This is a genomic window from Mesorhizobium sp. M1338, assembly GCF_040318045.1.
In the GTDB taxonomy this organism is placed as follows: domain Bacteria; phylum Pseudomonadota; class Alphaproteobacteria; order Rhizobiales; family Rhizobiaceae; genus Mesorhizobium.
In genome coordinates this window covers 112,790-168,364 of record NZ_JAMYLL010000001.1, presented here as the reverse complement: position 1 = coordinate 168,364, position 55,575 = coordinate 112,790, and the positions used below count along the sequence as shown (strand labels likewise).

62 protein-coding genes and 2 tRNA genes (2 of these 64 only partly in view) are annotated in these 55,575 nt (G+C 60.7%); 41 read left to right on the top strand and 23 right to left on the bottom strand.

All coding sequences use genetic code 11. The annotated features are described in order from the left end of the window. A protein-coding gene (locus tag NKH19_RS00880) for a redoxin domain-containing protein (protein WP_352863154.1) crosses the window boundary here: on the top strand, positions 1-604 show its 3' portion. It extends 77 nt beyond the left edge of the window; only the last 604 of its 681 coding nucleotides appear in the window; its start codon lies beyond the left edge, outside the window; it ends in the stop codon at positions 602-604. Between the two features lie 142 nt (positions 605-746). Here the strand turns inward: NKH19_RS00880 and NKH19_RS00875 are convergent, their stop codons facing one another. From NKH19_RS00875 to NKH19_RS00860, 4 genes are read right to left on the bottom strand one after another with little or no spacing between them, the layout of a single operon-like run. After that, positions 747-1,817, bottom strand: a complete 1,071-nt coding sequence (locus NKH19_RS00875; protein WP_352863152.1) for an adenylate/guanylate cyclase domain-containing protein — start codon at positions 1,815-1,817, stop codon at positions 747-749. 3 nt (positions 1,818-1,820) lie between these two features. Beyond that, complete coding sequence (locus NKH19_RS00870; protein WP_352863151.1) at positions 1,821-2,315, bottom strand: Rab family GTPase; 495 nt, start codon at positions 2,313-2,315, stop codon at positions 1,821-1,823. 6 nt (positions 2,316-2,321) lie between these two features. Beyond that, a complete protein-coding gene (locus NKH19_RS00865) occupies positions 2,322-4,979 on the bottom strand; it encodes an OmpA family protein (protein ID WP_352981561.1) in 2,658 nt (885 codons plus the stop codon). A gap of 7 nt (positions 4,980-4,986) precedes the next feature. Continuing rightward, entirely contained in the window at positions 4,987-5,652 is a 666-nt protein-coding gene (locus tag NKH19_RS00860; RefSeq protein ID WP_352863147.1) for a hypothetical protein, read from the bottom strand. Between the two features lie 126 nt (positions 5,653-5,778). On the opposite strand from NKH19_RS00860, the gene NKH19_RS00855 reads away from it, so the two are divergent. From NKH19_RS00855 to NKH19_RS00840, 4 genes are all read left to right on the top strand, one after another. Then, positions 5,779-6,024: an IS66 family transposase gene (locus NKH19_RS00855; protein ID WP_352863146.1), complete on the top strand. Its 246-nt coding sequence runs from the start codon at positions 5,779-5,781 to the stop codon at positions 6,022-6,024. Between the two features lie 178 nt (positions 6,025-6,202). Continuing rightward, a complete protein-coding gene (locus NKH19_RS00850; RefSeq protein WP_352863144.1) occupies positions 6,203-6,379 on the top strand; it encodes a glycosyltransferase in 177 nt (58 codons plus the stop codon). Between the two features lie 6 nt (positions 6,380-6,385). Next, positions 6,386-9,283, top strand: coding sequence for a glycosyltransferase (locus NKH19_RS00845; protein ID WP_352981560.1), 2,898 nt, complete (start codon positions 6,386-6,388; stop codon positions 9,281-9,283). 400 nt (positions 9,284-9,683) lie between these two features. Then, positions 9,684-11,909, top strand: a complete 2,226-nt coding sequence (locus NKH19_RS00840) for a mechanosensitive ion channel family protein (protein ID WP_352863142.1) — start codon at positions 9,684-9,686, stop codon at positions 11,907-11,909. Between the two features lie 300 nt (positions 11,910-12,209). On the opposite strand, the gene NKH19_RS00835 is transcribed toward NKH19_RS00840, so the two are convergent. The 3 genes from NKH19_RS00835 to NKH19_RS00825 form a co-directional block, all read right to left on the bottom strand. Then, positions 12,210-12,300 (bottom strand) — tRNA-Ser (locus NKH19_RS00835). Between the two features lie 337 nt (positions 12,301-12,637). After that, on the bottom strand, positions 12,638-13,705 hold the full coding sequence (locus tag NKH19_RS00830; RefSeq protein WP_352863141.1) for a cyclic nucleotide-gated potassium channel: 1,068 nt from the start codon (positions 13,703-13,705) through the stop codon (positions 12,638-12,640). 191 nt (positions 13,706-13,896) lie between these two features. Further along, complete coding sequence (locus NKH19_RS00825) at positions 13,897-14,061, bottom strand: hypothetical protein (protein WP_352863139.1); 165 nt, start codon at positions 14,059-14,061, stop codon at positions 13,897-13,899. Positions 14,062-14,195: 134 nt separating this feature from the next. Between NKH19_RS00825 and rpsU the strand changes: the two genes are divergently transcribed. The 5 genes from rpsU (at position 14,196) to NKH19_RS00800 (ending at position 18,372) form a co-directional block, all read left to right on the top strand. Then, positions 14,196-14,474, top strand: a complete 279-nt coding sequence (gene rpsU, locus NKH19_RS00820) for a 30S ribosomal protein S21 (RefSeq protein WP_023810129.1) — start codon at positions 14,196-14,198, stop codon at positions 14,472-14,474. 141 nt (positions 14,475-14,615) lie between these two features. Beyond that, positions 14,616-15,458: a tetratricopeptide repeat protein gene (locus tag NKH19_RS00815; RefSeq protein WP_352863137.1), complete on the top strand. Its 843-nt coding sequence runs from the start codon at positions 14,616-14,618 to the stop codon at positions 15,456-15,458. A gap of 205 nt (positions 15,459-15,663) precedes the next feature. Then, entirely contained in the window at positions 15,664-16,140 is a 477-nt protein-coding gene (locus tag NKH19_RS00810) for a DUF992 domain-containing protein (protein ID WP_352725195.1), read from the top strand. 93 nt (positions 16,141-16,233) lie between these two features. Continuing rightward, positions 16,234-16,731, top strand: a complete 498-nt coding sequence (locus NKH19_RS00805; protein ID WP_352863136.1) for a DUF992 domain-containing protein — start codon at positions 16,234-16,236, stop codon at positions 16,729-16,731. A 204-nt stretch (positions 16,732-16,935) separates the two neighbouring features. Next, entirely contained in the window at positions 16,936-18,372 is a 1,437-nt protein-coding gene (locus NKH19_RS00800; protein WP_352863135.1) for an MFS transporter, read from the top strand. A gap of 14 nt (positions 18,373-18,386) precedes the next feature. Here NKH19_RS00800 and NKH19_RS00795 read toward each other — a convergent pair whose 3' ends face one another. The 9 genes from NKH19_RS00795 to NKH19_RS00755 form a co-directional block, all read right to left on the bottom strand. Next, complete coding sequence (locus NKH19_RS00795; RefSeq protein ID WP_352863133.1) at positions 18,387-19,079, bottom strand: response regulator transcription factor; 693 nt, start codon at positions 19,077-19,079, stop codon at positions 18,387-18,389. Then, a complete protein-coding gene (locus NKH19_RS00790) occupies positions 19,076-21,805 on the bottom strand; it encodes a DUF4118 domain-containing protein (RefSeq protein WP_352863132.1) in 2,730 nt (909 codons plus the stop codon). The genes NKH19_RS00795 and NKH19_RS00790 overlap by 4 nt, the downstream gene beginning before the upstream one ends. Positions 21,806-21,862: 57 nt before the next feature. Continuing rightward, positions 21,863-22,426: a potassium-transporting ATPase subunit KdpC gene (gene kdpC, locus NKH19_RS00785; protein ID WP_352863131.1), complete on the bottom strand. Its 564-nt coding sequence runs from the start codon at positions 22,424-22,426 to the stop codon at positions 21,863-21,865. Positions 22,427-22,499: 73 nt separating this feature from the next. Continuing rightward, complete coding sequence (gene kdpB, locus NKH19_RS00780) at positions 22,500-24,593, bottom strand: potassium-transporting ATPase subunit KdpB (RefSeq protein WP_352863129.1); 2,094 nt, start codon at positions 24,591-24,593, stop codon at positions 22,500-22,502. Then, a complete protein-coding gene (locus NKH19_RS00775) occupies positions 24,590-24,805 on the bottom strand; it encodes a hypothetical protein (protein WP_352863128.1) in 216 nt (71 codons plus the stop codon). Before NKH19_RS00775 ends, kdpB begins: the two co-directional genes overlap by 4 nt. Positions 24,806-24,812: 7 nt before the next feature. Further along, positions 24,813-26,516, bottom strand: coding sequence for a potassium-transporting ATPase subunit KdpA (kdpA, locus tag NKH19_RS00770; RefSeq protein WP_352981556.1), 1,704 nt, complete (start codon positions 26,514-26,516; stop codon positions 24,813-24,815). A gap of 19 nt (positions 26,517-26,535) precedes the next feature. After that, positions 26,536-26,625 (bottom strand): K(+)-transporting ATPase subunit F, encoded by a 90-nt coding sequence (gene kdpF / locus NKH19_RS00765; RefSeq protein ID WP_019861144.1) that lies wholly within the window; start codon positions 26,623-26,625, stop codon positions 26,536-26,538. A gap of 474 nt (positions 26,626-27,099) precedes the next feature. Continuing rightward, positions 27,100-27,396 carry a hypothetical protein gene (locus NKH19_RS00760; RefSeq protein ID WP_352863124.1) on the bottom strand — a complete coding sequence of 99 codons (297 nt, stop codon included), beginning with the start codon at positions 27,394-27,396 and terminating at the stop codon, positions 27,100-27,102. Between the two features lie 203 nt (positions 27,397-27,599). Beyond that, on the bottom strand, positions 27,600-27,824 hold the full coding sequence (locus NKH19_RS00755; RefSeq protein ID WP_352863122.1) for an alkylphosphonate utilization protein: 225 nt from the start codon (positions 27,822-27,824) through the stop codon (positions 27,600-27,602). A 307-nt stretch (positions 27,825-28,131) separates the two neighbouring features. On the opposite strand from NKH19_RS00755, the gene NKH19_RS00750 reads away from it, so the two are divergent. The 15 genes from NKH19_RS00750 to NKH19_RS00680 all read left to right on the top strand — a co-directional run bounded on the left by NKH19_RS00750 (position 28,132) and on the right by NKH19_RS00680 (position 37,747). Continuing rightward, positions 28,132-29,373 (top strand): tyrosine-type recombinase/integrase, encoded by a 1,242-nt coding sequence (locus NKH19_RS00750; RefSeq protein ID WP_352863120.1) that lies wholly within the window; start codon positions 28,132-28,134, stop codon positions 29,371-29,373. 24 nt (positions 29,374-29,397) lie between these two features. Further along, on the top strand, positions 29,398-29,889 hold the full coding sequence (locus NKH19_RS00745; protein ID WP_352863118.1) for a hypothetical protein: 492 nt from the start codon (positions 29,398-29,400) through the stop codon (positions 29,887-29,889). A 117-nt stretch (positions 29,890-30,006) separates the two neighbouring features. Continuing rightward, positions 30,007-30,225: a helix-turn-helix domain-containing protein gene (locus NKH19_RS00740; protein ID WP_352863117.1), complete on the top strand. Its 219-nt coding sequence runs from the start codon at positions 30,007-30,009 to the stop codon at positions 30,223-30,225. Positions 30,226-30,348: 123 nt separating this feature from the next. Continuing rightward, the gene (locus NKH19_RS00735) at positions 30,349-30,636 is read left to right on the top strand and encodes a hypothetical protein (RefSeq protein ID WP_352863116.1); all 288 of its coding nucleotides are present in this window, start codon (positions 30,349-30,351) and stop codon (positions 30,634-30,636) included. Continuing rightward, entirely contained in the window at positions 30,633-30,884 is a 252-nt protein-coding gene (locus NKH19_RS00730; protein WP_352863114.1) for a hypothetical protein, read from the top strand. The genes NKH19_RS00735 and NKH19_RS00730 overlap by 4 nt, the downstream gene beginning before the upstream one ends. Then, positions 30,884-32,257, top strand: a complete 1,374-nt coding sequence (locus NKH19_RS00725; protein ID WP_352863113.1) for a primase-helicase family protein — start codon at positions 30,884-30,886, stop codon at positions 32,255-32,257. The genes NKH19_RS00730 and NKH19_RS00725 overlap by 1 nt, the downstream gene beginning before the upstream one ends. A gap of 90 nt (positions 32,258-32,347) precedes the next feature. Then, positions 32,348-32,833 carry a hypothetical protein gene (locus NKH19_RS00720; RefSeq protein ID WP_352863112.1) on the top strand — a complete coding sequence of 162 codons (486 nt, stop codon included), beginning with the start codon at positions 32,348-32,350 and terminating at the stop codon, positions 32,831-32,833. A 42-nt stretch (positions 32,834-32,875) separates the two neighbouring features. Then, positions 32,876-33,073, top strand: a complete 198-nt coding sequence (locus tag NKH19_RS00715) for a hypothetical protein (RefSeq protein WP_352863111.1) — start codon at positions 32,876-32,878, stop codon at positions 33,071-33,073. A 72-nt stretch (positions 33,074-33,145) separates the two neighbouring features. Further along, positions 33,146-33,841 (top strand): class I SAM-dependent methyltransferase, encoded by a 696-nt coding sequence (locus NKH19_RS00710; protein WP_352863109.1) that lies wholly within the window; start codon positions 33,146-33,148, stop codon positions 33,839-33,841. A 73-nt stretch (positions 33,842-33,914) separates the two neighbouring features. Further along, positions 33,915-34,478, top strand: coding sequence for a terminase small subunit (locus NKH19_RS00705; protein WP_352863107.1), 564 nt, complete (start codon positions 33,915-33,917; stop codon positions 34,476-34,478). A gap of 231 nt (positions 34,479-34,709) precedes the next feature. Beyond that, entirely contained in the window at positions 34,710-35,483 is a 774-nt protein-coding gene (locus NKH19_RS00700; protein WP_352863105.1) for a recombinase family protein, read from the top strand. A 193-nt stretch (positions 35,484-35,676) separates the two neighbouring features. Beyond that, positions 35,677-35,817, top strand: a complete 141-nt coding sequence (locus NKH19_RS00695) for a hypothetical protein (protein ID WP_352863103.1) — start codon at positions 35,677-35,679, stop codon at positions 35,815-35,817. Between the two features lie 237 nt (positions 35,818-36,054). Beyond that, positions 36,055-36,366, top strand: a complete 312-nt coding sequence (locus tag NKH19_RS00690; protein ID WP_352863101.1) for a helix-turn-helix domain-containing protein — start codon at positions 36,055-36,057, stop codon at positions 36,364-36,366. A 243-nt stretch (positions 36,367-36,609) separates the two neighbouring features. Further along, positions 36,610-36,963 carry a hypothetical protein gene (locus NKH19_RS00685; RefSeq protein WP_352863099.1) on the top strand — a complete coding sequence of 118 codons (354 nt, stop codon included), beginning with the start codon at positions 36,610-36,612 and terminating at the stop codon, positions 36,961-36,963. Positions 36,964-37,285: 322 nt separating this feature from the next. Further along, positions 37,286-37,747 carry a hypothetical protein gene (locus NKH19_RS00680; protein WP_352863097.1) on the top strand — a complete coding sequence of 154 codons (462 nt, stop codon included), beginning with the start codon at positions 37,286-37,288 and terminating at the stop codon, positions 37,745-37,747. 477 nt (positions 37,748-38,224) lie between these two features. On the opposite strand, the gene NKH19_RS00675 is transcribed toward NKH19_RS00680, so the two are convergent. Continuing rightward, complete coding sequence (locus tag NKH19_RS00675; protein WP_352863095.1) at positions 38,225-38,539, bottom strand: hypothetical protein; 315 nt, start codon at positions 38,537-38,539, stop codon at positions 38,225-38,227. 461 nt (positions 38,540-39,000) lie between these two features. Here NKH19_RS00675 and NKH19_RS00670 point away from each other — a divergent pair, with 461 nt between their 5' ends. The 3 genes from NKH19_RS00670 to NKH19_RS00660 all read left to right on the top strand — a co-directional run bounded on the left by NKH19_RS00670 (position 39,001) and on the right by NKH19_RS00660 (position 40,135). After that, the gene (locus tag NKH19_RS00670; RefSeq protein ID WP_352863093.1) at positions 39,001-39,522 is read left to right on the top strand and encodes a hypothetical protein; all 522 of its coding nucleotides are present in this window, start codon (positions 39,001-39,003) and stop codon (positions 39,520-39,522) included. A gap of 73 nt (positions 39,523-39,595) precedes the next feature. Continuing rightward, positions 39,596-39,799 (top strand): hypothetical protein, encoded by a 204-nt coding sequence (locus tag NKH19_RS00665; RefSeq protein ID WP_352863091.1) that lies wholly within the window; start codon positions 39,596-39,598, stop codon positions 39,797-39,799. A gap of 90 nt (positions 39,800-39,889) precedes the next feature. Further along, complete coding sequence (locus NKH19_RS00660; RefSeq protein ID WP_352863090.1) at positions 39,890-40,135, top strand: hypothetical protein; 246 nt, start codon at positions 39,890-39,892, stop codon at positions 40,133-40,135. Positions 40,136-40,407: 272 nt separating this feature from the next. Here NKH19_RS00660 and NKH19_RS00655 read toward each other — a convergent pair whose 3' ends face one another. Together NKH19_RS00655 and NKH19_RS00650 are read right to left on the bottom strand one after the other, a co-directional pair. Beyond that, positions 40,408-41,067, bottom strand: coding sequence for a hypothetical protein (locus NKH19_RS00655; protein WP_352863088.1), 660 nt, complete (start codon positions 41,065-41,067; stop codon positions 40,408-40,410). A gap of 5 nt (positions 41,068-41,072) precedes the next feature. Then, positions 41,073-41,957 (bottom strand): HAD family hydrolase, encoded by an 885-nt coding sequence (locus NKH19_RS00650; RefSeq protein ID WP_352863087.1) that lies wholly within the window; start codon positions 41,955-41,957, stop codon positions 41,073-41,075. Positions 41,958-42,396: 439 nt separating this feature from the next. On the opposite strand from NKH19_RS00650, the gene NKH19_RS00645 reads away from it, so the two are divergent. From NKH19_RS00645 to NKH19_RS00635, 3 genes are all read left to right on the top strand, one after another. After that, positions 42,397-43,512, top strand: a complete 1,116-nt coding sequence (locus tag NKH19_RS00645; protein WP_352863085.1) for a hypothetical protein — start codon at positions 42,397-42,399, stop codon at positions 43,510-43,512. A gap of 77 nt (positions 43,513-43,589) precedes the next feature. Further along, entirely contained in the window at positions 43,590-43,982 is a 393-nt protein-coding gene (locus NKH19_RS00640) for a hypothetical protein (RefSeq protein WP_352863083.1), read from the top strand. Between the two features lie 601 nt (positions 43,983-44,583). Next, positions 44,584-44,949, top strand: coding sequence for a hypothetical protein (locus tag NKH19_RS00635; RefSeq protein WP_352863081.1), 366 nt, complete (start codon positions 44,584-44,586; stop codon positions 44,947-44,949). 163 nt (positions 44,950-45,112) lie between these two features. Here the strand turns inward: NKH19_RS00635 and NKH19_RS00630 are convergent. After that, positions 45,113-45,202, bottom strand: a tRNA-Ser gene (locus tag NKH19_RS00630). Positions 45,203-45,530: 328 nt separating this feature from the next. On the opposite strand from NKH19_RS00630, the gene NKH19_RS00625 reads away from it, so the two are divergent. From NKH19_RS00625 to NKH19_RS00610, 4 genes are all read left to right on the top strand, one after another. Beyond that, on the top strand, positions 45,531-45,773 hold the full coding sequence (locus tag NKH19_RS00625) for a hypothetical protein (protein WP_352863079.1): 243 nt from the start codon (positions 45,531-45,533) through the stop codon (positions 45,771-45,773). Positions 45,774-45,912: 139 nt separating this feature from the next. After that, complete coding sequence (locus tag NKH19_RS00620) at positions 45,913-46,233, top strand: hypothetical protein (protein WP_352863077.1); 321 nt, start codon at positions 45,913-45,915, stop codon at positions 46,231-46,233. Positions 46,234-46,270: 37 nt separating this feature from the next. Next, a complete protein-coding gene (msrA, locus tag NKH19_RS00615; protein ID WP_352863075.1) occupies positions 46,271-46,936 on the top strand; it encodes a peptide-methionine (S)-S-oxide reductase MsrA in 666 nt (221 codons plus the stop codon). A 212-nt stretch (positions 46,937-47,148) separates the two neighbouring features. Then, positions 47,149-48,138, top strand: a complete 990-nt coding sequence (locus tag NKH19_RS00610) for a BMP family lipoprotein (protein ID WP_352863073.1) — start codon at positions 47,149-47,151, stop codon at positions 48,136-48,138. 64 nt (positions 48,139-48,202) lie between these two features. Here NKH19_RS00610 and NKH19_RS00605 read toward each other — a convergent pair whose 3' ends face one another. Both NKH19_RS00605 and NKH19_RS00600 read right to left on the bottom strand, forming a co-directional pair. Beyond that, positions 48,203-48,595, bottom strand: coding sequence for a hypothetical protein (locus tag NKH19_RS00605; protein WP_352863071.1), 393 nt, complete (start codon positions 48,593-48,595; stop codon positions 48,203-48,205). A gap of 20 nt (positions 48,596-48,615) precedes the next feature. Then, positions 48,616-48,825, bottom strand: coding sequence for a SlyX family protein (locus tag NKH19_RS00600; RefSeq protein WP_352863069.1), 210 nt, complete (start codon positions 48,823-48,825; stop codon positions 48,616-48,618). 215 nt (positions 48,826-49,040) lie between these two features. Between NKH19_RS00600 and NKH19_RS00595 the strand changes: the two genes are divergently transcribed. The 6 genes from NKH19_RS00595 (at position 49,041) to deoA (ending at position 55,290) form a co-directional block, all read left to right on the top strand. Beyond that, complete coding sequence (locus tag NKH19_RS00595; RefSeq protein ID WP_352863067.1) at positions 49,041-50,573, top strand: ABC transporter ATP-binding protein; 1,533 nt, start codon at positions 49,041-49,043, stop codon at positions 50,571-50,573. Continuing rightward, positions 50,570-51,709, top strand: a complete 1,140-nt coding sequence (locus NKH19_RS00590) for an ABC transporter permease (protein ID WP_352863065.1) — start codon at positions 50,570-50,572, stop codon at positions 51,707-51,709. The genes NKH19_RS00595 and NKH19_RS00590 overlap by 4 nt, the downstream gene beginning before the upstream one ends. A gap of 1 nt (position 51,710) precedes the next feature. Continuing rightward, entirely contained in the window at positions 51,711-52,682 is a 972-nt protein-coding gene (locus NKH19_RS00585; protein WP_352863063.1) for an ABC transporter permease, read from the top strand. 62 nt (positions 52,683-52,744) lie between these two features. After that, the gene (gene cdd / locus NKH19_RS00580; protein WP_352863061.1) at positions 52,745-53,137 is read left to right on the top strand and encodes a cytidine deaminase; all 393 of its coding nucleotides are present in this window, start codon (positions 52,745-52,747) and stop codon (positions 53,135-53,137) included. A gap of 24 nt (positions 53,138-53,161) precedes the next feature. Further along, the gene (locus NKH19_RS00575) at positions 53,162-53,971 is read left to right on the top strand and encodes a purine-nucleoside phosphorylase (protein ID WP_352863059.1); all 810 of its coding nucleotides are present in this window, start codon (positions 53,162-53,164) and stop codon (positions 53,969-53,971) included. After that, a complete protein-coding gene (gene deoA / locus NKH19_RS00570; RefSeq protein ID WP_352863057.1) occupies positions 53,971-55,290 on the top strand; it encodes a thymidine phosphorylase in 1,320 nt (439 codons plus the stop codon). The genes NKH19_RS00575 and deoA overlap by 1 nt, the downstream gene beginning before the upstream one ends. Before the next feature lie 85 nt (positions 55,291-55,375). On the opposite strand, the gene NKH19_RS00565 is transcribed toward deoA, so the two are convergent. After that, positions 55,376-55,575, bottom strand: the final stretch of a protein-coding gene (locus NKH19_RS00565; protein WP_352863056.1) for a TIGR02281 family clan AA aspartic protease. Its footprint extends 364 nt past the window's final position; the window shows 200 of its 564 coding nt (coding positions 365-564); its start codon lies off the right edge, out of view; the stop codon is at positions 55,376-55,378.

Below are 55,575 nucleotides of genomic sequence, written 5' to 3'. Positions count from 1 at the left end.
GGAAGGCAAGATCGCGCTTGACGACTTTCGCGGGCAAAAACCGGTGCTGGTCGGTCTGTTTCGAGGTCTGCATTGTGCGTTTTGCCGGCGCCATATCGCCGCTCAGGCGCGGCTTGATCCGGAGCTGCGCGAAAGGGGTGTGGAGAGCCTGACGGTGGTCAACACGCCGATCGAACGGGCGCGTCTCTATTTCCGCTACCACCCGATGCCAAATCTGCTTGCGGCCTCAGATCCTGAACGCGCTTCACATCGTGCTTTTGGACTGCCAAATCTCGAATTCACCCAAAACGAGACGAACTGGCCGTACAAGGTCTCGATGGCAGTGGCAAAGGATATGCGGGTCGACTTACCAGGCGAGTTGCCCGGTCCCATGGATCCTTTTGCGGCCAGCGAATTCCTCGGCAAGAAGGACAATTACGAAGTGACCGAAGCCGACCAGCAGATGATGGCAACGGGACACGGACAACTGATTGGCCAATTCCTGCTGGACCGGCAGGGGATCGTCCGCTGGAGCTTCACGGAGGTTCCAGAGGGTGGGCGATACATGTTTGGGGCGCCAAACCCGCAGGAACTGATGTCAGCCGTGTCCCAAGTCGCCCAATAGACCGTCGGAAGACTGCAAATGATCCGCATTGCTGCCATTCGCGATGCGGACAATGAAGGGCACCATCGGGTCAAAACTTCGCGTAATAATAGCTTGCGGCTTGAGATGCGTGGGCTCCAGGGTCGGCACTGCCATGCGGCAATCAGGCCGTCAGCCGCCACATCCGCACACGGCCTGTACCACGCAATTCCGTTTCCTCGAGTGGGTCGCAAGCAAAATTTGGTCCAAGCAGTTGGCGAGTTGCATCCGAAATACGGATTTCATCGGGCTCCGCGGACGTTTGAATACGTGAGGCGAGATTAACGGTGTCGCCCCACAGGTCATAGGCAAACCGCCTCTTGCCTATGACGCCCGCGACGATTGGTCCTGAGTGAATTCCAATTCTGAGTCTCAGCGGTTCTCCCGCGAAGCTTTCGCGCTTAACCGCCTTGCGCAGCTCAAGTGCATAGCGCGCGAGGGCCTTTGCATGATCGGATCGCGCGGTGGGCAGGCCAGCGACCACCATCACACAATCGCCGATTGTCTTGATCTTTTCGCAGCCGTATCGTTCCGAGAGCCGATCCGCCGCCTTGAAGAAGTAGTTTAAAATTGCGAGCGTCGTCACGGCTCCGACGCTCCGCGCTCGTTCCGTGAAACCGACGATGTCGGCAAAAAGCACACTCACTTCCGCGTGGTTGTCAGCAATTTTTTTGTGCGCTTTCAACCGCTCCGCGATCGACGCCGGAAGAATGTTGAGGAGCAGGGTTTCGGCGCGCTGGTATTCACGCGCCAATCCCTCCTGGCTCTTCCTCAACGCCTCGTTCGTCGTTTGTAATTTCTCGTTGAGTTGACGCTCCCTCTCTTGCAGGAGTGTCATTTCATAAGCCTTTTGTTGAAGCCGCTGCCTATTGTCGCGTTCGGCAGTGGCGTCGAGAAAGAGCAGCCACACGCAGGCATTGTCAGCAAAAAAATGAAGGTCCGCGACACGCCCGCTGGGCAGCTCGACCATGGCAATGTGAAACGGAAGCTCCGGGCAAGGCAGCAAACCTTCCATAAATTCAAGCTGCTCGGCAACAGCTTTGCCAATGCGAAGCGATGTGAGTCCGTAATGTTCAACATTTCCGCCCTTGGCAGCTATGCAAAGCTGGGCGTCGATTTTCAGATATGCGACAGAGTGCCCATTGTAGAAGAAATTGAAAATCCAACTTCGGACTTCTCTTGGCAATCCATGCATGGTCTATCTGGTTACCATCAAAGCAAGTTGACGAAATGCATCATCAACATTCTCACCCGAGAGCGCACTTGTTAGATAGATTTGCCATCCACGCTGCCTCAGTTCGCTAATCTCACTATCCGATATTGCCCACCGATCGGCCAGATCGGATTTGTTGATCAGCAATACGAACGGCATAGCGCCGAATTCGGCCTCGGCCCGTTCGCGCAGCGTGAGCGCCACGGCAAGAGTAGCAGCGCGGGTTCCATCGACGACAAGCATAAGCCCGGTTGCGCCTCGAACATAGCTGACGCGGAATGAGCCGATATCGTCTTCGCCGGCCAAGTCCCACAAAATCAGATCCACGGTTTTGTCCGGGAGAGCGACATTCTTCTTGTCGATTTTCACTCCCACCGTGGTCAAGTAGGTTTCTGAAAAGATGCTTTGCACAAACCTGCGAACCAGGCTCGTCTTTCCGACAGAGAACCCGCCCAGCATACAGATCTTTTTTTGCAACATCTTGCCCTAATCCAGGTTTACCGTAACCGAAACCCGGCGATTGGTGGAGCTACCGGTTTGACTATTTTCAGGCACAGCCGGCTCAAAGGTGCCCGCGCCCCGAACCAGCAGCAGTTCCGGGGCGACGCCGCGCTTCTTGAGAAGCGCACGAACTGTCTCGGCGCGGGCGGCGCTGATCGACGCGTTGGCCGTCTCACGGCCCGTGGCGTCCGAATGGCCGGTCAACATGAACCGCGCTGTCACGCCTGACTTGCGGGCATCTTGGGCGAATTCCTTTATTTGATCCGCCAACCTGTCGAGAACCGGCGTCTGCTCTGGTCCCGGCACAACTTTGCCGGAAGAGAAGAAAATATCGGTCGTCTGGATGGCCTGCCTCAAATGATTGAGTTCCGCAAGGTCCAGTTCACGCAGCTGCGAGACATCCAGAACCACTCCGTCCGCCGAAAGCTGTTCGGCGGCGGCCTGCGCCCGGTTGATCCAGGCGGCAGGAGCCTCACCTTCGGCAACGATGCGGCCCTGGATGATCGAAAGCCGAACCGATTTCGGCGGGGTCAGTGACGCTGTCAGCCGCTTCACAACGAATTTCGGATCAAGGCTCTGATAGAATTGCCACTGTGAATGAACGCGGGCAGGATCGACCCCAGTTCCGGACAGCAGAGCTTGCGGGTCGGCGGCAAGCGGGTCTCTCAGGCCGGAAATGTAGAAATGTCCGCCCCTCGCCGTTTGTTGGGCGACGATGATCCCCGGTTGGGCCTCAAGTCGCGACACATAATACTGCCAGTGCTCCGCCGCGCGTGCTTCGGGACTCACATCACGAACCTTGGAGATGTCGAATTCCGGTCCGCCTGCCGAAAGCTGCCGGGCCGCCGCGCGCGCCCGATCTATCCAGGTGTCGGGAGCCTCACCCTCGGCAATGATGCGACTATCGACGATCGAAAATCGTACTGTGTCCGGCGGATACAGCGACGCCGTCAGCCGCTTCAAAACGAACTCCGGTTCAAGGCTTTGATAGAATTGCCACTGCGAATGAACCCGGGCGGGATCGACCTGCGTTCCGGACAGCAGAGCTTGCGGGTCGGCGGCAAGCGGGTCTCTCAGGCCGGCAATATAGAATTGGCCATCGCGTATCTTTTGTTCGGCAACGGTGATGCCCGGCTGGGTCCCCAGTCGCGACACATAGGCCTGCCAGCGCTCCGCCGCGCGTGCTTCGGGGCTCACATCACGAACCTTGGAGATATCGAATACCGGCCCGCCTGCCGAAAGCTCTCGGGCCGCTGCGCGCGCCCGATCTATCCAGGTGTCGGGAGCCTCACCCTCGGCAACGATGCGATCATCAACGATCGAAAATCGTACTGTATCCAGCGGAGCCAGCGACGCCGTCAGCCGCTTCAACACGAACTCCGGTTCAAGGCTCTGATAGAATTGCCACTGCGAATGAACGCGGGCGGGATCGACCTGCGTTCCGGACAACAGCGACTGCGGGTCGGCGGCAAGCGGGTCTCTCAGGCCGGCAATATAGAATTGGCCGCCGCGTATCTTTTGTTCTGCAACGATGATGCCCGGCTGGGTCTCCAGTCGCGACACATAGGCGTGCCAGCGCTGCCCGGATTGCCAGGAAAGAAAGAACCAACCGCCTGCCGGAATCAAAACCAGCAGGGCTGCAGCCACCACCAGCCACGGAAATCCCTGGTTCGATTCCTCCTGCTTCAGCTCGACGCAGGTCTGCAACTGCGCCTCTACGCCGGCCAACTGCGAACTGTCGCCGTCAAACTGCTCTAAAGCCTGTGAGCATTCCGCATGGATGCGAAGCAATACATCGCGAACTATTTCGTGCAATTCCTCCGGCGGATTTCCTCGGATCACCGAAACCAGGGTGGCAAACGGTCCAACTTCCGACCAGAGACGAAGGTCGCCAAAACGGATTGTGTCCAGGCCGCTCTGTTCTTTCTCGTTGAATGAGTCTTTCACAAAATCTTGAATTGCGCTCAACATAGAAGAAATCAGTTGAGGGTCTTCGCTCGTTGCATTATCGGCAGTTACATGCGCTATCAAAAGCCCGGAATTACGGTTGATGAGAAAGACATGCTCTACACGATAGATAAGAGAATGCTTCAGAACAACTTCAGAGAAGCTGGCCCCAGTTCTCCATGATTCAAATCTCCACTTGAGCCCGTGCCAGGTAAATATATGTCTTAAAGTCTCGTTCAGCGACTGAAAGGTCTGGTCGATCTTTTCCCCGATCGACTTGCGAATTGCCGGCAGAAACACCGGGTACAATATATCCGTCAGCGTGCGCGGGCTCTTCTGGATGGACCGTTGCACAGCCCTTTCGACAGCGGGCGCAAGCGCCTCACCGAGCTGCGCATGAGACGCTCGCGCGGCCGCACTGGGAAGAACGCCGCCCACGGCTGCCGCGAGCTGCTCGGGTTCGTCCAGCAGGTGCGTAACTCGTGAAAGCTCCGAAATTTCGCGGCTGACCAGCAACTGGCGCAGCGTTTCCATGCGAGGATCGGCGGTTGGAACTCCGTCGAAACGCGCACGATAGTCCGGATCGACGTTCCGGGCAATTTCGATCAAAAGACGGGCCAGAGCCTCGCGATCAATCTCTGTATCGTTCGAGGCAGTTCTTTGCGGAAGGCTGACTGGGTCGACGGTTGACGTCAAGGTCCCATCAACTCACTTTCCAGTTACGTTCCGAGTTGCTCTTGCTGCCGACAGGATCCTGATTCAGACATTTTGCGACCTCGACGAACAGACCCGCCAAAAGATTTCGGTCGGTCTTGACGTTGCTGAGATCAGCAAACATTTTCTCTATCAGCATCTGAACGCCTTCATTTTTCTGCTTGATTTCCTCACGCAGTAAATGATCGTTTCGATTTATCCGGTCCGAAACGTCGCGTTCAAGCGCACTCAATTGATCCGACAACGCGCGCACCTGCTTTTCAAGTGCCTGGTTTTGCTCGCGAAGATTCCGGTCAATCTCCTTGTCGGCATCGGCTCGTGAATCTTTTTCGTTCCGCAATTGCGCCGCAAGCGAATCGACCTGCTTCTTTGCATTTGACTCGTACATGTCAAGATTACGCTTGGCTTCCGATTCGACATCCTTGAAGCGCTGCAACACCCGTTCTTCAAGCTTGGAAAAGCGGCGGTCATAGTCCTGCATCTGGTTGCCGAACAGCAGATCACGTATCTTGTCGACACCTACAGCGTCGCCGGAGGCCCCGCTCTCGCGAGCCTGGCCCGCCATGAAGGCCAGCCCGTTTCCGTCTGCATTACTTGTCAGATTTGCGTCCGCTTTATTTGCCGAAGAAGCGGTACTCGAAGATTCCTTGGCCATCCCTATTCCCTTCATTTGAACAGATGCCACAGTGCTAATTTAGCAACTGGTAAACATGTCAGTAAAATACCCGGCTCGCAAGCCGGAATCTTTTCGGCTTAAGCCGGTTCGCGCGTAAATTTGAACATGCGGCTCGACCTCGACAATCTGCCCAGCAAACAGGCCCGTCGGCGGCATCTTGTGCGTAACATGGCGGCCGTTGTCGAGCACCGCGACGGTGAGATCGAGCGCCTTAAATCCATCATCAGGCAACTGCAGCGCTCTCAGTTCGGCCGCGGTTCCGAGTGGGTCGATCCGGACCAGCTTGCGCTCGCGTCTTCGCCCGCGATCATCCTTTTGCCGATGGCCGCAGCTCTAAGCCGTCGGGCATGAGCGCTTGCCATTCAAGCCAGTCTTCAAGTCTTTTTCTTGCCTCTAATTCGCCCCGATCTTGACAGGGCGGTGCTGCCATCCGATGCCGTTATCCGGTTTTGACATTCGCAGACTCTCGCCGAAGAAAACGAAAGCTCGATGATCCAGAATAATGCTACCGCAAGGCGGTGTGGTACCAATGTTCAATGTCGAGCAAAACATCGGCGCAACGCATGCCGGCATTCGCCGGCAGACCTACCAGATGCTGGATATAGTCGTGGTGGACGATGGGTCGAACGGATCGGCGTCGATTGTGACGGCCTACGCCGACAAAGATCAACGCATCTTGTTCTACCTTCGAACCAGGCATGGGTAAGACAACGTGGCGCATAATCCATTGGTTTCAATCGTAGTTCCTGCGCACAACGCGGAGGTAACGCTGACGCGCGCACTCGATTGCCTTCTCGATCAGGAAATCGTGGATTGGGAGGCGATCATCGTCGACGACGCCTCCACGGACCGCACCCCCGCGACCATCGCCCGTTATGTGGAACAAGATGCCCGATTTCGGACGTTGAGTTCTCGCGCGAAGAGTCCCGCCGGCGCGCGCAATAACGGGATTTCGACGGCGCGCGGTCACTGGCTGATGTTCCTGGATGCCGACGATTGGGTCGATGCCAGCTTCCTTACGAAAATGCTGGACGCACTGAAAGCCGCTCCCGATGCAGTGGCCGCCTATTGCGGTTCTCGGCGCGTGATGCCCGATGGTGCACTCACCCCGTCGAGCATCGCCCCCGAGGTCGCGATCCAGCCCTTCGAAACATTCGCCCGCCGGTGTGCCATCGCCACTCACGCGCTGCTGGTCGACCGGGAGACAATCGTCGAGTTGGGCGGTTTCGATGTGTCGCTGCGCACCTGCGAGGACTGGGATCTGTGGCAGCGCGTCGCACGTCTCGGCAAGAATTGGGTGATGGTCGACGAGCCGCTCGCCTTCTATCGAGCCAGCCCCAACGCCCTCACCCGCAATTCGACGCAGATGCTGGCAGACGCGGAAATCGTGATCGCCCGCGGCTTTTCTCCTGATCCCGGGGTCAAACACCCAGGATCGGCTCACGCCAATGGAGCGATCGAGGCGATCGGCCGCACCGCTTCCGAAGCACTCGCGTGGTTCGCCTTGTGGAACGCTGCGTCGGATTGCGGCAGCGGCGGCGGCTCGATCAACCCGCAATCCCTACGCGCGCTCCCGGCAGCACGTAAGTGGGCGCGTGAGATCGCCAAGGTGGCCTTCGATGGCCTGATGGTAGGAAGCCTATCGGTGCCAGCGCAATTGGCTGCCCGGTGGGACAGGTTCGGCGGCGCCCTCACCGAGTTGATCATCGAACTCGGCAACGTCTGGGACGATCCGGTCGCGGGTCGTCGCGTCCAGTATCATCTCGAGCAAATGCTTCTCGATGCCGACGATCTTGCCGCACCGCGTAGGCTGGCGCGGATACTCGGAATTCGCGTCGACGCTCGAAATCCAACCTCGACCGAGCTTCCGGAAGGAATCGATCAAATCTATGCCTACCTGATGATGGATGGCCAGATCGAAGCTGTCGTGCAGTTCGGCGTACTCGGGACAGTGACAAGGGATCATTGGATTGAACTGATCGCACTGCAAAAGGACGCCAGTGCCGATACGCCAAACACGCTTGCAGCCGAGGCATTGTTGTCCGCAGCCGAACGTCGGCCCGATCTGGACAGCCACTTCGGCAAACTCGCCCAATTGGCAGCTGAAGCGCGGGAGCTGGTTCGGTCAAGCGCCGAACCAGCACCACCTCCTGCAACGCCGCACCGAGCACGGACCGCGGACAGGAATGATCGCACGGCGTTCTGGAACAGCTATTTCGCGACCGAGGACCCGTGGAACTACGGCTCGCTCTATGAGCAGGAAAAATATCAGCGGCAGCTCCAAATCCTGCCTGCTGGTCCCATCGGACGGGCGCTCGAACTGGCCTGCGCGGAGGGCCACTTCACGCGGCAGCTGGCGCCGCGTGTGGGCCATTTGACCGCAACTGACATCTCCGCCATAGCCATCGAGCGGGCCCGTGCGCGATGCAGCGATCAGCCGAACATTGAATTCGGCGTACTGGATTTCTCCGCCGACGCGCTGCCGGATGAGATGGATTTGATCTTCTGTTCGGAGGTGCTCTACTACCTGGATGATCTCGCCGAGTTGCGGCGCATCGCCAAAAAATTCGCTGAGGCGTTGGCGCCTGGCGGCAGTTTCATCAGCGCACACGCATTCGTGCTGCGTGACAATGTTGAAAGGACGGGCTTCGACTGGAACACATTCGGTGCGCAAGCGATCTCGGAGACGCTGGCAGCGACCGAAGGCCTCGTCCTTGAGCAATCGATCCAGACCGAGCTCTACCGCATAGACCGCTTCCGCCGCCCGTCACCGGACGATGTGGCGACGGAACCGAGGATAGATCATGTGCCGATCCGCGCACCCATTGGAATCGGGGTCGCGCGAAATATCGTCTGGGGCGGGGCGCGGGCCTTGCGCCGCGACGTCGCACGCAACGAGCGGCGCCAGCATATCCCTGTACTCATGTATCATGGCGTTGCCGATGAAGGTCCGGACGCGCTCGCCCGTTTTCGGCTCACGCCCGCCGCATTCGCGAGCCAGATGGCATGGCTGCGCGCCAATGGCTTTCACGCCATTGGGTCCGAGCAACTGGAACAGTTCATCGCCAACCGTCAGCCTTTCGTTGGCCGCCCGGTGGTCATCACCTTCGACGACGGCTTCCAGAACTTTGCCGACCATGCCTGGCCGATCTTGCGCGCCAACGACCTGACCGCGGAAGTGTTCCTGGTGACGGATCTGGTGGGCGAAAGTGCAAAATGGGACGCCGATATCGGTCCGCCGACGCGGCTTATGGACGCCGGGACGGTGCGACGCCTCTCCGCCGAGGGTGCGTTCTTCGGAAGCCATCTGGCGACGCATCGCGCCATCGATGGTCTTTCGAGCTGTGACCTGGCCGCCGAGCTCCTGCGCTCTCGTATGTTCATCGAACGGTGGACGGGTCGGCCGACCACGGCGTTCGCGGCACCCTTCTCTGTCACTGACCGACGGCTAGGGCGGCTGGCCAAGGAATGCGGCTATCGGATTGGCTTCGGCGGCAGATCTGGGCCGGCGGATCTCGATTGCGATCCGATCGACCTTCCGCGCATCGAGATTCGCGGGGATCGCTCGCTCGATGACTTTGTCGCCACTGTCGAGGCCGTGCTCGATTAAACGGTGAACTTTGTCAGCGTCATTATTTCCGCTAACAATGCGCAAGATCGACGGACGCTTCGCAGCGTGACCCCGCGGCCCTATGGAGCGCTCGAGATATGTTGTTGACGATGGCTCATGCGACCAGACTGCGGCGATCGCCCGATGTCACGCGGATCGGAATGCCCTGCCCCGGCGGCTAAATAAACGCTGCCAAGTTACCCGGCGCAAACGGTCTGGCTCGGAACGATGACTTCTTGCACCGCAACATCGGTTTCTTCAAGGTAAGACAACAACGGACATAGATGTCGTTCCTCGCCGATTTGACCGGAAAGTTAACAGCACGATGGCACTTATAATTCGTCGACTGGTACCCAGGAACCTGGCACGCCCGACACAACGTCTCCGACATCTGAGCGCGATGTTTGTCCTGGTTGCCGGGCCGCTCGTCTTTGGGATCGCCCTCTTGTTGGCTGGTCAGGCACAGGCGCAGGCGCCGGCGACGGTCCCGCCTGAAAGGGTCAAACAACTGTTCGAGCTTCTCGACGATCCATCAGTGAAGGCCTGGGTGGCCGAACAACGAAATCAGGACGCCGGATCGACGGGCGCGCCTGCCGGGGCAGGAGCTTCGCCGACCGACGTATCGTCCGGCGCCGTGGCCGCACCAGGCCAGATGAATACGATGGCATCCTCGACGCTCGATCGGATCGGGCACCATATCGAACGAATCGTGCGAACTTTACCCCTGCTGCCAGGTCAGTTCGCGCGCGTTCGCGCAGAGACGATGCAGGACATGTCCAGCAAGGGATCCGCAAGCGTATTTATGCTGATTGCGATGTTCATTGCTGCCGGCCTGACGCTCACTTGGGCAACGTATAAAGTCACACGTCCATTTCGTCTTTGGATCATCGCGCAGCCGAAGGATACGCCAATCGGGCGCGCCAAGAAGATTGGCGGTCGCGCGCTATATTCCAGCATGCTGATTGTCTCTTTCGCATTGGGCAGCGCCGGCGCGTTCATGTTGTTCGACTGGCCAATGCTTATCCGCGAGATTGTATTGACATTCCTGATGGCGGCCGTCGTTACATGGGGTGTGCGCATGTACGTCATCGCCATGCTCGTCCCTTCCTTCATGAACGTCGAGAACGCCGTCGAGGTTCGGGGTTTGCCGATCACCAACGAAGTGGCGGACCATTGGTCCTATTGGCTACCCCGGATCGTCGGCGTCTTTGCGTTTTTCGGCGCCGCGTTTATTCTCTTGCCGGGTCTCGGCATCGATCAGGACGGAATGATGGTCCTGTCACTGGGCGCCGATTTCGTGCTGCTGTCGCTGTTGCTGCTTGCCATCTGGCGTCGGCCAAGAACGCACCGAGACAGTGCGCGCCACAGCGGTCACACAGAAGCGACATGGTTGTTGACGGCTTATTTCGTCGTCCTGTTCCTGCAGCGCGTCGCCGGGCTTTATATATACTTCTGGTTTACCTTCGCCGCATTCTTCCTGCCTTTGGCAATCGTGCTGACACAGCGCGGGGTTAATTTCGTCTTGCGGCCAGGTTCGGAAGATGTCGGCCGGCCTACAATCCCGGCGGTGACGATCGCTGTCATCGATCGCGGAATCCGGATGATTTTGATCCTGGCGGCGGCTTACTTTCTCGCGCGTGTCTGGGGTCTGAACATGCAATCCATGCGCGACAGCGATACGACGACGATGTTCATCTTGCGAGGCTTGATCAATGTCGTGGTCATTGCCCTCGCAGCCGATTTCGGCTGGTCGATCATCAAGGCCTTGATCGAACGAAAGCTGGGCATCGAAATACCGCACCCAGTCATCAGCGACGAAGACGTCCCGATCCTCGATCCGCAGCAGGCGCGGCTGCACACGCTCTTGCCGATCCTCCAGAACATGCTGCTCGCATTGATCGTGGTGATGGCGGTGCTGATGATGCTCGCTTCTATGGGTATCCAGATCGGCCCGCTGATCGCTGGCGCCGGCGTCGTCGGCGTCGCGGTGGGCTTTGGCGCACAAACCGTCGTCAAGGACGTCATTTCAGGCGTGTTTTTTCTGCTCGATGATGCGTTTCGTGTCGGCGAATATATTTCCTCGGGCAATTACAAGGGTACCGTGGAAAGCTTTTCGCTGCGCTCGGTGAAGCTGCGCCATCATCGAGGTCCGCTGTTCACGATACCTTTCGGTGAACTCGGGGCAGTCCAGAACCAGAGTCGTGACTGGGTTATCGACAAATTCAACATCACCGTTGGCTATGACACCGATATCGACTTCGCCCGCAAGCTCATCAAGCGCATCGGCCTCGAACTGGCGGAAGATCCCGAGTTCAAACACTGGGTGCTCGACCCAATCAAGATGCAGGGCGTACAGGAGTTCGGCGAGTACGGCATCGTATTGAGGGTCAAGGCCACAACCCGACCCGGAGGCGCCTTCGGTATGAAACGCAAATTCTATGTGCGGCTGCGCCAAGTCTTCAAGGAGCAGGGCATCGAACTCCCGCTTCCGACCGTCCAGGTCCAGGGGCTACAGAATCCACATGGGGCAGAGAATGCGCCGTTGGAGATCACACCCGCGTTAAAAATGGCCGTCGCGCAGTCGCACACTATTCGTCGGAGAAAAAAAGCCAGCACAACGGAATAGGAAAGCCCTGAAACCCTGCCGGTCACAGCGCGGCTTTCCGCAGGGCAAAAAATCTGTGACTTGGGTAAACGATAATTCAATTCAGTGTGTAGGAACCACAGTGAACTAGATGAACCGGATCGTTGTTTTTCTGTGAAAAAACTGCGCCGAACCACTCCAGGCCAGTCAGAATCGAACAAAACAGCGGTGTTTCGGGAGCATTTTGGCGCCGAATCGCGCGGCGATGGCAGCGGGATATCCTGCTATCAGCCTGTTTTAATGAAGTAATTTTGGGAAGTCCGCCTTCGAAGCAGACAAGAATGGCGGAGAGGATGGGATTCGAACCCACGAGAAGCTTTTGACCTCTACTCCCTTAGCAGGGGAGCGCCTTCGACCACTCGGCCACCTCTCCGTTGCGCCGCTGGATAAAGAAAAGCGCCGGCACAATCAACAAGCCCGCGCCATTATATAGAAAAATAACAACGCACCGGACCGCGGCGTTTCCATGGATGCGGCGGTTCCGCGGCAATTCCCTGGCAGATGACTCGGGGCCTTGCCATGATTCTGTCGGTCGATCGCCTGAAGCAGTTTGTCGATGCTCGCCCTGCTGATGGGATAGCCGAATTAATTGAATTGCGATGTTTGGCGACCACCGACTTGCCGCGCGTGGCCGATAGAGCCGCCCCATCATTGACAGGCAGTTGGGCAGCCTTGAATCGCGCCCTGCTCCTGACGAACGCTTAGTACGGTCAACCCTTAGGTGCCGCGCCGCGCCGCTCGAGCGCGGTCTTGCGGATGATTTCCGCGATCTCCGGGCTGCTGCTGCACAGCATCTGGAAATCCGCCGAGTGCAGCGACAGGAGTGAGACCGCCGTTGTGGCGCTGACGGTCGCCGAGCGCGGTTCGCCGCTGATCAGCGCCATCTCGCCGAAGAAGGCGCCAGGACCAAGCTCCACCGGGTGTGGCGTCGCGACGCTGACACGCCCCTCCACGACGAAGAACATCTGATCACCGGCCTCGCCATTGCGGCAGATCACAGCGCCCGCCGGCACGATACGAGGTCTTAACGCGCGCACGATCTCGACCAGCACGGCCGGGCCGAGCTTCTGAAACAACGGCACGGCGGCGATCAATTGCCAATTACGGACGAAATCCTCGCGACGGACTTCTTGATAAAAGCCGGTGGCAAGAATGCCAGCCCAGAGCGCGAAGATGCCGATGCCACTCATCATGACCGCCCCGGCAAGGACGCGGCCGGCGAAGCTTTCCGGAATAGCGTCGCCATAGCCCGTGGTGGACAGCGTGACCACCGCCCACCACATTGCCTGGGGGATGCTGCCGAACTTTTGCGGTTGGACGTCGCGCTCGATGACAAAGGCTGCGAGCGCAACACCGAACAGAACGATGCCGAATACCGTGGTGACCCCGATCAGGTTGCGCGCTTCGTTGGTCAGGATCCTGCCCAGCAGCGGGAAGAAAGTCGAGTCGCGCAGCGGTTTCAGCAGCCAGACAGCACAGTAGAGGCTCCGGTCCGGCGTGCCGACGAGCAGAAATGCGGCGAGTGGAACCAAAACCGCGAGCACATCAATGGCGATAGCCGGCGTCCTGTCCCGAACGTCTTTCGCCCGGCGCTTGAGCAGCGTCTCGGCCAGTTCCAGGAGATAGACGGCCCAAATGACCGCGAGCACGGCAGCCAGAGCCAGTCTGCTTCGTCCGGACATGTCTGGTGTCGTGAGCATGGCCACCGCCCCAAGCCCAGTCGCAGCCAGCAGCGCGTTGAGCGGCGCGTAAATTCTTACGAAAGGCAGTACCGACATTCTATGCCCACGAGTGGATGCTATTCCTCCAGAATAGGATGCCTTCAAGGCAAGCGCAAAGGTGCTTACTTTCGCTGCGATGTTCATCACCAACGGTGAAACTCAGATGTCCGGGAAAGCGAACAGACAGGCCACAACCCAGAATGACCCGATCCGGCAATTGCGCGATGGTCAGCCTTCCGCGGATCGGGCTAGGTCGACGACGATTGGTCGACGGCGTAGCCGTCAAGCGAGATGAATTGCTTATCCAGCGGTCTTGCGGAACCTTCCACCAAGTTGGGATCGGTTGCCGCCAGCTCGAACTGGTCGGCGCCAAGAAGAGCAATACGCGCGCTGCCGGTCGCGTCCGGCGCCATTCTTCCATTTCGGTTGTGGACAGCGCGGCATGATTCTGCTATCAGCCGCCCCAATTCGTGGTGTAAACCGCCGCGGAGGCTAGTGGCTATGGCCGCTTGCCTGTTGATATCAAACCCGAAAGACAGGATTGCCCGTGCAGGTACTCGTCCGCGACAATAACGTTGATCAGGCGCTTCGCGCTCTCAAGAAGAAGATGCAGCGCGAAGGCATTTTCCGCGAAATGAAGATGCGCGGTCACTACGAGAAGCCGTCCGAAAAGCGCGCCCGTGAAAAGGCTGAAGCTGTCCGCCGCGCCCGCAAGCTGGCCCGTAAGCGCGCCCAGCGCGAAGGCCTGCTGCCGATGACGCCGCGCCCCGTTGCTGCTGGCGCCGCCGGCGGTGCAGGTGGTGCTCCGCGTCCGCCGCGGTTCTAACGCCAATTTTTCGTCCTTTTCGAAGGATATCAGAGGTGGCGCGATGCGGAATCGCCGCCACCTTTTTGTTTTGGTTGTGACCCGGCCCGGAGGGGGGAATCGGACCTGAGCGACGCGGCTTGAAGTGAGGACAGGGCAGACATGAACGCAACAAGCGTGGAGCGCGGTACCGCATTGCGTGGTTTCGCCCTGACAGTGGCCCTGCTCTCCGGACTGGCGCTTGCCGGCTGCCAGACGTCAGGCCCGACCGGCGAATTCAACAACATCGACAAGGCGCAGGGGTCGAGCGAGAACATCTCCTCGCTGTCGGCGGTCATTCAGCGCAATCCCCAGGATCCCGAAGCCTACAACGTGCGCGGCTCGGCCTATGGCCGTGGCGGCCAATACCAGGCGGCGCTCAAGGATTTCAACCAGGCCATCCAACTCAACCCGAATTTCTTCCAGGCCTATTCGAACCGCGCGCTCATCCAGCGCTTCCTCGGCAATCAGACGGCCGCGCTCGAGGACTACAACCGTTCGATTCAGATCAATTCAAATTATGACGCCGCCTACATCGGCCGTGGCAATCTCTACCGCAAGGCGGGCCGCACCCAGGACGCATTCAACGACTTCCAGAAGGCGATCCAGCTCGACACGACCGACGCGCGCGCCTACCACAATCGCGGCCTGATCTATCAGAGTCAGGGCCAGCACAAATTCGCCATCGAGGACTTCTCGACCGCCATCTCTCTGGCGCCGGACGCCGCCGAACCCTACAATGGCCGCGGCCTTTCCTACCTGGCGACAAATGACGAGGACAACGCCTTCGCCGACTTCAACATGGCGATCAAGCTCGACGGCAAGAATGCCGAGGCCTGGGCCAACCAGGCGTTGATTTACGAGCGGCGCGGCGACAAGGCCAGGGCGGCGAAATCCTATCACGAAGCCATCCATCTAAACCCGGCCTACCAGCCGGCCAAGGATGGCCTCGCCCGCGTCAGCTGATCGATTTCGGCAAGCATTCCCACACAATCTGCGTGGCATCCAAGTGCCGCGGCGTCCTTTGCGTGTCCGAAAAGACGCACTCCGGCAACCCCGTGTTAACCCCGGCAGCAAGGCGTCGACCCGTGCCTTGTTCGCGCCAAGTTTTCAGCGGAACGGTCTGCCCACCCAATCCGTTGTCAAAAAGTAATTTGCGAAAGGACCTCCCATGATCAAGAAACTCGCCTGCGCCGCTGTCCTCGCCATGACGGCGTTTGCCGTCGCCCCGGCCAGCGCCGGCAAGCTGCAACTCGGCACGCTCGACTGCACCATCGATGGCGGCACCGCTTATATCGTCGCGTCCAACAAGGGCGTGTCCTGCGTCTTCCGCCCCCATCATCACGGACCGTCCGAGGTTTACACCGGCGTGATCTCCAAGGTCGGCCTCGATGTCGGCAAGACGCATCAAGGCCAGCTCGTCTGGGCCGTGCTGGCGGCAACGCGCGACCGCGACGGAGGCGATCTCGCCGGCAGCTACTACGGCGTCAACGCCGAGGCGAGCGTCGTGACCGGCGGCGGCGCCAATCTGCTTGTTGGCGGCCTGGACAGCGCCTTCATGTTGGAGCCGCTCAGCGTCCAGGCGCAGACCGGCGTCAACCTTGCCGTGGCCGTGACCTCGCTCCAGCTCATCCATTCGTTCAAGTGAATGCAGTGGAGCCATGCGCTCCACGACCCCTCACCCTGCGGCGCGAAACCAGATAGGATGGTTCCGCGCCGTTTGTTTTTGAGGGGGACTGCCATGCCCAAGACAGCCAGACTGAAGACAGCCATTGCCGCCGCCGTGATCGCCACTGTGTTTGCCGGGGCGGCGCATGCGCGGGACCAGGGCTTAGAACTCGGCACGCTCGATTGCGCCATCGGCGGCGGCACCGGCTTCATCTTCGGCTCGAGCAAGGATTTGAGCTGCACCTTCAATCCCGCCGACAAGAGCTTCGCGCCGGAAGCCTATTTCGGCGCCGTCAACAAATACGGCCTCGACATCGGCACGACGAAGCAGACGTTCATGCAGTGGATCGTGCTGACGCCGCTGAAGAATATCTATGCCCCGGGCGCGTTGGCCGGCGACTATATCGGCGCCAGCGCCGAGGTGACGGCGGCCGTCGGCGCCGGCGCCAATCTGCTGGTCGGAGGATCCTCGCAGGCCTTCACCTTGCAGCCGCTCAGCCTGCAGACGCAGACCGGCATGAACCTCGCGATCGGCGTCAGCCAGTTCCAGTTGCGCAGCACCGAGAATTGATCGCGCCACCGGACCGCAACCACATCCCGAAAAATTCGCTTGAGCTCAACCTCGGTTGAGGTTTTACAAGCCTGCCCCGACCGGAGCAGCGCGCTTGAAGCGGCGCGCGATACACGCTCCTGCCCGCGCATGGTCCTGCCGGAAATCCGTACTGGCTTCTGGCGTCCTGCTCTGGCGTCAAGATATTGCAAGGCAGGGGTGGACATGACCGATATCAACACAAACAGGGTCGACTGGCGCGCATTGTGGGCAAGCGGCGACTTGGCGCGCTTCTGCTTCATCAGCCTCGGCATCCTGCTGCACGCCACCAACGAAACCATGGTGGCAACCGTGATGCCGGCCATGGTCGGCGAACTGGCCGGCGTGCAGCTCGTCGGCTGGTCGCTGGCTATCTACGAGCTCGGCGCCATCGTTGCCGGCGCGGCGGCCGGACGTCTGGTGAGCTATGTCGCGCTGCGCACCAACATGGTGGTCGCCGCGCTCCTTTACGCAGCCGGAGCGCTGATCTGTGCCACCTCGCCTTCCATGCAACTGTTTCTCGCCGGCCGCCTTATCGAAGGACTTGGCGGCGGGGCGCTGGTGTCGCTGGCCTTCGTCTCGGTCGAGCGGCTGTTCTCGCGCGCCATCTGGCCACAGCTTTTCGGCATCATGTCGGCGATCTGGGGCGTCGCCGCCTTCAGCGGACCATTGCTCGGCGCGATCATGACCGAGCTGCTGTCATGGCGCTGGGCCTTCGGCGTCTTCACCCTCGGCGGCACCGCCATGGCGCTGGCAAGTTTCATCGTGCTCGACACGCCGGAGGCGACGAAACCCAGGACGAGCATAGGCATGGCGCCGCCCTTCCCGTTCGCGGCCCTTGGCTGCCTTGCCGTCGCCGTGGTGCTGATCGCCTCGGCCGGCGTCGACATCGCATTGCTGCGTTCCTCGCTGCTGATGGTCCTTGGCCTGGCTGGCCTGGTGCTGTTCTTCTCCATCGACGCGTTGAAGCCGCGCTCGCGGCTGTTTCCGGCGCGGCTGTTCTCGTGGCGAACGCCGGTCGGCGCCGGCATGACCATGGTTGCCGCCTTTTCGGTAGCGACCTGTTCCTTCGGCGTCTACGGACCGCTGCTGCTGACCAGCCTGCACGACATTCCGCTGCTGACCACCGGCTACATCATCGCCGCCGAATCGATCGCCTGGTCGATCCTGTCGATCCTGGTCGCCAACGCGCCGCCACGGCGCGAGCGGCTGATCATCGTTGGCGGCGCGGTGATGATCGCGGCCGGTATTGCCGGCTTTGCCTATACGATACCCCTAGGCTCTATCCCGCTGATCCTGATCTGCGCGCTGCTGCAGGGCGGCGGCTTCGGCATCTCCTGGCCCTTCCTGACGCGCGTCATCGTCGCCTCAGCGCCTGAAAGCGAGCAGACCATCGCCTCGGCGGCGGTGCCGACCATGCAGCGCATCGGCTATGCCGTGGGTGCCGCACTCGCCGGCATCGTCGCCAACGCCAGCGGCTTTTCGCAAGGCTTGAACCACGACGCGGCGGCGAATGTCGCATCCTGGCTGTTTCTCGCCTTCGTGCCGCTCGGCATTGTCGGCTGCCTGGCGGCTCTGCGGGCATCGACAACAGCAAATCGACTGCAAGAGGCTGTTGGCTAGACCGGGGTCCTGGCTTACTCGACCTCGCGCAGACGATAGCCCACACCAGTCTCGGTGGTGATGTAGCGCGGCTGGTCGGGGGTCTTCTCGATCTTCTGCCTGAGCTGCCGGACATAGACCCTGAGATACTGCACGTCGGTCGAATCGCCCCAGACCTGCTTCAACAGGAAATGGTGGGTCAGCACCTTGCCTGAATGCTGCACGAGGATGCGCAGGATATCGTACTCCTTCGGCGAGAGCTTTACGTCCTTGCCCTCGACCTTGACGATGCGCTTGACCAGATCGACGGACAGGTCGCCGGTCTGGAAAACAGGCTTCTCGCCCTGTTGCTGGAATTTGTGCCGCAGCGCCACGCGGATGCGCGCGACCAGTTCGTTCATGCCGAACGGCTTGGTGACATAGTCGTCTGCGCCGAGTTCAAGAGCCTGGACGATGCCGGCCTCGTCGGTGCGGCTCGACAGAATGACCACCGGAATGTCGAGGCCGTCGTCACGCCATTTGCGCAACAGCTCATGGCCGCTCATGCCGGGCAGGCCAAGGTCGAGCAGGACAAGGTCCGGCTTCTCGGCCTCCATCAGCTCGATCGCCGCTTTGGCGTTCGGCGCCTCGCTGATCGCGTAGCCTTGGCTGCCGAGCCCGACACGCAGCAGCTTTCGGATCGGCGGCTCGTCATCGACGACCAGTATCCTGACGTTCGAGTTTGTCATGCCAAGTCACCCACATCATCCGTGGCGGAGGCGTCGAGATCGGGCGGGTTGGCCGGCTTAGGCATCTTGATGGTGAAGACCGCGCCCGAACGATCGGTCCGGTTTGCCGCCGTGATCGTCCCACCCATCGCCTCGATGAAACCACGGCAGATCGAGAGCCCGAGCCCGGTGCCGGCGCGGACCTGATCGCGCTTGCGCACCCGGTAGAAGGTATCGAAAATCCGTTCCAGATCGCCGGGGGGGATGCCCGGCCCTTCATCCATGACCTGCAGGAGGACAGAACCATTGTCGATCCAGCCCTGCATGCGGATCGTCGAGCTGGCCGGCGCGTATTTCGCTGCATTGTCGAGGAGATTGAACAGCGCCTGCTCGAACAGCACGGGATCGACCTTCAACATCGGCAGATCCGAGGGGATGTCCGTCTCGATCTTGTGCTCGCCGATGATTTTCCTGGCCCGCTGCAAGGCGGAACCGACGATGTCGCCGACATAGTGGAAGGCAAAGTTCGGCTCCATCGCGCCGGACTCGATCTTGGTCATGTCGAGCAGATTGGCGATGAAACGGTTCAGCCGCTCGGATTCGTCGAGCACGGTCGACAAAAGCTCCACCCGGTCCTGTTCGGGAAGTGTCGGCGCGAATTCCCGCAGCGTGCCGGCCGCACCCATGATGGCGGCGAGCGGCGTCTTCAAGTCATGCGAGATCGAGGTGAGCAGCGCCGAGCGCAGCCGGTCCGCCTCGGCCGCGAGCTTGGCGCGGTCGACGTCGGCGACCAGCTGGATGCGCTCGATGGCGACAGCCGCCTGGTCGGCCAGCGCGTCGAGCAGGCGCTGTTGTTCGGGCGTCAGCAGCGGTCCCTGCTTGTCATTGTCGAGGCCGACGACGCCGATCGCCGTGCGCCCGGTTCGCAAGGGAAGGTAGAGGCGCTTGGCGCCGGGAAGCGTGTCGGCGCCGCGACCCGCGGCACGGTTGTGCTCCCACGCCCAGCGGGCGGCGGCGATGTCGGCTTCGGCCAGCGTGTCGTCAGGCGGATAGCCGGCCTTGACGGTGATCGTTCCGTCTTCCGGCAAAAGCAGCACCACCCGCAGCTTCAGCATCGAGGCGATCTGGAAAGCGGTGGCCCAGAGAACGTCGTCGAGCGTGCCGGCACCGGCAAGCTTCTTCGAAAAGAGGTAGATGTCCTCCGTCGCCCGCGCCCGTGAGCGGGCGGCGACCGCCTGGCGCTGCACGCGCGCCGTCAGATTGCTGGCGATAACGGCGACAACCAGGAACACGCCGAGCGCGACAATGCTTTCCGGATCCCGGATGGTCAGCGTGTAGCGCGGTTCCAGGAAGAAATAGTTGAAGGCAAGGGCGCTGACGAAACAGGCATACAGAGCCGGCCACAGGCCACCGGTCACCGCCGATGCCAGCACCGCGATGAGAAAGATGATCGCCAGATTGCGAACGTCGAGAAACTGGTCGAGAAGCATGGCGAAGGCGAGCGAGCCCACGACAAATGCCGTGGCCTTTAGATAGGGCCAGATCTCGAACTGCCACTGCTCGTCCGCCGCCCTGACGCTCCTCGACGCCGCCTCCGTGCCGCGTTCGTTTCCCGAAATGACATGGACGCTGATGTCGCCGGCATTGCGGATGAGATCATAGGTGAGCGAGCCTTCGATCAATTCCCGCCAGCGCGACCGGGTCGGCCTGCCGACCACGATATGGGTGAAGTTGTTCGCCGTCGCGTAACGCACGATGTCCTGCGCTACATTCTGCCCCGGAATGGTCGTTACCTCGGCGCCAAGCTGCTGGGCGAGGCGCAGGTTGTTTGCGAGCCGGTCCTTATCCTCTTCGGGCATACTGGCCGAGCGCGGGCTATCGACATGCAGCGCCGTCCAGGGGGCACGCAGCCGGTCGGCCAGCCTGCGCGCATAGCGGACGCGGGCCGCTCCTCCCGGACGCGCGTCGAGGCAGACGAGAACCCTTTCCCCGGCAGCCCATGGTCCGGGAATAGCATGGGCCTGCATATGGATCAGCAACTGGTCGTCGACGCGCTGTGCGGTTCGGCGCAGCGCCAGCTCTCTGAGCGCCGTCAGGTTGCCGGGCGAGAAGTAGTTCTCGATCGCGCGCTGGGCGGTGTTGGGGAAATAGACCTTGCCTTCCTCGAGCCGTTTGATCAGGTCGTCGGGGGTAAGATCGATGATCTCGACATCGTCGGCCTGGTCGATGATGGAATCGGGAACCGTTTCGCGCACCCTGACCTTGGTGATCTGGGCGACGACGTCGTTCAGGCTTTCGACATGCTGGATGTTGAGCGTCGTGTAGACGTCGATGCCGTGCGTCAGGATTTCCTGAACGTCGAGATAGCGCTTGGGATGGCGGCTGCCGGGCGCGTTGGTATGGGCGAGCTCGTCGACGAGAACCAGCGCCGGACGCCGGGCAAGGATGGCGTCGATATCCATCTCGTCAAGGATGCGCCCTTTGTAGTCGACCTTGCGGCGCGGAATGACCTCATAGTCCTCGACCAGGGCCAGCGTTTCCTTGCGGCCATGCGTCTCGACGATGCCGATCACCACGTCGACGCCGTCGGCCAGTCGGGCGCGGCCCGACATCAGCATTTCGTAGGTTTTGCCGACGCCCGGCGCGGCGCCGAGGAATATCCGCAAACGGCCGCGTCCCTCCCGCTCGGCATGATCGAGCAGCGCGTCGGGAGAGGGTCTGGTATCGTTGCTTCTGTCGTCCGGCATCAGGTTCGATCATGGATGGCGCCGGGGATACTGTCGATCCCTGGCCGCCGCCATTCCCTATTTCGCGGCGTCCAGCGCAAGATTGAGACCAAGCACATTGACCGCCGGTTCGCCCATGAAGCCGAGTTCCCTGCCCTCGACCTGGCGGTCGACAAGCGCCTTGACCTTGGCTTCATCGATCCCCCTGGCCTTCGCCACCCGGGCAACCTGGAAGTAGGCCGCTTCGGGACTGATATCAGGATCGAGGCCACTGCCGGAAGTGGTGACCAGATCGATCGGGACGGGCTGGTTCGGATTCTCCGCCTTCAGCTTTTCCGCGTCGCCCTTGATGCGGTCGATCAGCTTGGGGTTGGTCGGACCTAAATTGCTGCCGCTCGAGGCGGCGGCATTGTAGCCGTCGCCGGCAGCCGAGGGGCGACCATGGAAATAGCGGTCGCTGGCAAAGGCCTGGCCGATCAGTTCGGAGCCGATGACCTTGCCGTCCTTCTCGATCAGGCTGCCATTGGCCTGGCGCGGGAACAGCGCCTGGGCGATTCCGGTCATGCCCAACGGATAGATCAGGCCGGTCAGCACCGTGAAGAAGACGATCATGACGATCGCGGGTCTTATCTGGGTGAGCATGGACATATTCCTCAGAGCAATTCCAGGAAAAGTGCGTAGCGCTTTCCCTAGGGAATTGCGTTAAAACACAGAGTTAAGCGAGGCCGAGTGAGGTGACGATCATGTCGATCGCCTTGATGCCGACGAACGGGACGATGATGCCGCCGAGACCGTAGACGAGCAGGTTGCGGCTGAGCAGCGCGCCGGCGCCGATGGCACGGTATTTGACGCCTTTCAGCGACAGCGGGATCAGTGCGATGATGATCAGCGCGTTGAAGATGATGGCTGACAGGATAGCACTCTGCGGCGTCGCCAGATGCATGACATTGAGTGCCTGTAACGGGCCCGTGGTCTGCCCCGGCGCGATGTAGAAGGCCGCGAACATCGCCGGGATGATGGCGAAATATTTGGCGACGTCGTTGGCGATGGAGAAAGTCGTCAGCGAGCCGCGCGTCATCAGCAGCGCCTTGCCGATTTCGACGATCTCGATCAGCTTGGTCGGATCGCTGTCGAGGTCGACCATGTTGCCGGCCTCGCGGGCGGCGACCGTGCCGGTGTTCATGGCGACGCCGACATCGGCCTGGGCAAGGGCCGGCGCATCGTTGGTGCCGTCGCCGCACATGGCGACCAGCTTGCCCTTGGCCTGCTCGTCGCGGATCAGCTTGAGCTTGTCCTCGGGCGTCGCCTGGGCGAGGAAGTCGTCGACGCCGGCCTCCGCGGCAATGGCCGCCGCCGTCATCGGATTGTCGCCGGTGATCATCACCGTGCGGATGCCCATCTTGCGCAGTTCGGCAAAGCGCTCCCTGATGCCGCCCTTGACGATGTCCTTGAGGTGGACGACGCCGAGCAGGCGCCCGTCGCGCTCGACAGCCAGCGGCGTGCCGCCCGACTTGGCGATCTCGTCGGCGATCGCCTGCAGGTCACGGACGGTATCGCTGCCGGGCCGCGTCGCGTGGGCGGCGACCGTCGACTGGCTGACATGGGCAAGCACGGAATCGACCGCACCCTTGCGCACCGAAGAGCCGTCAATGTCGACGCCGCTCATGCGGGTCTGCGCGGTGAAGGGCACGAAGGTGGCATGCAACGTGGCCATGTCGCGGGCGCGGATGGCGTATTTCTCCTTGGCCAGCACGACGATCGAGCGGCCTTCCGGCGTCTCATCGGCAAGCGACGCGAGTTGCGCCGCGTCGGCCAGCTCCTGCTCGGTGACGCCCTTGACCGGACGGAACTCGGTCGCCTGGCGGTTGCCGAGCGTGATCGTGCCGGTCTTGTCGAGCAGCAGCGTGTCGACGTCGCCGGCAGCCTCGACGGCGCGGCCCGACGTAGCCAGCACATTGAAGCGCACCAGGCGGTCCATGCCGGCAATGCCGATGGCCGACAGCAGCGCGCCGATGGTGGTCGGGATCAAGGTGACGAACAGGGCGACGAGCACGGTGACCGAGATATAGCCACCCGAATAAGTCGCAAAACTCGGGATCGTTGCGGTGGCCAGAACGAAGATCAGCGTCATGCCGACGAGCAGGATGTTGAGTGCGATCTCGTTCGGCGTCTTCTGGCGCTCAGCGCCTTCGACCAGCGAGATCATGCGGTCGAGGAAGGTGTGGCCGGACGCGGCCGTGATGCGCACGCGGATCCAGTCGGACAAAACCTGCGTGCCGCCGGTGACCGCCGAACGGTCGCCACCGGATTCGCGAATGACCGGTGCGGATTCGCCGGTGATTGCTGCTTCGTTGACCGAAGCGACGCCCTCGATCACCTCGCCGTCGGACGGGATGATGTCGCCAGCCTCGACCAGCACCGCATCGCCGACCTTGAGGCTGGTGCCGGGCACGAGTTTGTATCTGGTGCGGTCTTCGCCGGTCAAAAGCTTGGCCTGGGTCTCGGTGCGCGCCTTGCGCAGCGAATCCGCCTGTGCCTTTCCGCGGCCTTCGGCGACCGCTTCGGCGAAATTGGCGAACAGCACGGTGAACCACAGCCAGATGATGATCTGCAGCGTGAAGCCGAGATTGCCGCCGCCGGTGACTAGGTCCTTGACGAACAGCACCGTGGTGAGGGCCGAGACGACGGCGACGACGAACATCACCGGGTTCCTGGCCAGCGTGCGCGGGTCGAGCTTGCGGAAGGCGCCGCCAATGGCGGGAAGCAGGATGCGGGCATCCATGATGCTTGCTGATTTCGAGCGGCTCATTTTGAAGCTCCGGCTTCGGTGTTGTTGGATGGCACCGAACGATCGGTTGCCGAAAAGAAGTGTGGCGGCCCGTAGGCCAGCAACCAGAGGACGAGCATGACTGCCGCAAGACCGAGAAACGTCGACAGGGTCGGGAAAGGAGGAGGTCTCTCCTCCTTCCCGTGATCGCCACCGTGGCTGATCTTGCGACGCATGGAGTTGAACCAGGGCATGACAGCCTCAGAAGGTCTGCCCGTGAATGCCAGCCAGGTGCTCGATGATCGGCCCGACGGCGAGCGCCGGGAAGAAGGTCAGACCACCGACGATCAGGATGACGCCGACCAGCAGCCCGACGAACAGCGGGCCATCGGTCGGGAAGGTGCCGGCGGAAGCCGGAACCGTCTTCTTCGCCACCAGCGAGCCGGCGATGGCCAGCGCCGGGATGATGACCAGGAAGCGGCCCATCAACATTCCGATGCCGATGGTGATGTTGTACCAGGGCGTGTTGCCGCTGAGGCCGCCGAAGGCCGAGCCATTGTTCGCCGCACCCGACGTGTAGGCGTAGAGAACCTCGGAAAAGCCGTGCGGGCCGGCATTGCCCATCGACGCCACACCGGTCGGCAGCACGACCGCGATGGCGGTGAAGATCAGCATCGCCAGCGGCAGGCACAGGATGGCCAGCATCGCCATCTTGACCTCCTTGGCCTCGATCTTCTTGCCGAGATATTCGGGGGTGCGGCCGACCATCAGGCCGGCGACGAAGACAGCGACGACGATGTACGTCAGGATACCGTAGAGCCCGGCGCCGACACCGCCGACGATGACTTCGCCAAGCTGCATGTTGATGATCGGGATCATGCCGCCGAGCGCGGTGAACGAGCCGTGCATGGCATTGACGGCGCCGCAGGAGGCGGCGGTGGTGATGACGGCAAACAGCGCCGACAAGGCGATGCCGAAGCGTGTCTCCTTGCCTTCCATGTTGCCGCCGTCGATGCCTAGCGCATGCACCAGCGGGTTGCCGGCGGCTTCCGCCCAGTAGCAGACGATGACGCCGCCGATGAACATGACGCCCATGGCCGACAGGATCGCCCAGCCCTGGCGCTGGTTGCCGACCATGCGGCCGAAGACGTTGGTCAAGGCAGCGCCGATGGCGAAGATCGACACCATCTGGATCAGGTTGGAGATCGCGTCAGGGTTTTCGAAGGGATGCGCGGCATTGGCGTTGAAGAAGCCGCCGCCATTGGTGCCGAGCATCTTGATGGCCACCTGCGAAGCGACCGGGCCGACGGCGATGGTCTGCCTCGCGCCTTCGAGCGTCGTGGCCTCGACGTAGGCGCCAAGCGTCTGCGGCATGCCGAGCCAGACATAGACCAGAGTCAGCACGATGCAGAACGGCAACAGCAGATAGAGTGTTGAGCGGGTCATATCGACCCAGAAATTGCCGATCGACTTGCCGGAAGCGCGGGCAAAACCGCGGATCAAAGCGATGGCGATGGCTATGCCGGTGGCCGCCGAAACGAAGTTCTGCACCGTCAGGCCGGCCATCTGCACGAGGTAGGACAGCGTGCTCTCGCCGCCGTAGTTCTGCCAGTTGGTGTTGGTCATGAAGCTGGCGGCGGTGTTGAAGGCCAGTCCTGGCTCAACCGCGGTCATGCCGGCGGGGTTGTAGGGCAGGCTTCCCTGCAGGCGCTGCAGGACATAGAGCACAAGGAAGCCGGCAACGTTGAACAGCAGCAGCGCCACCGCATAGGTGGTCCAGTGCTGCTCCTCGCGTTCGCTGGTTCCGCAAATGCGATAGAGCCCGCGCTCGATCGGGCCGAAGATTGGCGAGAGCAGCGTGCGGTCGCCGTTGAAGACGCGGTGCATGTAGCCGCCGAGCGGTTTCACGAGCAAAATGATGATCCCGCAATAAACCAGGATCTGTATCCAACCGTTCAGGGTCATGGCTGTGCTTTCCGTGCCTTCAGAAGCGTTCTGGACGAACGAGCGCGTAGGTCAGGTAGGCGAGCAGGAACAAGGTCACGCCACCACCGAGGATGTAATCGAAAAGCATGGTCCTATCCTCAGCTCAAATTCTGTCGCAGGCTTTGACATAGGTGAAGAACAGGGCGAAAAACAAAACCCCGATCCCAAGAACAATGCCGTCCATTATGTTTGTTCCTTTTGCTCACTTGTACTTTGCGCCCTCGACGAAGATTCGCGACGCCATGGCCCGCCGCATTTTTTGCCGCTGACGGAACCGGTTGTGTTTTCTCAAGGGGAATATGGACCCGATCGCCATAAAGGTTCGAGACGGGACGGGGCGGAAAGAAATAGGAATTTCATAAAGGTTTTGGCCTGGCGACCATCCCAGGGGTCGCGGTCGGTGCGTCGCGCACGCCCTACCGGCTGGCCGTCATGCCGGCCATGCGGGACGTCATCGTGCAGCCGGCCCGGAACGCCGAAAAAGCGAAAAGCCCGGCTGGGGGGCCGAGCCGGGCTTCTGTGGTCGGGGTGTGGCTTTCACCCATGACGATGGGAGGTGCATTCATTGCTGAATGGATTTGGCCGGCATTCCAATATCGTTTTGTATTCCTATGGCATCCGAGGCCCATTCCCGCATTTCCGGGGAAGCATCGCTGGACTTGAGGATCGACACCGCCAGCGCTGCCATATCGGCCGGCGGTTTTTGGTTGGCGTCCATATAGGCGAAATAGCCGACCGTGGCGGCACATCCTATCGAAATGGCAGGCGAGACAAACTGGACTGTCTTCAGAACTATTGTTCGGCAGCGTTTGGATGGGCTGGGTTTTGCGACGTCAGCCTCGTCATCCAGGTCAGTCATTCCACCCCGCCCTCGCGAGTCGATACCTCACCATTTAGGACGATGAGCTTCATTGGTTAAAATGCGGATAAAACTTTCACAAGCCTGGTCGCGCTGCGGGCCGAGAACTATACGCCGCAACAATCACTGGCCTTGTGCGCTCTTTGGCAAGGACGAGACGGTTGATATTTACCGAAGCTGCATCTTGATTGCAGCCTTGAGGGTCACGCCTTCTTCACGAACTCGGTTTTGAGCACCAGGCCCTTCACTTGCTTGGTGTTGCATTCGATCTCGCCGGGATTGCCGTTGAGGCGAATGTTCTTCACCAGCGTACCCCGCTTGATCGTCTCCGAGGAGCCTTTGACTTTGAGGTCCTTGATCAGCGTGACGGAATCGCCGTCATTCAATTGAGCGCCGTTGCTGTCGCGCACGATTACATCGTTTGGCATGCCGTCTCCTGTGATTGGATCACCACTACCAGATCACGTAACAATTCCAAAATCGGCTCGTGGGCGTTCACGCGTGATCCTTCTGGCGCCCTTACGAGACGCAACGATATCAGAGGGTTCTACCATTTTTTGTGGGCTGGCGGAGAGAGCGTCCGCCAAAGGTGGAGTGACATAGGGTGACGCACGGTGGCATGGCTAACTGAAAATCCCTGCAAATACAACGAATTTGCCCATTCCAACGGGTCGCGCGCTGACATATACTACCTTCCAATGACACCATAGAGGTGCAAGGAAAGGTGCAAGTGAAATGGCGCGCCCCACCAACAAGCTCTCCGCTCAGGAGGTCAAGTTCGAAGCAAGGCCGGGACGCCACAGCGATGGCGGCGGCCTCTACCTTCAGGTTGAGCCGGGCGGGTCAAAATCTTGGGTCTTCATGTGGAAGCGTGACGGTAAGCGCACAGCGATGGGGCTGGGACGTTATCCCGATAACGGCCTAGGCGACGCGCGCGGTAAGGCTGAAGCGGCTCGCAAGAACCTCGCTGCTGGCCGTGATCCCTTGCTGCAGGTGCGTCAAGAGGCGGAGCGCGAGGAGGCCGACAAGACCTTCTCCGAGTGCGTCGACTTGTTCCTCGATGAGGATCGGAAAGCCTCGTGGAGGAACTCGAAGCACCGGGCCCAATGGGAGATGACGCTTGGCGACGCCTATTGCAAGCATCTCAGGCCGATGCGGGTTTCGACAATCGGCACCGAAGATGTACTGAAGGTTCTGAAGCCCATCTGGTCAGCAAAGCCCGAGACGGCAAGCCGATTGCGTGGCCGTATCGAGCGAGTGTTGTCATTTGCCAAGGGGAAGGGATGGCGTTCCGGCGAGAACCCGGCGCTTTGGCGCGGCCATCTCGATTCGATCCTGCCGAAGCCTGAAAAGCTGAAGCGGCGCGGCCATCATCGCGCGATGGCGTATGGGAGCGTGCCAGCCTTCATGCAGCGCCTGCGCGAGGCCAGCGGCATGGATGCGAAGGCGTTGGAGTTTACGATCCTGACGGCTGCGCGGTCGGGCGAAACGGTTGGCGCTACATGGGATGAGATCGATTTCGAGCAGAAGGTCTGGACGGTCCCGGCAAGCCGCATCAAGGCCGGGCGCAGGCACGAGGTGCCGCTGTCGCCACGCGCTGTTGCGCTCCTGCGCTTGGTGCCGAAGCGCAACGACAACCCGTATGTCTTCCCCGGTCAGAGAAAGGGGAAACCGATCTCGGCAGCCTCGATGGAGATGCTGCTGCGCCGATGGGAACTTAAGGACCAAACGACCATCCACGGCTTTAGGTCCTCTTTCCGCGACTGGGTCGGCGACTGCACCGACTTTCCGCGAGAGGTGGCAGAGGCCGCGCTTGCGCATGTTATAGGCGACAAGGCCGAGCAGGCCTACCGGCGCGGAACGGCATTGGAGCGTCGCCGCAAGCTGATGACGGCGTGGGCCGACTTCCTCGCCAGCGGCGATGGCAAGGACAAGGTGATCCCGCTTGATGGGCGGCGCAAGGTGGCGAGAAAGTAGCCGCGCATGGGGTCCGACAGCCACATGGCCATCCGCGCGGCTTATCTGAAGGCGATGGCCGACGAGGGCGACGAGACCGGCGTCTTCGCCCATATCGTGAGAATGCTCTGGAGGTCCGACGATCCCGAGCAGCGGATGGCAGCCCGACTTTTGCTCAGGTACTGCAGAACGGGCACCTTCCCCGCAGCGGCAAAGGCGAAGACCGGCAGGCCGGCTGGCCCGGTCAAATGCAAAAGGACGCCGACCGGAGAGCCCCGGGAGTGCGAGGTTCCCCGCAACGAGATCGCACTTTCGGTTTTCCATCGCCTTGTCCCCGACCCCAAGCCCCCAAAGCTCGCCCTGGCGGCGATCTTCGACGCGGACGAACGGCGGCGCTCCCTGCGACGGCGCAAGTTGAGGAAAGCGGTCGCTGAAACGGCCTCATACTTCGGCGTCAGCGAGAACGTAGTGCGCGACTGCTTTGAGGAGCACTGCGACGAGCTTCTGCTGTTTGGCGACGCGATCACATGGTCATGACGAAAAGAGGGTCGAATCGGCCTTCGAAATCGTCGTGAAACTGCCAAATCGTTGTTTTGCAAAGCGATTTCAATAGTGCTGTCATGGGCTGTCTATCCCTTTCGAGGAGTGCCAGCCATGAACACCACTGCAGGGGTCGAGCGTACTGATCCCATCGTGGACCTCCTTTCGAAGCTGTCCGACAACCGACTTGCCTATTCGATCAAGGAGGTTGCGGACATGACCGGCCTGAGCCAGAGGACGGTTTTGCGGCGCATCGCCGACGGCAGCCTTCCGGCGGTCCGCAGCCGGGGCAGGACGCTGATCCTGAAGGAACTCAACCACAAGGCAGCCTAGACCCGCCGGCAGTTACCCATGCGCGGCGGATCAAGGTTGTTTTCAGGCTGGTGAGACGGTCCGAAACTACCCCCCATTTGAAGCGCAGGTCAACTGCCCGGCTCCTGACCAAGGAGGCGTCCAATGCCTGCACCGTTGCCGCTCACAGAGTTGCCGCCGTTTCGCCGCCGCGTCACTCTCCCTCACGGCTACGAGGTCGAGTTCGCCTTTGGCTCCTCCGGCCTGAGCCGCAAGTGGTACCCGGCCCGTCCTGTGTTCCGCTCGCATCGCGCGGGCCGTCGCTTCCTTGACGCCTATCGAGACGCGCGGGCGGATTTCTTGCGCGACGTCGCAACAATGCTCGGCGGCACCGTTGTCGTGGCCGACACGGAGGGCGAGGTCGATGTCATCGAGCCGGAGACGCGGCAATGATCGATTTCAAGCCGCCCGACACCGACGTGATGGAAGCTGTGCGGCTTTTGCGGTTTGCGCGCAATGCTCTGCACGCGGCAACGCTGAAGCTCGATGACGCTGGGTACACCTGCGCGGCGCTCGACCACCTCTACTGTGACTGTGCAGGCCTTGTCGCCGATTGGGCTGGGCGCAGGCCCCAACCCGTTCCCGAGCACATGGTCCGCGCGGCTGTCGAATATCGCCACCGGCACGGCAGGAGCTACTGATGACACGTGACGCCGACGAGGATTTCTGGGATCAAGACGAGTTGCAGCCGTGGGAGATTGAGAGCCCGCAAGGGGTGAGGCTTGAAGATTTCTTCGCTTACATGCCGCAACACCGCTTCATCTTCGCCCCGACCCGCGAGTTGTGGCCGGCATCAAGCGTAAACTCTCGTCTGCCGCCGATGATGGAGAATGGAGAGAAACTAAGCGCATCCGCATGGCTTGACCGCCACCAGCCGGTAGAGCAACTAACATGGTTTCCCGGCGAGCCGATGATTATCCGCGACAAGCTGGTCGCTGAAGGCGGGTTCATTGACCGCAGCGGCTCGACCATCTTCAACTTATACAGGCCACCCGGATTGCTGCCGGGGCGACCAGAACTTGCAGGTCCGTGGCTCGAGCACGTCCGAGCGGTCTATCCTGACAACGCCGAGCACATAATCCGCTGGCTTGCGCACCGCGTGCAGAAGCCGGGCGAGAAGATCAATCACGCGTTGCTGCTCGGGGGGCCGCCTGGCATCGGCAAGGACACTCTTCTGCACCCAGTCGTCCATGCCGTTGGCGCATGGAATTTTGCCGAGGTGTCGCCGCCGCAATTGCTGGGCCGTTTCAATGGCTTCTTCAAGAGCGTCATCCTGCGGGTCAATGAGGCCCGCGATCTCGGCGAGATAGACCGCTTCGCCTTTTATGAGCACTGCAAGCCGCTGACAGCGGCTCCGCCGGAGGTGCTGCGCTGCGATGAGAAGAACATTCGTGAGCATAGCGTCCTGAATGTCGTCGGCGTCATCATTACGTCGAACTATCTGACTGACGGCTGTTATCTGCCCCCTGATGACCGACGGCACTATGTCGCCTGGTCCAAACTGCCTGCCGCTGGCGAGCCGGGAGCGCTCGACAGCGACTACTTCCAGAGGCTCTATCGTTGGTACGACGAGGGCGGCGGCAACGGGCATGTCGCTGCCTACCTGAGGGAATTTGATCTATCTGACTTCAATGCCAAGGCACCACCGCCGAAGACTGCCGCGTTCTGGGAAATCGTCGATGCAAACCGGAGTTCAGGAGAGAGCGAATTTTCGGACGCCATCGACAAGATGACCGAAGGCAATGGGGGAAGGCCGCCGATCGCCTTCAGTACCGACAAGCTTACCGCGCACCTGCCGGAGCCGCTCGCTACATGGGTGCGAGACCAGAAGAATCGGCGGATTGTCCCGGTAATTCTCGAAAAGATCGGATACGTGCGGGTGCAGAACCCGCACACCAATAATCACCTATGGAAAATCAATCAGCGCAGGCAGGTCGTGTACGGTCTCCGATCCCTGTCGGAAAGAGCCCGGCTTGATGCGGCAATGGACCTCTACAGCAGCGGCGAAGCCTAGCACTGTTGGCACTGGTGGCACTGGTTCTCCAACTCGCATGTTTTGTACGCGGCGGTACAAATCCGCTGAAATGACAGATCACTGCCACCAGTGCCAGCACTGTCGGATGAGCCGACCCCTTGGAACCCTGCCGACAAGGCCGAGGCGCTGGCCTCCTACGCCCGGCAGGCCGACGACGACACGCTGCTGGATTACGCCATGCGGGTGAAGGCACGGGCGGTCAGGCGGGCCGGTGAACTGCTCAAGGAGTTCGACGGCAAGGGCCGCAACCAGTTTTCCAAGGATGGTGGGGGTGCCCCCACCACCCAGCGGCAGGCCGCCGAAGAGGCGGGCATGTCGAAGGATCAGCAGGTGCAGGCGGTGCGGGTCGCCAACGTGCTGCTCGATGCGTTCGAGGCGGCAATCGGTGGCAACCATCCGGCAACCCGCCTGTGGCCATCATTAGACGCGCCGCATGTCCCGGATGACCTCTTGATGCATCTGTTCGCCCGCCTGAATAGCCCATTGGCCGAGGCTTCCGACAAAAGGGTTGTCCTGCGTTATCAATCTTGCCCGTCCGATCACGGCAGGTCTTGATAGGCGAAGCTGGGAGGAGGCAAGCTAGGAGGAGGACAGACCATGCCGGAGATCACCACCCCGTCCCTCACGCCGGTCGAGCGGGCTGCCCACTGGCTCGCAAAGCAGCCTGTCGGAAGCGTAGAAAATACCTTGCCGACCCTAATGAAGCAATTCAAGCCCTCCGCTCCGGATGCCATGCGAGCCATCAAGCGCGCCAATTTGTTGCGCGCCGCGTCGGCACGCGGGCCAGCGCCTTAATGCGACGGCGCGCAAGACCGTGGCGGCAGCCACGCCGTTGAGGTAAGCTTCCACACGCAAGAGGAGGTGCACATGCCGTCCGATCAGGAACTCTTCGCGAAAGGGTTGGCAGCCTACAAAAAGGTCGTGAGCTTGAATTACATGGCGCACAAGGAGGTCTATGACATCCTGCGGCAGGTTCTGTTGACCGAAGCTCCTGATCAGTTCGTGTTTCTAGACGTCGCCTGCGGCACCGCCACTGCCTCGGCAGAGGCACTGAAGGGCACCAATGTCGGGCGCTACATTGGGATCGACATTTCACAGCCATCGCTCGACGTGGCCCGGAAAGCGCTAAGCGACCTACGCTGTCCGGTTGATCTCCGCTGTCAGGATTTCGTTGAGGCGTTCGACGCGTGGGACGAACCTGTCGATGTCGTGTGGATTGGCCAGTCCCTTCACCATCTCCGTTACCCAAGTGAAAAGCAGGCCTTGATGCAGCGGGTTCGATCTGTGCTGCCGTGCACCGGGCTGTTCCTGATCTGGGAGCCAACCTGTCTTGAGGGCGAAGATCGGGAAGGATGGTTCAAAAGGTTCGGGCGGCTGCGACCGGAATGGTCGATGGTCACTGACGAGGAATTTGCCGCGTTTGATAGCCACTGTCGCGCGTCGGATTATGCCGAGACTTCGGCGACATGGATGGCAATGGGGCGCGAGGCTGGTTTCGAGCGGGTAGACGAGCTTCTGACGGTACCGAACCAGTTGGCACGGGTTTATCGATACAGCCACTGACAACGCGGCGAGGGCACCGCCGGTGTTAATCGCTGTGGCGTCAATCGGGTGACTGCGGTATTCTGACACCACCATGCCAAAGTCCAAACTGAACATAAGGCACGAGCGTTTCTGCCACGCCCTTGCCGAGGGCCTCCCCCAGTCCCGCGCCTACATCGAGGCAGGCTATGCGGCGCGCGGCAATGCTGCTGAGGTGGAGGCGTCGAAACTGGTCAGGATGCCTAAGGTGGCCGCCCGTGTTGCCGAGTTGCAGGCTGAGGCTGCAATACGCTCGGACGTCACTGTTGACGGCCTCGTCGAAGAATTGGAGCAAGCTCGCATTGGCGCAATGGCGGCAAGGCAATACTCGGCAGCAGCTGGCGCAATCCTTGGCAAGGCCAAATTGCTCGGGCTGATTACTGACAAGGCCGAAATCGAGACCGCAGTCCGTCGTCCGATGCGCGAGCCTGGCGCGGTCCGACAAATGTCGCTGCAGGAGTGGGAGGAGCGGTTCAGGCCGAAGACCTCCGCAACGCAGCTGGGTAACGGCAAGCCCGCCGCTGAACCGGAGAAGACGGAGCCGGAGGAGGAGATCGGGATCATCGAAACCATCCGGCGGGCCAAGGCGGCCATACAGGCGAAGTCGGGTTCGACTTAACGTCGCCGAGGACACCCCCGCAAAGGCACCTCGTGCGGCCATAGAGGCCCGCTCGGGGCCGGGCGGAGTTCCTACCTCCCGAAGGACCTTGCGCCGTTCTACGGGCCGCCCGGCAGAGTCAACGTCACTGCCCGCTGAACCCCGGTGCAACCTCTTCTTCCGACCCTCTGATGACCTTGTAAAGTTTGAATACGAGCGTATACATTCCTTACACACACACGGATGTCGCCTATGAAGCCCGCAATCGCCTATCTTCGCGTCTCGACCGACCGTCAGGGCAAGAGCGGCCTCGGCCTCGATGCCCAGCGCCAGTCAATCGCCCGCTTCGTCGAGGCCGAGGGGTTCGAAGTCGTCGGCGAGTTTGTCGAGGTCGAAACTGGCAAGGGAGCCGATGCGCTCGCCAAACGGCCACGGCTTTCGGCAGCGTTGGCGGCAGCCAAGCGCAACGGCGGTTGCCCGGTGGTCGTCGCCAAGCTGGACAGGCTTTCGCGCGATGTGGCGTTTATCAGCGACCTGATGTCGAAGAAGGTGCCGTTCATCGTCGCCGAGCTTGGCCCCAAGGTCGAGACCTTCATGTTGCACATCTATGCGGCGGTCGCCGAGCAGGAGCGCGCGGTGATCAGCAGGCGCACCAAGGAGGCTCTGGCGGCGGCAAGGGCGCGCGGCACCGTGCTCGGCAGCCCCGACCTTTCCCTCGCTCAGCAAAGGTCACGGGAGGTTCGTATGACACAGGCCGACGCTTTCGCGACCAACCTCCTCCCGATTATCCGCGACATCCAAGCGAGCGGGGTCAAATCCCTGAGGCAGATCGCGGCGGCACTAAATGCGCGCGGCATCGCCACCGCGCGCGGCGGGACGTGGACTGCGGTTCAGGTGACAGACATCGTCAATCGCGATGCTCGTATGAAGTCCAGTCCGCGCCAGCCAATCGCGACGGCGCTGCAAGATGAAGCTGCAGAGGTTGCTGAGCCCGGCTCTCGGACGCCGCTCGGCTCGCGCTGGTAGCGTGCTACACGTTCAGGATGAACAGAAAGCAGCAAATCCGAAAGCTCGCCCGGCGCTATGCTGACAACTACTACCGGGGCACGCACAGCACGAACGTGGCGACGTGGGGCCGGGTGTCTGCGCGTACCACCTTTGGGCTTACATGCGGCAGTGGCTCGACGACCATGATGAACTGCCCTCAGGTACGCATGTCGTGCCAGCAACCGTGGCCCGGTCGCCGGGCTTCACTGTTGGTCCCGAGCGCACGGTCGACTTCACTCGCCTGCGCAATGATCCAGACTATCCCGAGAGCTATGTTGCTCATATCTCGCCGCTCTCCTCGGTCACTGCCTAGCCGTCGGGCTCGCTGAGTTGAGTTACGCAAGAACACACCGAGTACGGGCGGCTGGACCACCCGGTACCCGCCCCGCCCGGGTTTGTCGGCAGCGGGGGTGGGGTGGCTTTGGGGGCCCCATGTTCCGGCGCGCAGAGCCGAAACAGCGGCGCGCCCTCCTCCAATCTGACCACTGCTGTTTGCGGGTCGGCAATTCACCGTGTTATCGATTTCTGATCGGAGACCGAGGCTGAACCATTGAACAATGCATTTGAGGGAATGGCTGCGTTCGTGGACGATTTTGATCGTCGATTGAGGCGCATCGAAGATGACGTGGCCCACATTCTGGAATTACTGCAGCAGAACAGGGTAACCCCTCCTGAAGTTGACAACGTTCGCCTGAACAAGAAACTTGCCTATACGCTGCGAGAAGCGAGCGAGGCCACGGGTCTTTCAAGGGCAAAATTTTACAGCTTGTTTAAGGAGGGGAAATTGCAACGGAGCAAGGCAGGTGGGCGCACCTTAGTCCTCGCGACCGAGTTGGAGCGGTACTTGCGGGAGGTGTCCTGATCAACGGCGGCCAACGGAGCAACTGCCTCGGCTCATCGGCAAGCTTTGGACCAATTTCCCTGAACTCGCATCTCCAGAACGCCCAACTTGATGGCTCAGGGCGTTTATGTGCCCACTTCACCACACCTTCTGGGTTCCAATGGCCAACTGACCGTATTGTCAGCAGATAGCATCTGACCATCTCTGCGGCCTGGCACGGCGATGCTATGGTCGGCATGATCGGCAGCCAGGAGGACATAATCCATGCCCGCGATCACCCGTCGCACTCTTCTCGCGCTGACCGGCGCAGCGGTTGTCGTCGACCCAGTGTGCGCTGACGTAAAGACGTCGCCGCAGCTGGAGGCACTGATCGCGGCCCATGAGGCGGCCTATGCCGCGTTCCACCGTGTTGTTCATCGAGCGGGGAGCAGCAGGGATGACCGCGAGCGGGCCGACGGGGTCGAGCAGGAGGCGCTGCTGGCCGTCTGCTCCTATCCTCCGGTCAGTCGGGACGACTGCCGGGCCAAGGCGAAATATCTGCTCGCCGTCGAAGCGCGTGGCGAACTCGATTTGCAAGAGCACGTGCAGGCCATCCTGCACTCGATCATGCGGCGCTGATGGATCGTCTGGTGCAGACGGCGGCGCTTAGCCGGCCCGAGCCCGGGTGGCCTAGTGAGGCCTCTAGAGGGCCACGGGTACCCTCCCGGTTCCACCCGAAGGCCGGGCCCCATGTTCTGGCGCGCGCTTTGAGTTTTGGATGGCCTAGTCCGCCGGATGGTCGTGCTCCTCGCGCTGTTTGTCTGCGTCATGAGCTACAATTAAATATTTGGAACGTTCTTGGACTCAAATTACCGGGAGGTCTGGAAAGGGGCGTTGATTTGACTTTGGCAGGCGTTCAAGATCGCTCCGACTTGAATAGAACCGAGAGCCGAGTATTAGGATGACAAAGGCAACCACGATCGCATGGCTCCTGCGCATTGGTTTCGAAGCGTCGGCCATCTTACTTCTCGCCAACTTGTTTACCGGCAGCTTCACCCCCAGCTTCTGGCACACCTTCTTCGGCATCTACGTCGGGTGGTATGCTTTTTGTGTTCTCTTTTGGGTTTATCGCACGGTCGTCGACACGTTAGTCTTCCGCATCATCAAGACCATGATTGTCAACGAGCAGGTGCAGATGATGATCGAGATGAAAATGCCAGCCGACGAGTTCCCGTACGAAGAGTTCGGCACTTATCTCGATCGTGTCGTGGCCGATGCCAGTGCCCCCGGAATTGCTAAGTTTCAGGCCGGGGTGATGGCGGGCATCCTGCAATGCCACACGGCGCTTTTTCCGAGGCTCAGGCTGCAGAAAGTCTACAATGAAGCCCGCTTGCTTCATCGCCGCAAATTGCAGGCGACCTAGGCCGTCGTTTTCACAGTACCTGCCTCCCAAGCCGGGCTTTTACGTCATATCGCAGCTAGCTTGTCAGATCGATCCGTCTGTCGCGACGCGCCGAACAAATCAGACAGGCGCACGTTAATCCTCAAAGCTGAGTTGGATCGCTATTTTCGGGAGATAACCTGATCGGCGAGCGCCGTCGGATACAGCAGATGGAACAGCTGCCGCCGCTGGCTCGGGGCTCCAACAGGACACACACCCTAGCTGATTGACTGCCGAAGATTGATGGCAATGTGGCCCTACCTCCCGGCCCGTCAGATTTGCCGCGAAGCTTTGGACGCCGAGAACTGCGCGTACTTACGGAAGCCCCTTGAAAACTTGCTTTGCTGATCGCGCCCCCATGATGAGACGCGATGGTTGCGGCGGTGATAGAGAGAGTTTTCGCCAAGGCAGGGGCCGTTGATCCTTCTGCGCTTGTCGCACCAACATGACGTCAAAGCTTCATGGCCCGTTGCCTTCTGCGGCTGCATTTCCTGACCCAGAGGAGGCCAGACGATGCAGAGGGCTGAAGTCGACCTCCAGTGCAGGATATGTGGTGTAGAAACCGGGGATGCTGCGCGTTGCCCGAGCAGTGTGGATGCCGTTGGGCATCTCGCCGTGCTCGGCCAGCCAGTTGACGGCGTAGTCGGTCACGACGTGCGCCCCGACGGCGATGGACGGCGGGCGATGCGGGCCCGGTCCCAGATAAGCTTTGGCCCATGCCCTGGCGAAGGCATGGATGCGCCGCCGCTGAGCGGAAAAACGGTTCTTGTACATGTGATGCTCCCATGGCGGAGAGCCGCACATGTAGCACGACTTCATCGAGTTGGGCACATGCGCCACGGAGAAGTCGATTGAGCGCGGCAGCGGTGTGCTGCGCATTTCTTGGTGGTGGTCCCCCCGGCACCGCCCGGGGGCGGTTTGCCCGAAGGCCGGGAGCGGGGCACGATGTGGGGCCTCTATAATCCGCACGTTTTCGCTTTCTTAAAAGCTCTTTGTGGGATTGGCGGCAAGGCTACCGAGGCCGCACTCTTCACCTGTATCGGCATCCGAAGCGGCAAAAATATCCATTTAAGCCGCGCCCCGATTGACAAGCCAATAAGAAATGGACGGCGGGGCAATTTCCCAAACTCGGCGCTAACGACAGGCCTGAGCCTGTCCACTACAGTTTGTGTTTGCCGCCGGTTTCGCGGGCTAAGGCCGCCACCGAAATGGTAGGCACCGAAGGGATAATCAAAATGAGAAAAATCCTGATCGCCGCACTGTCGATACTTATCCCCGCAATTGCGAATGCTGGTGATGATCCGGACCAGCAAATACACTGGGAAAATATCGGAAACTGGACCATCACAGTCAGTAAAAACACGAGCGTGTGCGTTGCAGGTTCAGACTTCGATGGTGGTACTTTTATCGGCATGTCGGTCAAGAATGACGGAACTGCCGGGTTGTTGGTCACCAATAACCTCTGGAAAGATGACTTCTTCAAGGGAGGGAAGTACGCTGTTGCGCTAGAACTTGATAGTCGTCCGGAGATCTTGACCGGCTATGCCACAGACGATGGCGCACTCTTTTTTAGCGTAACTCCGGCGTTCATCGTTGACTTCGCCCTGAAGGATGCTTTCGGGATTTCGTTCTACGGAAACTCGATGGGGCGGTATAGCCTTGCTTACACCAAACGGGCCGTCCGTTCGCTACTTGCCTGCCAGCAGAGCATGGACAAGGCCAGCATTGGCTCAGCCGATCAATCCGTCTCATACTAAGATTTCACCGGCAGCTAATCTCGCTGAATTAATACACACGCGGTCTTAGCGACCGCACAAGGGGAAAATACTGATGGCCGTGAAGCACCGCCTCGACTGGAACGGTACCCAGAACATCGTCGTCATCGACAACACCGCGAACGGCGGCCACGTCGAGATGACGCTGGCGGAGTTCGTGAAGCTCGCCGACAAGGTCATCACCAAGACGTTCGAGCCGACCAACCCCGGCTACCGGAAGTCGTTCCGGCTGCTTCCTGCTCTTGCTGCGGCCAGATAGGTGCAGCGGGCCCGCTCCCGGTGCTGACGGTCGACTTCAGCCGCCTGCACCGTCACCTCCCCGCTGCTGAGTGAGGAACAGGCCTGCCACATGACTTACGTCCCGCAGAAACCCACCTCGATGCGCGATGTCGCCGGCTACACGCTAATGCAGCGCGCCCGCGCCACCGACACCAAACGCCCCGGCGGTCGCGACCCACGCGTCGAAATCTGGCACTACGCCTCCGACACGCTGAAGCACGTCGCGCCCAGCTGGATGGCGGCCATTGCATGGGCGAACGAACACCGGGCGATCCCAAAGCTGGCGAAGGTCTGGCCGCATCGCGAGCATGGCTAGCAGCGAGACGAAACCACAATGCTGCGGACATCGCTCGGCTCGCGCTGGTAGCCGGTACGGCAGCTGGACCACCCCGACCTGGCCCGCAGGGGTTTGCCCGAAGGCCGGGGGTGGGGCGAATGTGGGGCCCCATGTCTCGGCGTCCTTTCGGGTTTCAAGGCTTTCTACCATGAGAGAAAACGCTAGCGTGTCACCTGCAATACGCTTGCCCAACGCTGCCAGGAGCGAGGCTCGCGACGTGTCTTTTCGATGCTGTGCCCGTCACCGGTCGCTTAATTGCCCTTGCCGGTACCTATTAATTCTTCCAACGTTGAGACTGTTTCGCACAAAGACTGAAGTGCTTGCGGACACAATGGACCCTTGGGAGCGACGGTTGCATTGTGGTCGAAAAAAGTAATGCCGCCCCCTACAGAGAGGACTGCCATCGTTAAAAACAGTACTAGCATGACGGACTTATAAAAAAGCTCAATCTTACCGTCGGAATGCAATCTGCCTTCCTGTCGAAATTTGTCATGGGAAACGAGTAGATTCGCTATCCAACTCAATGGCCACCGGGGCGTAAACGGGCTCTCTTCTCCAATTTTGGCGCTCAGCGATAGCTCTGGAATCTCATCTTTGTACTGCTGTTCGATTGCTATTCCGTGCTTTACGGAACCTACGAGCAGTCTGTGATACCAATAGCGGTCTATGAAATACAGCAGCCACGTGGCGAACAATCCAAACATTGGAACCAGGGTGGAGAACTTAATGCGAAGGTCACCGATTTCGATGCTGAGATTTTGATCGAGTAGAAATCCGAGTGCCGCAAAGAATCCGAGTAGGATCGTCACAAACATACCACGGATGCGCATGCTAACGTCGTTGAAATGCCGTTGAACTTCGATAATCGACTTCCAAATTTCGATCACTTCATTTCGCCGCGCTTCTTTCATGCTTATCACTTCGCCTGTTTGAATTCGCAAAAGTCAAACAGCGGTAGGATTTCCGAAAATGAGCTATCAAGTGTGTGGGTTGGTTCCACGTGCTCGCGCTCCTTAATCTTCTGCTCTCGTTCAACCTCTTCCAGAGTCCAATGGGTTACGTCCTGCAGGAGCTTATATTCAGGGCGCTTGTGGGCCTGCCCATATTTTGCCCACGCGTCCTCAATCCCGCCGTCGAGTGCCATAGCGACGTCTTTCATCAAGTTGTCCCCGACGTAAACGCAATCGGCCTTGTTGAGTCCCAAATCCGACACGATGGCGTTGAGAACTGCGGTATCTGGCTTTTTTGATCCCTTTGGGGTGAAGTGCTGTTTGGTGAAATTAAGCTTGAAATGTTCAGATGGGTACTTCCGCAGATCCTCTTGAGAAAGCCCTTCCGGCAACAAGTGGTCTTCCGGACAAAAGACGTGGTCCAGCACTCCGTCTAGTCCCAAGCGCCGGAGGCGGTAGTTTGAATAGAATGACATCGACTCGGTGTATCCAATGATCAGAGTTCCCGCTCCCTTTATCGTCAGCAAGGTCTCTCCTACCGTTGGAAAGAGCCTTAGATAGTCACGGCGTTGGCGGCGATAAATATCGATTGCAGTTCCAAATACCTTGGTTGCCTCGCGACCTGACAGAAACCTTTGAATGGAGGGAAGCTCCTCGATCAAAAACGAATATTCTGAAGTCCCGTGCCTCCGATGGACCTCACGTATTTCTGGAATTAGTCTGTCTTTTGTAATACCGCTGATTTCCGCGATCTCGTCGAGCATGGGTGAGAAGCAATTCAGCCAAAGCTCGACCCAATCAAAAAGCGTGTTATCCAAGTCGGTGATTAGCGCAGTCTTTTTGGGTTGCATCTCTCTCTCGAATCTATCGCAAGTGTAGATCACATAGCCGGTTGATCGGACGGTGAGCAACATCATATTCACTGGGACGACAACTCCTAAAGCGGCCCAACCAGCGATCGCGCTGCGGGGCGTGGGATTTGTGGGGCCCATCACGCTGCGTACTTTCGGTTTTCAGGAGCCTCAACCGGCCAGCAATAGACGCGAAGAGCGACTGCGGGAGCGAATACATTTTGTCGGCAGACAATGTGGTCGCGCTCCAGAGCCCCTCTCCGAACCGTAGCGCCGGTTATACGATCGCGCCGAGGCGCGTTGTGTGTTACGGGGCCTGCTGTTGGAAATAATGAAAGGGCGGCCCGGTGGGGCGCATGTTGTTTAAAGTAAGTGTTACGGATAGAGCTATGCGTTACTAGCTTTGTCGTGCAGCTATTGGAAGTTGGGGGAGTAGAAATTGAACGCTTCGAGATTACTCGAGATTGTCGGCCTACTGTTGGACGGAGAAGACCAGGCTGCGACAGAATCTCGCTTCGCCGGTTTATCCACAGCCTTGGGTCAGCTTGTCGCGTCACCCGCCGAGCCATCTTATCAACAGGCATTTTCTGAAGCGCTGGACAAACTTAACGAATCACTGGACGTATTTTTACAATTGTTCCAGCCTGCCCAGATAAATCTACTTTATGATATTGGTGCGGGTAAGTACTTTCTAGACGATATTGTAAACGACATTCGTGATTGGGTATCTGAGGGTCCCGCAACACCAGCAGTGGCTCAGGATAAGCTAGCCAAGTTCCTTAAGCGGCGAACCGCTTTCGTCACGCAACTCAGAAATCTTAGGACGTCACTAGCATTTGTCGGCATTAAAAATGACGAACTGGAGCCCGGTCAAGCTGAAGTGGGCTTCCTCTTGCCACGCGATTTGTTCAACAATCAGTTGGATAAACTTATTGACGAACTTCGGTTCGTAAAAAGAGCAATCCGGGCTTTCTCCGAGGCTGCCACCGGATCTGCCGAACCAATCGAGGTTCGCCAAATTTCGACTAGTGATCCCCAATTTTTTTTCGGCCTTTCCACGGCCACGATCACACTGCTCGGCCTAACTGCGACTTGGGCAATAAGCACGTGGAGACAGGTTGAAGACATTCGCAAAATACGCGCAGAAACCGAAAAAATCTCGGCCTTCAAGGATGATCCAATAGCTGAGTTATTCGATGCGAAAATCAACAAGGTAGTCGAGGAATCGGTCAACTCGAAGGTCGAAGAGTTGTTGGCGAACGTCGCGGGGAAAGATGGTCGAAAGCACGAGCAGACTTCAGACCTGAAATGGGCACTGGAGTCGATGCTAGCACGCGTTGAGCGCGGCATGACTGTGGAGATACGGCTCCTCCCGCCAACGATTGAGGATGGCGACCACGGTGCGGCATCTGCAAATATTCAATTCCAAGATCTGAAGAGGGTGGCGGACGCACTTGTATTTCCTGCGATGGAAGGTGATCCCGTCTTGGCCTTGCCGCCTGTCGAAAAGCCAAATCAAAAGGCGACACGACGCGCGACAGAAGCCGAAGCCTGAGCACGCCGTCCCATGCATCCGCGTCAATTTCTTCGGACTACGTTGAGGCCGCTGTCGGCGATTGGGTGTCCCAGCCCTTGAGCATCCGGCACGCGATCTTGGCATTGTGTGAAATCGATAATCTCGCCGAGCACTTCATTTTGCACACCAATCCCATCGCCCCAGAAATCAGTGCGGCGCGGGATGCTCTCGGCTCGGCAGTGCATCAGTTGGCCATCGCGCGGGACACACACGACACTCACAAGCATGGGGCGCTCGGCAGGAAGTCAGCGATGATTACGCAGGGCCAAAAGCCAACCCAAGCTCAGCGCGGTGGGGGCTTCTCTGCAGAGGCGATCAGTCCCGCCTTCGACGTAGGTGAGCCTGCGCTTGTTGTGATCGAGGATGACCAGACGCGGCACTACGTGGATGACGTTATCGGGAAAGCCATGGGCTATTGGCGAGCCGAAATTGCGAAAATCCCGACCTAGCCGGAAATGATCGCCTAAAATATTTCTCCGCCGAATCCTCAGCATTCCACAGGCACCGCGTCACTTTGGACAAGGATCTACTAACCGCTCGCGCATGAGTGCAGCTATCGCCTGTTCCTGGCGCTTCTGACTGAGTTGTCGGCTGAGTTCATGGGCCTTCTCGGGTCCCATGGTTCTGGCCGCCGCCGTAATGAAATCGCCCATTTCGTCAGGGCACCCGCTCACTATGGCAATCGCCACCTGATCAGCTGGTTCGCAAAGTTTCCTGAACAAATCCAGTTGCCGAACATAGCAGCGGTCGAAGGCGTGGACGCTTTCACTAAAGTCGTCCGCAAGGACTGCCGTAGTGTTTAGTAAAAGAACTAGGCACAAGATATTTCGCATGGGCCATAGTGAGATGAAAATCCACAGTTGTGCAAGGCGAGCCGCCAGCGAAAAAGGTAGCCGACATCGACTGCGCATGTTGGCCACCCGACATTCACACCTTCTCTCCCTTAAGCGGCAGCCCGTGCCGCTTTAGGTATTCCGCCTCAGTCTCACCCTCCAGAAGCGGCGACGCTAGTGGCGCACCATACCGCCGCTCACCGGCATAGGGCAGCGCATGCTTCCACCAGTTGGTTGGGCGGCCTTTAAGACGGCAGGCACAGTGGGCTATTTCTTCTGCCCATTTCCTGAGGTTGAGGCGTTCGACGGCGATCTTGAGGGACTAAATCTCGCGTGGAAGCCGGAGCGCGTTACGCAGATCGATGAGGGCGGAGACCTGACTCCTGTGGAATTTGCAGAATGGCGGCGTGCCTACTGTGACCAGCAAGTGGAGGCTGGCGCGGATAGCGTGTGGCCTGTCTGGATTGTTCCGATCAGGCTGGAAGGCCAGATCGCCGGTTACGCCTCGTTTCAGCACGACGATCCCACTCTGGGTGGAGTGTACGACACCATCGAACAGGCGGAAGCCGCGCTATCTGAATAGGGCGCATTCAAGCGGAGCTAACCGCCCCTAGGGTGCGGCAGGGCTCACTACGGAACGGCTCCACACACGCATCAATCACGCGCTGAAGGTGCAAGTAACGGTGCAAGCCAATTCTGCGTCGCAGCAGAAAATATAGCTAAATCAATACGTTATAGAAAATCTTTGGCGGAGAGAGCGGGATTCGAACCCGCGTTACGGTCTCCCGTAAACACACTTTCCAGGCGTGCGCCTTCAACCACTCGGCCACCTCTCCGTCCATGCATGTCGCGCCGGCCGGTTTCGCCGCGCGGGTTGGGGAGATGCACCTCCCTTGGGGCGGTGGCGCGGTATTCCGCGCCGGCGTCGCCAACCAGCGAACGCCCTTCCCCTGCACCTGAGCCGTCGAAGCAACAGGCGCGGGGCTCATCTAGTCGATCCGGGGCCGAATGCCAAGCCATAACGGCAGTCTATTCGCTTTGCCGGCCACACAGCGTTCGCGAAGCCGCCTGCGCGCCCTTTTTGAGGTACCGCCGGCCGAATGATGTGCACAGGCAACACCGCACGGCTGGCCTTGCTTGACTTCGCCTCTGGCCATCTGTCGAGTGACGCAAAGACCAATCGTCGCTGCCCTGCTCGGCATCATCCTCGGCGCCGTCATCGGCGCCCTCGCCGGCTTCTTCGCCGGCTCGATCATTGCCGACACCACCGACATGAGCTGCTTCGAAGGCGCCTGCGGCTTTTTTGCCGTGTTCATCGGCTTGGCCGGGCTGGTGATCGGCGCCATCGGCGGCGGCATTTTCGCCGTCTGGCGTGTCCAATGGCGCAAACGCAAGCCGGTGGCTTAGGGCCGACCGGAGAAAGCGCGGACTTCAAATTCGCGTAGGCCGATTGCGAAGTGGGCAGGGCCATTCTATCTCTCGTTTCGAAATGTGCCGGAAGGCCCTCGGGAGGAGCTTGAGGACTGGCCCGGGAGGAAGGTCTCTGATGTTTCGCTTCGTCTTCCGTCTTGCCGCCATGGTCGCCCTGTCGATTTCCGTCATCATGGCGGTGCTCGACGCGACGCGCACCGTGGCGGCCTCAGTGCTGGTGCTGACACCGCTCAACACCAGCTGGCTGGCGGTCTCGCCGGACACTCGGGCCGCCTTCGAGACCTTCGTTCGGGCCAAGGCCGGCCCTCTGCTGTGGGACGGCGCCGTCGCCTGGGCGCTCAACCAGCCGGGCTTCGCCGTGTTCGCGGCGCTGGCCTTCCTGCTCTATGCGATCGGCTACAGGCGGCAACCGCGCGGACGGTTCGCCGCGAACTGATCCCCTTCCGCGTTTCACCCAGAGAGGAAAGCCGTGCATGTTCTTTCTCAGCGACATGCTGAACAAGAAGCTCAATCTGCCGAAGCCGTCCGAGGCCCTGCCGGGCCGCGCCAGGGCGATCCCGACCGCACCACGGCACAAGGTCTTGAAAAGACCGCTCAAGGGTCCCTATCCCGAGGGGCTGGAGACGGCGATGTTCGGGCTCGGCTGTTTCTGGGGTGCGGAGCGGCTGTTCTGGCGGAGGGAAGGCGTCTGGGTCACGGCGGTCGGCTACGCCGGCGGCATCACGCCCAATCCGACCTACCAGGAAACCTGCACCGGGCTTACCGGCCATGCCGAAGTGGTGCTGGTCGTCCATGACCCCAAGATCGTCTCCTATGCCGCGCTTCTGAAGCTGTTCTGGGAAAGCCATGACCCGACACAAGGCATGCGCCAGGGCAATGATATCGGCACCACCTACCGCTCCGCGATCTACGCGATCGGTGATGCGCAATTGCAGGCGGCGAGCGCCTCGCGCGATGCCTATGAGGCTTCGCTGCGCGGCGCCGGCCACGGCAGGATCACCACCGAGATCGCGCCGGCGACCGAATTCTACTTCGCCGAAGGCGATCACCAGCAATATCTGGCGAAGAACCCTTACGGCACTTGCAACTTGAAAGGCACGGGCGTCGCTTACGACATTCCGGCCGCCGCCTCCGCCTGACGCCTTTGGCGCAGGGATCAAGCTTCCGCGCGGCTTGCCCGCGCCATGCTTTTCCAAAAGGTCAAAATTCCGCGTGAATTTTGTTTCGGGCCGTGCCAGATTGCCGCCGAGCGGGAGGGGAATACACTCCTGGCTGACGTCGCATGCCTGCCGGAGAACCGGGCCGGTATGCGGTGCATAACGGAAAAAATAACCGACAGGGTGTGGATCACATGAAACGTATCGTTCTCGGCCTCCTGGCCGCAACCGCAATGGTTCTTCCGGCTTTCGCCGCGGATGTCCAGCCGGCGCTTCTCTATGATCTCGGCGGCAAGTTCGACAAATCCTTCAACGAGGCAGCCTACCACGGCGCCGAAAAATTCAAGACCGAGACCGGCACGGCCTATGTCGAATTCGAGGTCTCCAACGCCTCGCAGCGCGAGCAGGCGCTGCGCCGCTTTGCCGAGGATGGCCGCAACCCGATCGTCATGGCCGGCTTTGCCTGGGAGGACGCGCTGAAGAAGGTCGCGGCCGAATATCCTGACCTCAACTTCGCCATCATCGACGATGCCGTCGATCTGCCCAATGTCCGCTCGCTGGTATTCAAGGAGAATGAAGGCTCCTATCTGGTCGGCATCCTGGCGGCGATGGCTTCGAAGTCGAAGAAGGTCTCCTTCATCGGCGGCATGGACATTCCGCTGATCCGCAAGTTCGAATGCGGCTATGTCGGCGGCGCCAAGTCGGCCGGCGCGACGGACGTCATCCAGAACATGACCGGTGACACGCCGGCTGCCTGGAACGACCCGGCCAAGGGCGGCGAGATCGCCAAGACGCAGATCGACCAGGGCTCCGACGTGGTCTACGCCGCGGCCGGCGGCACCGGCGTCGGCGTGCTGCAGGCGGCGGCTGATGCCGGCAAGCTTGGCATCGGCGTCGATTCCAACCAGAACGGCCTGCAGCCCGGCAAAGTGCTGACCTCGATGATGAAGCGCGTCGACGTTGCCGTCTACAACGCCTTCATGGACGGCAAGAACGGCACCTTCAAGGGCGGCCTGCAAAACCTCGGCCTGAAGGAAGGCGGCGTCGACTACGCCATGGACGAGAACAACAAGGCGCTGGTGACCGACGAGATGAAGGCGGCCGTCGAAAAGGCCAAGGCCGACATCATCTCCGGCAAGATCCAGGTGCACGACTACACCGCCGACAACGCCTGCCCCTATTGAGCGGCACAAATATTCGGCCATGATCTGCAAACCGCCGGGCGCAAGCCCGGCGGTTTTGCGTGGCCTATAATTTACCCGCCAGATACCCCAGCGCGAAGGCCACGATCAGGCCGACGGACACGGCAAATCCGCGCCGGCCGCCAAGCGCGTGCAAGCCGATGCCGTGCGGCCGCCGCGACAGGCGTTCGATCACGGCTGGCGACCCGGCATCGCCCAGCCCGGAGCTGCGCATCTGCGGCAGGTCTCCGATGCGCTGCGTGATCTGCTTCCAGCGCTCTTCGCCATCGGCCGGTTCGGCATGGTCGAAGACATGCGTGCGTTCGGCTAGCCGCACGACCGCATCGCGGAAGGCCGGGTCGAATTCCAGATCGCGCTCGGCCCGTTCGCGTTCCATGTCGTTCATCAGGCCGAGCACATAGTCGCCGGCCCGCGCGATACGATCGCTTTCACCGGCCATGGCGGGCGCGCCCCTTTTCCTCACCAGTGCGGCGGCTTGGTTACAGGCACTTCATCTCCTGTCTGCTCCTCCAGTGCCAGGAACCGATCGGTCAGCGCATCGAGCTTGCGCTGCATGCGCTCGATCACCTTCCACTGTTCGGCGATCTGGCCGGACAGTTCCTCGATGGTCTTCTCCTGTTCGGCGGCGCGGATCTCCAGCGTCGTCAGCCGGTTGGCGAGCACGGTCATTCAAAATCCCCAGTCTTGCAGCGTACGGCCTTTGCGCCGTGATGCGCATTTCGGCCTCGCCATATTAGCGAATGTGAAGGCCCCGGCCACGTTGGAAATTGACAAGCGCACCGGGATTTGTCGAGAGTGGCCCTGCTCCGGCCAATTGGCACGGGCGGAGCGTCATGCTAGGCGTTTTGACCAAGCGATAAAAAAATAAGAGTGGGACAGGCTGCATGGCGCAAGCCGCAATCGAGTTGATCGGCATCGACAAGAGTTTTGGCGCCGTGCGCGCCAACCGGGACATCAATCTGGAGATCGCGCGCGGCACCATCCACGGCATCGTCGGCGAGAACGGCGCGGGCAAGTCGACGCTGATGTCGATCCTCTATGGCTTCTACCAGGCCGATAGCGGCGAGATCCGAGTCGGCGGCCAGCCGACGGCGATCAAGACGCCCAACGACGCTATCGCGCTCGGCATCGGCATGGTGCACCAGCACTTCATGCTGGTCGACAACTTCTCGGTGCTGGAAAACGTCATCCTCGGCGCCGAGAGCGATGCGCTACTGAAGAAGAGCATCGCCAAGGCGCGCTCCGAACTCGAGCGGTTGGAGCGCGAATACGGGCTGGAAGTCGATCCCGATGCGATCATCGAGGAACTGCCGGTCGGCCTGCAGCAGCGTGTCGAGATCCTCAAGGCGCTCTATCGCGGCGCCGAGATCCTGATCCTCGACGAACCGACGGGCGTGTTGACACCGGCAGAGGCCGACCATCTGTTCCGCATCCTCAGGCAGCTGAAGGACCAGGGCAAGACGGTGGTGCTGATCACTCACAAACTGCGCGAGATCATGGATATCACCGACACCGTGTCGGTCATGCGTCAGGGAACGATGGTGGCGACGCGCGAGACCGCCAGGACCACAGTCGAGGAACTGGCTGAGCTGATGGTCGGACGGCGCGTGCTCTTGAGGGTCGAAAAGGGCGAGGCGGAAGCCGGCGGCGTCAAGCTCGCGGTCAAGAACCTGACGGTCAAGGATACACGCGGCGTCACCATGGTCGACGACATCTCCTTCGATATCAGGGCCGGCGAGATCGTCGGCATCGCCGGTGTCGCCGGCAACGGACAATCCGAACTGCTCGAGGCGATTTCCGGCATCAGGCGCGCGGTCTCGGGCTCAGTCATGCTCGACGGCAAGCCGATCGACCTGACCGGTGCCGCCGACCCCGGAGAATTGCGCGACCGCGGCCTGGCGCACGTGCCGGAAGATCGCCATCACGTCGGGTTGGTGCTGGCCTTCGAGGAGAACGAGAACTCCATCCTCGGCTATCACGACGATCCCCGCTATCTGAATGGGCCGTTCCTCAACATCGATGCCATCCGCAACGATGCCAAGGACAAGATCGCTAAATACGATATCCGCCCCACGGACTGCCGGCTCAAGACCGCCAATTTTTCCGGCGGCAACCAGCAGAAGATCGTGCTCGCGCGCGAAATGGAACAGGATCCCGGCGTGCTGATTGTCGGCCAGCCGACGCGCGGCGTCGATGTCGGCGCCATCGAATTCATCCACAAGCGCCTGATCGCCATGCGCGACCAGGGCAAGGCAGTGCTGGTGGTGTCGGTCGAGCTGGATGAGATCCGTTCACTCTCCGACCGCATCCTGGTGATGTTTGCCGGCCGCATCGTCGGCGAGCGCGGCCCGGAGGCGAACGAAGGCGAACTTGGCCTGCTGATGGCCGGCGTCGAGCACCAGGAGGCCGCGGAATGAGCACGCCTTACGCCAAGCTGCCGGCCTGGGCAGACTACGGCCTGATCCCGGTGATCAATCTGTTCGTCGCCTTCGTCGTCGCCGGCTTCGTCGTGCTTCTGGTCGGCGAAAACCCCTTGCGCGCCGCCGTCATCCTGGTCGAGGGCGCCTTCGGCAAGGGCTCAGGCATTGCCTTCACCCTCTTCTATGCCACCACGTTCATCTTCACCGGGCTTTCGGTGGCCGTGGCGGCACATTGTGGCCTGTTCAACATCGGCACCGAAGGACAGGCCTACATCGCCGGCCTCGGCATAGCCGTCGTCTGCCTCAGCTTCGACACGACGCTGCCATGGTGGTTGACCTTTCCGCTGGCCATCGTCGCGGCAGCGATCGTGGGCGCGTTGTGGGCTCTGATCCCCGCCTATCTGCAGGCCAAGCGCGGTTCACACATCGTCATCACCACCATAATGTTCAACTTCATCGCCGCCTCGATCATGGTTTACCTGCTGGTTGGCCCGTTGAAGCCGGCAGCCTCGCAAGCGCCGCAGACGCGCAACTTCTTCGCCGGAGCGGAATTGCCGAAGCTCAACTGGATCATCGAACTGTCCGGCGCCAAGATCCGTTCGGCGCCGCTCAACATTTCCTTCCTGCTGGCACTGGCCATGGCCTTCCTGGTCTGGCTGCTGATCTGGCGCACCAAGCTCGGCTATGAGATGCGCACCTACGGTCACAGCCCGAAGGCGGCACGCTATGCCGGCATTTCGGAAACTCGCATCATCATCACCGCCATGATGATCTCGGGCGCGCTCGCCGGCATGATGGCGCTCAATCCGGTGATGGGCGACCAGCACAATGTCGCGATCGATTTCGTTTCCGGCGCCGGTTTCGTCGGCATCGCCGTGGCGCTGATGGGCCGCCTGCACCCGGCCGGCATCGTGCTGGCGGCGATCCTGTTCGGCATGCTTTACCAGGGTGGCGCCGAGCTTGCCTTCGAAATGCCGGCGATCAGCCGCGACATGATCGTCATCATCCAGGGTCTCGTCATCCTGTTTGCCGGCGCGCTCGAGCACATGTTCAGGCCTTACATCCAGGCGCTGTTCGCCTCGTTCAATCCGAGGTCGGTCGGCATGGAAGCGATCAAGAGTAAGGGTGCCTGAGATGGATGTGTTCAACGCAATCGTCCAGACACTGGACTCGACCATCCGCCTCTCGGTGCCGCTGCTGCTGGCATGCCTCGCCGGCCTCTATTCGGAACGCGCCGGCATCTTCGACATTGGTCTCGAGGGTAAGATGCTGGTCGGCGCCTTCGCCGGAGCGGCGGCGGCTTCCGTGTTCCATTCGGCCTTTCTCGGCCTCGGCATGGCCATCCTGATCTCGGTCGGGTTTGCCATGATCCACGGCTTCGCCTCGATCACCCATCGCGGCAACCAGATCGTCTCCGGCGTGGCAATCAATTTCATTGCCGCCGGATCGACCATCATCCTCGGCCAAGCCTGGTTCCAGCAAGGCGGGCGCACGCCGGCGCTGCAACCGGGCGAGCGCTTCGAGGCCATCATTTGGCCTGGTGCCGCCGCCCTGCACGACGTGCCGATCATCGGGCCGATCTATGCCGAACTGCTGTCGGGCCACTCGATCCTGGTCTATCTCGCTTTCGCGATGGTGCCGTTCACCTGGTGGGTGCTGTTTCGCACCCGGTTCGGCCTGCGCCTGCGCGCCGTCGGCGAGAACCCGGCCGCCGTCGATACCGCCGGCATCTCGGTCGCCTGGCTGCGCTACCGGGCACTGATCTGCACGGGCATCCTCACCGGCATCGCCGGCGCCTATCTGTCGATGGTGCAGAATGGCGGCTTCGTGAAGGACATGACCGCCGGCAAGGGCTATATCGCGCTGGCCGCGCTGATCTTCGCCAAGTGGAAGCCGGTCAACGCCATGTTCGCCTGCCTGCTGTTCGGCTTCCTCGATGCGCTGTCGATCCGTCTGCAAGGCTCGCCGCTGCCCATCATCGGCAAGGTGCCGGTGCAGTTCATGCAGGCGCTGCCCTACATCCTCACCGTCATCCTGCTCGCCGGCTTCATCGGCAAGGCCATTCCGCCACGCGCCGGCGGCGTACCATATGTCAAGGAACGCTGAGCGGGAGCAACGGGGCGGCTTAGTGCCGGTTTTTGGACATGATCATCGGAGAGAACACCTGAATGTCGCATGATCTGTTCGAGGCCGCCAAGGCTGCCATGGCCAAGGCCTATGCGCCCTATTCGAAGTTTCCAGTGGGCGCTGCCTTGCGCACCGAGGACGGGCGTATCTTTACCGGCGCCAATATCGAGGTCGCCTCCTATCCGGAAGGCTGGTGCGCGGAGACCACAGCGCTCGGTCACTACATCATGGGCGGGGGCGGCAAGATCGTGGAGATCGCCGTTCTTGCCGAGCGCATGGCGAAATGCTCGCCTTGCGGTGGCTGCCGGCAGCGGCTGGCCGAATTCTGCCGGCCCGAAACCAAGCTCTATCTCTGCGACAATGCCGGCGTGGCCGAAACCGTGACCATGGGCGACATGCTGCCCTATGGTTTCCGCGGCGACATCTTGCAATGAAGACCTGACTCGGAATTGGCTGAAATGACGGAAAAGGCGCTGGATCATCTCATCGAAAGGCTGGACGGTCTCGCACCGTTGACGGCGCTTGTGCTGGGTTCGGGCCTGGGCGGTCTTGTCGACCAGATCGAGGATCCGATCCGCATCTCCTATGCCGAGTTGCCGGGCTTTCCCAGAAGCGGCGTCACCGGCCATGCCGGTGAGGTGGTGGCGGGGCTGTTCGCCGGCGTGCCGGTGCTGATGCTGTCGGGCCGCGCCCACTACTATGAGCACGGCGTTGCTGCGGCGATGCGTCCGGTGCTGGAGGTGCTTGCCGGCATCGGCATCACGAAACTGATCCTCACCAATGCAGCCGGCTCGGTCGATCCGGATATGCCGCCGGGCTCGGTGATGCTGATATCGGACCACATCAATTTCTCGGGCACCAACCCACTCATCGGGGAGCCCAGCGACCGCCGCTTCGTTGGTCTCACCGAAGCCTATGATGCCGGCATCCGCAAGGCGATCGAACGGGCGGCGAAAGCGACCGGCACCGCGCTGCACAAGGGCGTCTACATGTGGTTCTCGGGGCCGTGCTTCGAAACACCCGCTGAAATCCGCATGGCGCGCATCATGGGCGCCAACGCGGTCGGCATGTCGACCGTACCGGAGGTCATTCTCGCCCGTTTCCTCGGGCTGCGCGTCGCCGCCTGTTCGGTCATCACCAATCTGGCGGCCGGCATGACCGGTGCCGAGCTTTCGCACCAGGAGACCAAGGACATGGCACCGATAGGCGGCGCGCGGCTGGCAACCATCCTGCAGCGCGTGTTCCGCGACGGACTGCTGGAGAGCTGATGCTTCCGCAGGAAATCATCCGCCGCAAGCGCGACGGCCTGAGGCTGTCGGAGCAGGAGATCGCCGGCTTCGTCGAGGGCGTGACCGATGGGGCCGTTTCGGACGGTCAGGTCGGTGCCTTCGCCATGGCGGTGTTCTTCAACGGCATGAGCCGCGACGAGGCGGTGGCGCTGACGCTCGCGATGCGCGATTCCGGTGACGTGCTCGACTGGTCGGACCTGCCCGGTCCGGTCACCGACAAGCATTCGACCGGCGGGGTCGGCGACAATGTCTCGCTCATGCTGGCGCCGATCGTCGCCGCCTGTGGCGCCTATGTGCCGATGATATCAGGCCGTGGCCTTGGCCACACCGGCGGCACGCTGGACAAGATGGATGCGATCCCCGGCTATGTGAGCCAGCCCGATATCGCGCTGTTTCGCAAGGCCGTTCTTGAAACCGGCTGCGCCATCATCGGCCAGACCGCCGACCTCGCGCCCGCCGATCGACGGCTCTATGCGATCCGCGACGTCACCGGAACCGTCGAATCGGTGCCGCTGATCACCGCCTCGATCCTGTCGAAGAAGCTGGCTGCCGGGCTGCAATCGCTGGTGCTCGATGTCAAGGTCGGCAACGGCGCCTTCATGGAGAAGTCGCGCGACGCAACCGCACTCGCCAACAGCCTGGTCGAGATCGCCAATGGTGCCGGGCTGAAGGCCTCGGCGTTGATCACCGGCATGAACGAGCCGCTGGCATCGGCCGCCGGCAACGCCGTCGAGGTGCGCAATGCCGTCGATTTCCTCACTGGCCGGTTTCGCGACCATCGGCTGGAGGACGTGACGCTGGCGCTGGCCGCCGAAATGCTGCAGTCGGCGGGACTGGTGTCGTCCAACCAGGATGGCATGCGGCGCGCCACCGAGACGCTCGCCAGCGGCCGCGCCGCCGCCACCTTCTCGCGCATGGTGGCCGCGCTTGGCGGTCCGGCCGATTTCATCGAGAAGCCGGAAAAATATCTGCCAGTGGCGGCGACCGAATTTGCCGTCAGGGCGACCGAAAACGGCTTCGTCACCGGCATCGCCACCCGAGACATTGGGCTCGCCGTGGTTAGCCTGGGAGGCGGACGCACGCGGCCGGACGACAAGGTCGACCCTGCGGTCGGCATCACCAGGCTGTTGCCTATCGGCGCGGAGGTCAGGGTCGGCGAGCCGCTGGCGCTGGTCCATGCCCGCTCATCGGCCAATGCCGAGGCTGCCGCCGCCGCCGTGCTTTCGGCCTATACGGTCGGCGCTTCGAAGCCGGCCGCCGACAAGTCGGTCATCCGGCGGATCCTGCCGCGCGGCTGAGCAATTCCAGGAAAAATGTGTAACGGTTTTCCCGGGAAAAGCGCATAGCGCTTTCCCTTGGGAATTGCGGAAAACGAATAGGACTTTACTGAACGAGCAGCAGCGTGCCGTCCTCGACCTGGTATTTATCGAGCCGATTAAGGAAACTCATGCCGATCAGATTGGTGCGCAGCGCCCTATCTTCGAGCACGATGGTCTGGACGTCGTTGACCGTGATGTTGCCGATCTGCAGGCGGCCGATCATTGCCACGGCTGCCTTGATGGTGCCGTTGGCGGTGCTGACCT

Coding starts and splice junctions, on each gene's coding strand:
- kdpB (WP_352863129.1), bottom strand. CDS start 24,593: ATGAGCCGCTCGAAATCAGCAAGCATCATGGATGCCCGCATCCTGCTT.
- NKH19_RS00725 (WP_352863113.1), top strand. CDS start 30,884: ATGACACGTGACGCCGACGAGGATTTCTGGGATCAAGACGAGTTGCAG.
- NKH19_RS00620 (WP_352863077.1), top strand. CDS start 45,913: ATGTTTCGCTTCGTCTTCCGTCTTGCCGCCATGGTCGCCCTGTCGATT.
- NKH19_RS00840 (WP_352863142.1), top strand. CDS start 9,684: ATGTTTGTCCTGGTTGCCGGGCCGCTCGTCTTTGGGATCGCCCTCTTG.
- NKH19_RS00685 (WP_352863099.1), top strand. CDS start 36,610: ATGCCCGCGATCACCCGTCGCACTCTTCTCGCGCTGACCGGCGCAGCG.
- NKH19_RS00855 (WP_352863146.1), top strand. CDS start 5,779: ATGCGGCTCGACCTCGACAATCTGCCCAGCAAACAGGCCCGTCGGCGG.
- NKH19_RS00605 (WP_352863071.1), bottom strand. CDS start 48,595: ATGGCCGGTGAAAGCGATCGTATCGCGCGGGCCGGCGACTATGTGCTC.
- NKH19_RS00850 (WP_352863144.1), top strand. CDS start 6,203: ATGTTCAATGTCGAGCAAAACATCGGCGCAACGCATGCCGGCATTCGC.
- NKH19_RS00760 (WP_352863124.1), bottom strand. CDS start 27,396: ATGACTGACCTGGATGACGAGGCTGACGTCGCAAAACCCAGCCCATCC.
- deoA (WP_352863057.1), top strand. CDS start 53,971: ATGCTTCCGCAGGAAATCATCCGCCGCAAGCGCGACGGCCTGAGGCTG.
- NKH19_RS00655 (WP_352863088.1), bottom strand. CDS start 41,067: ATGAAAGAAGCGCGGCGAAATGAAGTGATCGAAATTTGGAAGTCGATT.
- NKH19_RS00790 (WP_352863132.1), bottom strand. CDS start 21,805: ATGCCGGACGACAGAAGCAACGATACCAGACCCTCTCCCGACGCGCTG.
- NKH19_RS00590 (WP_352863065.1), top strand. CDS start 50,570: ATGAGCACGCCTTACGCCAAGCTGCCGGCCTGGGCAGACTACGGCCTG.
- NKH19_RS00740 (WP_352863117.1), top strand. CDS start 30,007: ATGAACACCACTGCAGGGGTCGAGCGTACTGATCCCATCGTGGACCTC.
- NKH19_RS00665 (WP_352863091.1), top strand. CDS start 39,596: ATGGCCGTGAAGCACCGCCTCGACTGGAACGGTACCCAGAACATCGTC.
- NKH19_RS00585 (WP_352863063.1), top strand. CDS start 51,711: ATGGATGTGTTCAACGCAATCGTCCAGACACTGGACTCGACCATCCGC.
- NKH19_RS00635 (WP_352863081.1), top strand. CDS start 44,584: ATGCTTCCACCAGTTGGTTGGGCGGCCTTTAAGACGGCAGGCACAGTG.
- NKH19_RS00750 (WP_352863120.1), top strand. CDS start 28,132: ATGGCGCGCCCCACCAACAAGCTCTCCGCTCAGGAGGTCAAGTTCGAA.
- NKH19_RS00575 (WP_352863059.1), top strand. CDS start 53,162: ATGACGGAAAAGGCGCTGGATCATCTCATCGAAAGGCTGGACGGTCTC.
- NKH19_RS00650 (WP_352863087.1), bottom strand. CDS start 41,957: ATGCAACCCAAAAAGACTGCGCTAATCACCGACTTGGATAACACGCTT.
- msrA (WP_352863075.1), top strand. CDS start 46,271: ATGTTCTTTCTCAGCGACATGCTGAACAAGAAGCTCAATCTGCCGAAG.
- kdpA (WP_352981556.1), bottom strand. CDS start 26,516: ATGACCCTGAACGGTTGGATACAGATCCTGGTTTATTGCGGGATCATC.
- NKH19_RS00815 (WP_352863137.1), top strand. CDS start 14,616: ATGAACGCAACAAGCGTGGAGCGCGGTACCGCATTGCGTGGTTTCGCC.
- NKH19_RS00600 (WP_352863069.1), bottom strand. CDS start 48,825: ATGACCGTGCTCGCCAACCGGCTGACGACGCTGGAGATCCGCGCCGCC.
- NKH19_RS00745 (WP_352863118.1), top strand. CDS start 29,398: ATGGCCATCCGCGCGGCTTATCTGAAGGCGATGGCCGACGAGGGCGAC.
- NKH19_RS00800 (WP_352863135.1), top strand. CDS start 16,936: ATGACCGATATCAACACAAACAGGGTCGACTGGCGCGCATTGTGGGCA.
- NKH19_RS00825 (WP_352863139.1), bottom strand. CDS start 14,061: ATGGCGCCGGACGCGACCGGCAGCGCGCGTATTGCTCTTCTTGGCGCC.
- NKH19_RS00775 (WP_352863128.1), bottom strand. CDS start 24,805: ATGCCCTGGTTCAACTCCATGCGTCGCAAGATCAGCCACGGTGGCGAT.
- NKH19_RS00705 (WP_352863107.1), top strand. CDS start 33,915: ATGCCAAAGTCCAAACTGAACATAAGGCACGAGCGTTTCTGCCACGCC.
- NKH19_RS00595 (WP_352863067.1), top strand. CDS start 49,041: ATGGCGCAAGCCGCAATCGAGTTGATCGGCATCGACAAGAGTTTTGGC.
- NKH19_RS00660 (WP_352863090.1), top strand. CDS start 39,890: ATGACTTACGTCCCGCAGAAACCCACCTCGATGCGCGATGTCGCCGGC.
- NKH19_RS00805 (WP_352863136.1), top strand. CDS start 16,234: ATGCCCAAGACAGCCAGACTGAAGACAGCCATTGCCGCCGCCGTGATC.
- NKH19_RS00710 (WP_352863109.1), top strand. CDS start 33,146: ATGCCGTCCGATCAGGAACTCTTCGCGAAAGGGTTGGCAGCCTACAAA.
- NKH19_RS00755 (WP_352863122.1), bottom strand. CDS start 27,824: ATGCCAAACGATGTAATCGTGCGCGACAGCAACGGCGCTCAATTGAAT.
- NKH19_RS00610 (WP_352863073.1), top strand. CDS start 47,149: ATGAAACGTATCGTTCTCGGCCTCCTGGCCGCAACCGCAATGGTTCTT.
- NKH19_RS00670 (WP_352863093.1), top strand. CDS start 39,001: ATGAGAAAAATCCTGATCGCCGCACTGTCGATACTTATCCCCGCAATT.
- NKH19_RS00700 (WP_352863105.1), top strand. CDS start 34,710: ATGAAGCCCGCAATCGCCTATCTTCGCGTCTCGACCGACCGTCAGGGC.
- NKH19_RS00735 (WP_352863116.1), top strand. CDS start 30,349: ATGCCTGCACCGTTGCCGCTCACAGAGTTGCCGCCGTTTCGCCGCCGC.
- kdpC (WP_352863131.1), bottom strand. CDS start 22,426: ATGCTCACCCAGATAAGACCCGCGATCGTCATGATCGTCTTCTTCACG.
- kdpF (WP_019861144.1), bottom strand. CDS start 26,625: ATGCTTTTCGATTACATCCTCGGTGGTGGCGTGACCTTGTTCCTGCTC.
- NKH19_RS00730 (WP_352863114.1), top strand. CDS start 30,633: ATGATCGATTTCAAGCCGCCCGACACCGACGTGATGGAAGCTGTGCGG.
- NKH19_RS00870 (WP_352863151.1), bottom strand. CDS start 2,315: ATGTTGCAAAAAAAGATCTGTATGCTGGGCGGGTTCTCTGTCGGAAAG.
- NKH19_RS00860 (WP_352863147.1), bottom strand. CDS start 5,652: ATGGCCAAGGAATCTTCGAGTACCGCTTCTTCGGCAAATAAAGCGGAC.
- cdd (WP_352863061.1), top strand. CDS start 52,745: ATGTCGCATGATCTGTTCGAGGCCGCCAAGGCTGCCATGGCCAAGGCC.
- NKH19_RS00810 (WP_352725195.1), top strand. CDS start 15,664: ATGATCAAGAAACTCGCCTGCGCCGCTGTCCTCGCCATGACGGCGTTT.
- NKH19_RS00675 (WP_352863095.1), bottom strand. CDS start 38,539: ATGTACAAGAACCGTTTTTCCGCTCAGCGGCGGCGCATCCATGCCTTC.
- NKH19_RS00715 (WP_352863111.1), top strand. CDS start 32,876: ATGCCGGAGATCACCACCCCGTCCCTCACGCCGGTCGAGCGGGCTGCC.
- NKH19_RS00680 (WP_352863097.1), top strand. CDS start 37,286: ATGACAAAGGCAACCACGATCGCATGGCTCCTGCGCATTGGTTTCGAA.
- NKH19_RS00875 (WP_352863152.1), bottom strand. CDS start 1,817: ATGCATGGATTGCCAAGAGAAGTCCGAAGTTGGATTTTCAATTTCTTC.
- NKH19_RS00795 (WP_352863133.1), bottom strand. CDS start 19,079: ATGACAAACTCGAACGTCAGGATACTGGTCGTCGATGACGAGCCGCCG.
- NKH19_RS00830 (WP_352863141.1), bottom strand. CDS start 13,705: ATGTCGGTACTGCCTTTCGTAAGAATTTACGCGCCGCTCAACGCGCTG.